General features: G+C 32.4%; 49 protein-coding genes and 2 tRNA genes. 8 read left to right on the top strand and 43 right to left on the bottom strand.

The features are described 5' to 3' along the window. Positions 1-124: 124 nt before the first annotated feature. Positions 125-199: transfer RNA gene (locus tag B8T70_RS13400), tRNA-Pro, on the bottom strand. Positions 200-349: 150 nt separating this feature from the next. Here B8T70_RS13400 and trxB point away from each other — a divergent pair. Next, positions 350-1,297 (top strand): thioredoxin-disulfide reductase, encoded by a 948-nt coding sequence (gene trxB / locus B8T70_RS13395; protein ID WP_086895166.1) that lies wholly within the window; start codon positions 350-352, stop codon positions 1,295-1,297. 150 nt (positions 1,298-1,447) lie between these two features. Here trxB and B8T70_RS13390 read toward each other — a convergent pair whose 3' ends face one another. From B8T70_RS13390 to B8T70_RS13370, 5 genes are all read right to left on the bottom strand, one after another. Then, positions 1,448-2,281, bottom strand: coding sequence for a GIN domain-containing protein (locus B8T70_RS13390; protein WP_086895165.1), 834 nt, complete (start codon positions 2,279-2,281; stop codon positions 1,448-1,450). A gap of 80 nt (positions 2,282-2,361) precedes the next feature. Next, positions 2,362-3,102, bottom strand: coding sequence for a head GIN domain-containing protein (locus tag B8T70_RS13385; protein WP_039118081.1), 741 nt, complete (start codon positions 3,100-3,102; stop codon positions 2,362-2,364). A 2-nt stretch (positions 3,103-3,104) separates the two neighbouring features. Then, complete coding sequence (locus tag B8T70_RS13380) at positions 3,105-4,835, bottom strand: PspC domain-containing protein (protein ID WP_086895164.1); 1,731 nt, start codon at positions 4,833-4,835, stop codon at positions 3,105-3,107. 2 nt (positions 4,836-4,837) lie between these two features. Further along, a complete protein-coding gene (locus tag B8T70_RS13375) occupies positions 4,838-5,170 on the bottom strand; it encodes a PadR family transcriptional regulator (RefSeq protein ID WP_039112343.1) in 333 nt (110 codons plus the stop codon). Between the two features lie 187 nt (positions 5,171-5,357). Continuing rightward, a complete protein-coding gene (locus tag B8T70_RS13370) occupies positions 5,358-5,837 on the bottom strand; it encodes a DUF4870 domain-containing protein (RefSeq protein ID WP_240474690.1) in 480 nt (159 codons plus the stop codon). Between the two features lie 231 nt (positions 5,838-6,068). Here B8T70_RS13370 and B8T70_RS13365 point away from each other — a divergent pair, with 231 nt between their 5' ends. Further along, positions 6,069-6,521: a DUF4442 domain-containing protein gene (locus B8T70_RS13365; RefSeq protein ID WP_039112342.1), complete on the top strand. Its 453-nt coding sequence runs from the start codon at positions 6,069-6,071 to the stop codon at positions 6,519-6,521. Positions 6,522-6,748: 227 nt separating this feature from the next. On the opposite strand, the gene B8T70_RS13360 is transcribed toward B8T70_RS13365, so the two are convergent. The 28 genes from B8T70_RS13360 to B8T70_RS13225 all read right to left on the bottom strand — a co-directional run bounded on the left by B8T70_RS13360 (position 6,749) and on the right by B8T70_RS13225 (position 30,670). Then, a complete protein-coding gene (locus B8T70_RS13360) occupies positions 6,749-6,961 on the bottom strand; it encodes a hypothetical protein (protein ID WP_039112341.1) in 213 nt (70 codons plus the stop codon). A 421-nt stretch (positions 6,962-7,382) separates the two neighbouring features. Then, positions 7,383-8,024, bottom strand: coding sequence for a hypothetical protein (locus B8T70_RS13355; RefSeq protein WP_086895163.1), 642 nt, complete (start codon positions 8,022-8,024; stop codon positions 7,383-7,385). Positions 8,025-8,071: 47 nt separating this feature from the next. Further along, positions 8,072-9,028 (bottom strand): hypothetical protein, encoded by a 957-nt coding sequence (locus tag B8T70_RS13350; protein ID WP_086895162.1) that lies wholly within the window; start codon positions 9,026-9,028, stop codon positions 8,072-8,074. A gap of 80 nt (positions 9,029-9,108) precedes the next feature. Beyond that, the gene (locus tag B8T70_RS13345) at positions 9,109-9,471 is read right to left on the bottom strand and encodes a hypothetical protein (protein WP_086895161.1); all 363 of its coding nucleotides are present in this window, start codon (positions 9,469-9,471) and stop codon (positions 9,109-9,111) included. A gap of 43 nt (positions 9,472-9,514) precedes the next feature. Then, positions 9,515-10,396, bottom strand: a complete 882-nt coding sequence (locus tag B8T70_RS13340; RefSeq protein ID WP_086895160.1) for an alpha/beta hydrolase — start codon at positions 10,394-10,396, stop codon at positions 9,515-9,517. A 10-nt stretch (positions 10,397-10,406) separates the two neighbouring features. Then, positions 10,407-10,892: a damage-inducible protein DinB gene (locus B8T70_RS13335; RefSeq protein ID WP_086895159.1), complete on the bottom strand. Its 486-nt coding sequence runs from the start codon at positions 10,890-10,892 to the stop codon at positions 10,407-10,409. A 12-nt stretch (positions 10,893-10,904) separates the two neighbouring features. Next, positions 10,905-11,585 (bottom strand): GNAT family N-acetyltransferase, encoded by a 681-nt coding sequence (locus B8T70_RS13330; RefSeq protein WP_086895158.1) that lies wholly within the window; start codon positions 11,583-11,585, stop codon positions 10,905-10,907. An 81-nt stretch (positions 11,586-11,666) separates the two neighbouring features. Further along, entirely contained in the window at positions 11,667-11,855 is a 189-nt protein-coding gene (locus tag B8T70_RS13325) for a hypothetical protein (protein WP_086895157.1), read from the bottom strand. Positions 11,856-11,915: 60 nt separating this feature from the next. Then, the gene (locus tag B8T70_RS13320; protein ID WP_039118074.1) at positions 11,916-12,548 is read right to left on the bottom strand and encodes a LysE family translocator; all 633 of its coding nucleotides are present in this window, start codon (positions 12,546-12,548) and stop codon (positions 11,916-11,918) included. Positions 12,549-12,627: 79 nt separating this feature from the next. Then, positions 12,628-13,155: a MepB family protein gene (locus B8T70_RS13315; RefSeq protein ID WP_086895156.1), complete on the bottom strand. Its 528-nt coding sequence runs from the start codon at positions 13,153-13,155 to the stop codon at positions 12,628-12,630. An 87-nt stretch (positions 13,156-13,242) separates the two neighbouring features. Further along, entirely contained in the window at positions 13,243-14,169 is a 927-nt protein-coding gene (locus B8T70_RS13310; RefSeq protein WP_086895155.1) for an alpha/beta hydrolase, read from the bottom strand. A gap of 51 nt (positions 14,170-14,220) precedes the next feature. After that, positions 14,221-14,751 (bottom strand): hypothetical protein, encoded by a 531-nt coding sequence (locus B8T70_RS13305; RefSeq protein WP_086895154.1) that lies wholly within the window; start codon positions 14,749-14,751, stop codon positions 14,221-14,223. A gap of 20 nt (positions 14,752-14,771) precedes the next feature. Then, positions 14,772-15,608 (bottom strand): hypothetical protein, encoded by an 837-nt coding sequence (locus B8T70_RS13300; protein WP_086895153.1) that lies wholly within the window; start codon positions 15,606-15,608, stop codon positions 14,772-14,774. 40 nt (positions 15,609-15,648) lie between these two features. Further along, entirely contained in the window at positions 15,649-16,197 is a 549-nt protein-coding gene (locus B8T70_RS13295; protein WP_039118069.1) for a hypothetical protein, read from the bottom strand. 96 nt (positions 16,198-16,293) lie between these two features. After that, the gene (locus tag B8T70_RS13290; protein ID WP_086895152.1) at positions 16,294-17,121 is read right to left on the bottom strand and encodes an aspartyl protease family protein; all 828 of its coding nucleotides are present in this window, start codon (positions 17,119-17,121) and stop codon (positions 16,294-16,296) included. A 194-nt stretch (positions 17,122-17,315) separates the two neighbouring features. Further along, positions 17,316-18,455, bottom strand: a complete 1,140-nt coding sequence (locus B8T70_RS13285; protein ID WP_086895151.1) for an AraC family transcriptional regulator — start codon at positions 18,453-18,455, stop codon at positions 17,316-17,318. A 104-nt stretch (positions 18,456-18,559) separates the two neighbouring features. After that, positions 18,560-19,132 carry a pentapeptide repeat-containing protein gene (locus B8T70_RS13280; RefSeq protein ID WP_086895150.1) on the bottom strand — a complete coding sequence of 191 codons (573 nt, stop codon included), beginning with the start codon at positions 19,130-19,132 and terminating at the stop codon, positions 18,560-18,562. 41 nt (positions 19,133-19,173) lie between these two features. After that, on the bottom strand, positions 19,174-19,374 hold the full coding sequence (locus B8T70_RS13275) for a hypothetical protein (RefSeq protein ID WP_039118067.1): 201 nt from the start codon (positions 19,372-19,374) through the stop codon (positions 19,174-19,176). Between the two features lie 70 nt (positions 19,375-19,444). Continuing rightward, on the bottom strand, positions 19,445-20,365 hold the full coding sequence (locus B8T70_RS13270; protein ID WP_086895149.1) for an AraC family transcriptional regulator: 921 nt from the start codon (positions 20,363-20,365) through the stop codon (positions 19,445-19,447). A 70-nt stretch (positions 20,366-20,435) separates the two neighbouring features. Further along, positions 20,436-20,996: a hypothetical protein gene (locus B8T70_RS13265; RefSeq protein WP_086895148.1), complete on the bottom strand. Its 561-nt coding sequence runs from the start codon at positions 20,994-20,996 to the stop codon at positions 20,436-20,438. A 35-nt stretch (positions 20,997-21,031) separates the two neighbouring features. Further along, complete coding sequence (locus tag B8T70_RS13260; protein ID WP_086895147.1) at positions 21,032-21,568, bottom strand: GNAT family N-acetyltransferase; 537 nt, start codon at positions 21,566-21,568, stop codon at positions 21,032-21,034. Between the two features lie 23 nt (positions 21,569-21,591). Next, positions 21,592-21,786 (bottom strand): hypothetical protein, encoded by a 195-nt coding sequence (locus tag B8T70_RS13255; protein ID WP_086895146.1) that lies wholly within the window; start codon positions 21,784-21,786, stop codon positions 21,592-21,594. A gap of 32 nt (positions 21,787-21,818) precedes the next feature. Continuing rightward, positions 21,819-22,196: a hypothetical protein gene (locus tag B8T70_RS13250; RefSeq protein ID WP_039112321.1), complete on the bottom strand. Its 378-nt coding sequence runs from the start codon at positions 22,194-22,196 to the stop codon at positions 21,819-21,821. A 354-nt stretch (positions 22,197-22,550) separates the two neighbouring features. Beyond that, the gene (locus B8T70_RS13245) at positions 22,551-24,710 is read right to left on the bottom strand and encodes a DPP IV N-terminal domain-containing protein (protein WP_039112320.1); all 2,160 of its coding nucleotides are present in this window, start codon (positions 24,708-24,710) and stop codon (positions 22,551-22,553) included. 172 nt (positions 24,711-24,882) lie between these two features. Beyond that, a complete protein-coding gene (locus tag B8T70_RS24115) occupies positions 24,883-28,551 on the bottom strand; it encodes a PKD domain-containing protein (protein ID WP_086895145.1) in 3,669 nt (1,222 codons plus the stop codon). A gap of 361 nt (positions 28,552-28,912) precedes the next feature. Next, positions 28,913-29,827 carry a bestrophin family protein gene (locus B8T70_RS13235; protein WP_086895144.1) on the bottom strand — a complete coding sequence of 305 codons (915 nt, stop codon included), beginning with the start codon at positions 29,825-29,827 and terminating at the stop codon, positions 28,913-28,915. Between the two features lie 208 nt (positions 29,828-30,035). Further along, a complete protein-coding gene (locus tag B8T70_RS13230) occupies positions 30,036-30,293 on the bottom strand; it encodes a hypothetical protein (RefSeq protein WP_039118059.1) in 258 nt (85 codons plus the stop codon). A 300-nt stretch (positions 30,294-30,593) separates the two neighbouring features. After that, positions 30,594-30,670 (bottom strand) — tRNA-Met (locus tag B8T70_RS13225). Between the two features lie 153 nt (positions 30,671-30,823). Here B8T70_RS13225 and B8T70_RS13220 point away from each other — a divergent pair. Next, positions 30,824-31,216: an START-like domain-containing protein gene (locus B8T70_RS13220; RefSeq protein WP_035620801.1), complete on the top strand. Its 393-nt coding sequence runs from the start codon at positions 30,824-30,826 to the stop codon at positions 31,214-31,216. A gap of 55 nt (positions 31,217-31,271) precedes the next feature. After that, a complete protein-coding gene (locus B8T70_RS13215; RefSeq protein ID WP_086895143.1) occupies positions 31,272-32,105 on the top strand; it encodes an aminotransferase class IV in 834 nt (277 codons plus the stop codon). Here B8T70_RS13215 and B8T70_RS13210 read toward each other — a convergent pair whose 3' ends face one another. From B8T70_RS13210 to B8T70_RS13185, 6 genes are all read right to left on the bottom strand, one after another. Beyond that, positions 32,106-32,666 carry a YqgE/AlgH family protein gene (locus B8T70_RS13210; RefSeq protein WP_039112398.1) on the bottom strand — a complete coding sequence of 187 codons (561 nt, stop codon included), beginning with the start codon at positions 32,664-32,666 and terminating at the stop codon, positions 32,106-32,108. A 126-nt stretch (positions 32,667-32,792) separates the two neighbouring features. Further along, entirely contained in the window at positions 32,793-33,065 is a 273-nt protein-coding gene (locus B8T70_RS13205; protein ID WP_017498096.1) for an HU family DNA-binding protein, read from the bottom strand. Between the two features lie 180 nt (positions 33,066-33,245). Beyond that, positions 33,246-34,193, bottom strand: coding sequence for a methionyl-tRNA formyltransferase (gene fmt / locus B8T70_RS13200; RefSeq protein ID WP_086895142.1), 948 nt, complete (start codon positions 34,191-34,193; stop codon positions 33,246-33,248). Next, positions 34,193-36,085 carry an ATP-dependent DNA helicase RecQ gene (locus B8T70_RS13195; RefSeq protein ID WP_086895141.1) on the bottom strand — a complete coding sequence of 631 codons (1,893 nt, stop codon included), beginning with the start codon at positions 36,083-36,085 and terminating at the stop codon, positions 34,193-34,195. The genes fmt and B8T70_RS13195 overlap by 1 nt, the downstream gene beginning before the upstream one ends. A gap of 65 nt (positions 36,086-36,150) precedes the next feature. Continuing rightward, on the bottom strand, positions 36,151-36,684 hold the full coding sequence (locus B8T70_RS13190) for an AAA family ATPase (RefSeq protein WP_039112277.1): 534 nt from the start codon (positions 36,682-36,684) through the stop codon (positions 36,151-36,153). A gap of 246 nt (positions 36,685-36,930) precedes the next feature. After that, positions 36,931-37,854, bottom strand: a complete 924-nt coding sequence (locus B8T70_RS13185; RefSeq protein ID WP_242667474.1) for an alpha/beta hydrolase — start codon at positions 37,852-37,854, stop codon at positions 36,931-36,933. Positions 37,855-38,083: 229 nt separating this feature from the next. Here B8T70_RS13185 and B8T70_RS13180 point away from each other — a divergent pair, with 229 nt between their 5' ends. From B8T70_RS13180 to B8T70_RS13165, 4 genes are all read left to right on the top strand, one after another. Further along, complete coding sequence (locus B8T70_RS13180) at positions 38,084-38,380, top strand: DUF493 family protein (RefSeq protein ID WP_039112275.1); 297 nt, start codon at positions 38,084-38,086, stop codon at positions 38,378-38,380. 2 nt (positions 38,381-38,382) lie between these two features. Continuing rightward, a complete protein-coding gene (locus B8T70_RS13175) occupies positions 38,383-39,105 on the top strand; it encodes a DUF4290 domain-containing protein (protein ID WP_039112274.1) in 723 nt (240 codons plus the stop codon). Positions 39,106-39,321: 216 nt separating this feature from the next. Further along, positions 39,322-40,632, top strand: coding sequence for a UDP-N-acetylglucosamine 1-carboxyvinyltransferase (gene murA / locus B8T70_RS13170; RefSeq protein WP_086895140.1), 1,311 nt, complete (start codon positions 39,322-39,324; stop codon positions 40,630-40,632). A gap of 13 nt (positions 40,633-40,645) precedes the next feature. Then, a complete protein-coding gene (locus B8T70_RS13165) occupies positions 40,646-41,521 on the top strand; it encodes a cation diffusion facilitator family transporter (RefSeq protein WP_039118052.1) in 876 nt (291 codons plus the stop codon). A gap of 399 nt (positions 41,522-41,920) precedes the next feature. Here the strand turns inward: B8T70_RS13165 and B8T70_RS13160 are convergent, their stop codons facing one another. The 3 genes from B8T70_RS13160 to B8T70_RS13150 form a co-directional block, all read right to left on the bottom strand. Then, positions 41,921-44,410: a DUF5686 and carboxypeptidase regulatory-like domain-containing protein gene (locus B8T70_RS13160; protein ID WP_086895139.1), complete on the bottom strand. Its 2,490-nt coding sequence runs from the start codon at positions 44,408-44,410 to the stop codon at positions 41,921-41,923. Between the two features lie 83 nt (positions 44,411-44,493). Next, positions 44,494-44,907 carry a type II 3-dehydroquinate dehydratase gene (aroQ, locus tag B8T70_RS13155; RefSeq protein ID WP_039112270.1) on the bottom strand — a complete coding sequence of 138 codons (414 nt, stop codon included), beginning with the start codon at positions 44,905-44,907 and terminating at the stop codon, positions 44,494-44,496. A 142-nt stretch (positions 44,908-45,049) separates the two neighbouring features. After that, the gene (locus B8T70_RS13150) at positions 45,050-45,610 is read right to left on the bottom strand and encodes a porin family protein (RefSeq protein WP_086895167.1); all 561 of its coding nucleotides are present in this window, start codon (positions 45,608-45,610) and stop codon (positions 45,050-45,052) included. Positions 45,611-45,853 lie beyond the last annotated feature (243 nt).

Below are 45,853 nucleotides of genomic sequence, written 5' to 3'. Positions count from 1 at the left end.
TTGTTTCATTTGAGCTAATATGACCTGCCAAGTTTCTGCTTTTCCTTCGGGACGTTATAGTGGATTTAATATTGGATTTGTTGTAAAACAAAAAAGTCTTTTCAAATAAATGAAAAGACTTTTGTCGGGGTGGCAGGATTCGAACCTGCGGCCTCCTGCTCCCAAAGCAGGCGCGATAACCGAGCTACGCTACACCCCGAAAGCGGCTGCAAAGATAGACATTTATTTCAGTTGTCAAAACATTTTTTGAAAATAAATTTTATTTATTTCTATATAGTTATTTAGGATTTATTTAAGGCTCTAATTTTTATAATATAGATTACATTTGCATCTCAGTAAAATTAAAATTATGTCAGATACAATCGAAAAAATTAAATGCCTAATTATAGGTTCTGGACCAGCAGGTTATACTGCGGCTATTTATGCTGCCAGAGCTAATATGAATCCAGTTTTATATCAAGGAATGCAACCTGGAGGACAATTAACAACTACAAACGAAGTTGAAAATTTCCCTGGTTATGTTGATGGAGTTACTGGACCAGAAATGATGATACAATTACAAAGCCAAGCACAACGTTTTGGTGCTGATATAAGAGATGGTTGGGCTACCAAAGTTGACTTTTCTGGAGATATCCATAAAGTTTGGATCAACGATACTATCGAATTACATTGCGAAACGGTAATTATTTCTACCGGAGCATCTGCTAAATACCTTGGATTGCCATCTGAGCAACATTATTTAAAAATGGGTGGAGGAGTTTCTGCTTGTGCTGTTTGCGACGGATTCTTTTACAGAAACCAAGAAGTTGTAATCGTAGGAGCAGGAGATTCAGCTTGCGAAGAAGCACATTACTTATCTAAACTTTGTAAAAAAGTAACGATGTTGGTAAGAAGCGAAAAATTCAGAGCTTCAAAAATTATGGAAGATCGTGTTCGTAAAACCGAAAATATCGAGATATTAATGAACCACGATACTGTAGAGGTAGTTGGAGACGAACAAGTAGTTACTGCTGTAAAAGCAAAAAATAAAACTACTGGTGAAATTTTTGATATTCCAGCAACAGGATTCTTCGTTGCAATTGGTCATAAACCAAACACAGATATATTTAAAGATTTCTTGACTCTAGACGAGACAGGATATATCATTAATACTCCAGGAACATCATTAACAAATGTAGCAGGTGTTTTTGTAGCTGGAGATGCTGCTGATCATGTATACCGTCAGGCAATTACTGCTGCAGGTACAGGATGTATGGCCGCATTAGATGCTGAAAGATATTTGGCTTCAAAAGACTAATTAGTTCTTTACAATCTATAAAAAAAGTCCCATTCGCCGCGGCGAATGGGACTTTTTTGTTTTTATACTTATAGATAAGGTTTCGACTCCGCTCAACCTGACAATGCTATGTTATCATATATTGTCAAATTAACTTAAGACGAGATTTATTTATTTCAATCTTTTAATCAGTTTTGCTTCCTCAGAAAAACGGGTAAGTTCAATTTTAGGTGTTCCCAAAAGCTGAACTTCGGCTTTATCTCCAGCTGCAATAGTAATGGTAGTTTCTGCAAGTAAGCTACAAGTAGAATAACTCTCGGCAGTAAGATTAGCATTTTTAACAGTAAATTTATTTCCTGTTAGTACAGAGTTGTTATCCAGTCTAAAAGTTCCATTAGTAGCAGAACCTTCAATAGCTGCATTGGCTTTTTGATATAAATCACATTTAAAATCTGTTGCAACAACCAATGCTTTTAAACCAGCATTTTTACTTAATTGCACACTTCCATTTTCTGATTTTAAATTTAGTTCTGTTTTCGATTTATCATCAGCTATCAAAGCAAATTTCTTAGAATTTACATTCAAAAATAACTTCGAGTAATCTACAGAGTTAAAAGTGATATCATCAAGCTGAACTTCCTGAATAGCATTTACTACAGTCGCATTTTTTGCAATAACTTTAATTAAATCTTTAGTATAAGTTACTCTTACAATTAGCTTTTTAAAGATACTAGCATCTTTAGATGTGTAAAGACGAAGTAATTGTCCGTTTAAATCCATACCAATAATTTCATGAAGATTATCGTCGGCTTCGATCTTTATTTCGTTTTTTTCTCCACGTTCTAAGTAAATTTCAAGATTGTCATTAACTTCAAGACTATTAAATTCACCTACTTCTTTGGTTGCTATAGTTACTGTTTTTGAACCTTTTATCTTTTCTCTTTTTTGTGCAAAAGTTGCTGTAGTAACAACTAAAAGCAGGAGCGCTAGTGTGTAATTTTTCATTAAATTTTGTTTTTTACAAATATAAAAAAATCATCCACTTGCGGTGGATGATTAATATAATTTTAAGTACTATTTAAGTATTAGTCCTGATCGATGCTTCCGCCAGAACTAGATTTTTTCTCGATAGATTTTGGGACAGAGTTGTAATTAATATTTCCTCCGCTGCTAGCATCAGCTTTTAAACTTACTATTGGGTGTACATATACAGTAGCTCCACTAGAAGCTTGTGCTTCAATTTCGTTTGCTAGCAATCTTTTTGCGCTAATATCACTTCCGCTAGATGCAGACACATTTAGTTTTAATGCTTTTCCCTCAATAACTATTGAGCTACCGCTACTTGTCTCGCAAGTAATAGCATCCGATTCTATGTTTAGACTCATGTTTCCAGAGCTTGAGGCATCCAGACTAATATCTTCGCCTCTTAAAACATTCTGACTTTTTACAGATGATCCACTCGAAGCTTTAATCTTATCAATGAAAGGCATTTTTACGATAACCCTTTTAGATTTTATATTTTTAAAAGAGTTGTAGTCAGATTTAATAACCAAAGTATTTCCTTCCACTCTTGTGGTAATTCCGTTTATTAAATTATCATCAGCTTCTACAGTAATTTCAGTTTTGTCTGATTGTTCAATTACAAGATCTATAGCATTGCTAACAGATACATTTCTAAAATCTCCCTGAACCGTTCTTTTTTCAGTAATAACTTTTCCGCTTCCTACTATCGATTTAAAATTATTCGAGTAGTTACAAGAAGCAAATAACAAAGCTGTTAAGGCAACAACTATAAACTTGGTAATCCACATAATTATCTTGATCATGACTAATTAATTTTAATTATAACTCCGTTTTTGTCTGTTGTTAAGTGTCCTGAAGTTTTCTTTCCGTTCAAGACTTCTTTTCCGTTTATTTTAACCGATACTTCATTTATAGTATCATTTGAATCGATATCTTCAATATCTTCAACATCATCAAATTCATTTTCAGAGATAGGGCAGTTCAAACATTTAACTTTAGAACTTTCTACTTTATAAATGTAATTATCAGAACTGAAATGCAAATTAAAGAAATTGTCATCAGACTCATCATAATCTTCTACCGAAGCATCTGGTTTTAGTAATTGACCTTCTGGTAAGTATAAATATATTTTTACTTCTTGGTCTCTAAATTTATTTTTAATATCAGTAAGAAGGTAATTGTCTAGTATAAGCTGGTTTCCTTTTATTTCAAATTTATAGTTTATTTTTTCAGCTCTTTCCTTAGCATCAATGTATGATTTTCCTCTTGCTGTCTTTTCTATCTGTATGTAAGCTGTTTTTTCATCAGTGTGCAATACTCGCAGGTTAACATTAGTTGAATAGATTAATTGATGGTTTGCCGAATCCTGTACAAATTCAAAATCTCTGTGATGATCAAGATCTTTAGAGAAATAATCATTGTATTTAAACTTTACAAAAAGAGTATCAGTAGTTTTAATGTTTATAGGTTGCTTTTGTACCGTTTTATTGTCATATGAAATTTCTGTAGCTTGTTTTATTCCAATACTTATTGCCAATGCCATTGCGATAATCCATACAGCAAGAAGCGTATATTTTGCTATGTTTCCTATAGATTTCATGTTTGGCGCTAATAATTTAAATCCTAAAAGCGTCAAGAAAAAGAACGGAATTCCAACAGCAAAGAACATTAATAAACCAAACATCCAGATAGGATAATCAGTAAAGTTTCCAGCATCTACAAAGTTTTGCCAAGGGAACTCAACAAAAAGATTAGTTCCTAGAGTAAAAACCCCAATAAGTAATAAGATTAAGGTAGAGATACCCGACATGATTAAAATAATCCCTAAAAACTTAGCAAAGATTTTAAAAACAGTCATGATAAAATCACTAAAACCACTTCCTAGTCTTTCAGCACCCGATTTTACCTGGTTTCCCATTTTATCATAATCGGCATTTTTAAATTTATCCGAAAAAGACTCAATTTCCTCACGTACCTTTTTTTCGATATTCGAAATCGTAACCGGTTCACCAGTCATTTCTAGTTTTTCCGAAGTTGTTACAGCTTCGGGAGTTACAATCCATAATACGATATAAGCAAGTATTCCAGTTCCAAATCCAGCAAAAACAAATATCAAGAACATGATTTTTAACCAAACAGAATCTATTCCAAAATAGTGACCCAAACCAGTTGCTACACCACCAATCATACCTTTTTCTTTATCACGGTATAATTTTTTAGATTTACGAGTTCCAGAATTGCTAAATGATTGATGAGATGCATTAGATTCTTCCTCGATAATGTAGTCCTCAGGTTGTCCCATTACTGCAATAACCTCATCCACATCTTTTAATCCCACAACATGTTTTTCACTTTTTTGTTTCTCGGTTAATAATTCCGATACACGCATTTCAATGTCTTTAATGATTTCATCCTTACCAGAAGAGTTACCTAAAGAACGTTTTATAGCGTCAAAATAGCGCGTCAGTTTCAAGTATGCATCTTCATCTATATGAAAGAACATGCCTCCTAAGTTAATATTTACAGTTTTGTTCATGACTATTGTTTTTGATTGGTGATTAGTGTTACAGCATCCGAAAGTTCATTCCAGGTGCCATTTAGTTCGTTTAAAAATGTCTGACCTATTTCAGTTAATCCATAATATTTTCGTGGTGGTCCAGAAGTCGATTCTTCCCAGCGATAATTAAGTAAACCGTCGTTTTTTAATCTGGTTAATAATGGATAAATAGTTCCCTCTACAACCAGTAATTTTGCATTTTTCAAAGTGTCTAATATTTCCGATGTATAAGCATCTTTTTCTTTCAGTACAGATAAGATACAAAACTCAAGAACACCTTTGCGCATCTGTGCTTTTGTGTTTTCAATGTTCATAATTTCATTTTGTTTTGTTTAGATTGACGTTTCGTTTTTTGATCGATGATTGGTGATTGATTGATGATTTTTTTGAAGCTTTTTCCTGCTCTCCGCTATATCTTTTTCTGGCAAAAGAGCCAGAAAAAGGATGCCGCTTCTATCAGGGCTAGGCTCATATATTGTATATAACTTTTAATTTTTACAATTACTTAATAAAAGGAATCGTAAGCGGGTATTTGTATAATTCTCCGTTCGAAGCTTTTATCGAAGCATAAATAACCAAGAAGAACTCAACTACTTTAAGCATTCCAAAAATTAAGATTGCTAAAACTCCAATACTTAAGATTCCGATATTGTCCCCAAGATTAAAATTATTCATTGTAAAATCGTTGTCATTAATAATTACATCCATCGGAATGTTCTTGAAGATTACAAAAACAAAAATTGGAATAGCAATTAATGCAAGAATCAAAGTGTATAATAGTAAGCTTAACTGAAAATTTAAAGCTTGTTTACCATGATGATTCACAAATTCTGACTTGTCTTTTTTACTCGACCATAATAATATCGGGAAGATGTAATTCCCAAAAGGGATAAAATATTGAGTTAATGTACTCAAATGAGTAAACGTTGCCATGTTTCTTTCTGATGATGTTTCCATGATTAGTGGTGTTGATGTTTCCATGATTAAAAGTATATAGTAATTTCTTATACAAATATATAGCTAAAAGACAGTATCTTGTTTTGCATAGTACTAATTATTAACAAAATTTTAACAAAGTTGAAATTTGTTTTCTATAAAAAAGATACTGAAAACCAGTGCTAAGTATTGTGTTTATTGAGGTTTTAGGAAAAAAATGGCAATTTATTGTGCGTGCATAGTTTTTTTGTATTTTTACATAAAAATCAAAACGGTATGGCAGTTTCAGTTTCTAAACTCAATAAATTTGTATTATTCAAATTACCATCGGCCTTCATTTGTGGAGTACGAGTAAAAGAAATCAACGATAATAAATGTGTTGTAACGGTAAAACACCGTTGGATAAACCAGAATCCTTTCAATTCTATGTACTTTGCAGTACAAGCCATGGCAGCCGAACTTACAACAGGAGCATTGGTAATATCCGAAATCCAAAAAAGCGGACGCAAGATTTCAATGCTAGTGGCAAATAACAAAGGAAACTTTACCAAGAAAGCAACTGGGCGTATTACATTCGTATGTAACGACGGTCATTTAATAGCCGAAGCCATCCAAAGAACAATCGAAACAGGAGAGGGGCAAACCTTCTGGATGAAATCTATAGGAACCGATGAAAAAGGAATTCAAGTATCCGAAATGGATTTTGAGTGGAGCGTACGTGTAAAATAACTATTTGCCATAGATAAAGAGTTACAATTGTCTATATAAGGAAAGGAAGGCAGATGAAACGGATCTTTTAAAAGAATCAACAAACAGATTTAAAGTTTGTGAAAGAAAATCTGTTTTCATCTGCGTTTTCGCGATAGCGAATCCGTTTCATCCGCGTACTAAGCACATAAACTTAAAAAAAAATGCCTCAATTACTTGAGGCATTTTTTATGGAATACAAAGAAGTATTATTTCTTAGCGCAACATTTTTTGGCATCTTTACCAGCCATATCTTTATCACATTTTTTTCCTTCAGCTTTGCATTTAGCTTTACATTTTTCGATATCAGCTTTGCTCATTGTTTTCGAACAAGTTTCTTTTTTAGCAGTTGGTTTAGCTTCTTGAGCGCTAACACCCATAGAGAATAAGGCAATAGTTAGAATAGTGATTACTTTTGTCATTTTGTTAGGTTTTTTTGAATGTTGATGATTTCATTTTTAGATAGTTCTAAAAATATGAATCAAATATAATATGATTTACTCTTTGTAAGAATAAGAGTAACGTTAATGTTTTTATAAAATCTTTTTAAGGTTCTTAGTAAAGGTTTAAAAGGTTCAGAGGAACAAAGGTTCAAAGGTTTTCTGTAGAGACGCACAGCAGTGCGTCTACATAATATAGGTTTAGACATAAACTAACCACAAACTTGTCTTTCTGAGGAACGAAGATATGAGCGATAGCGAACTGGTGAAGCAATCTCCGCAAGAGACTCCATAATCTTTGTCTAGCTACTAGTAAAGATTCTTTATTTTTCGGAATAGCAATACCCGCATATCTTTGTCAAAGTTCAAAACTTTGACAAAGATTGTGGAGTCTCTCATAGAATTATTTTACCATAAACTGCAATACCCTATTATGATTCAACAAATCCTCTTCAGAGTCATTATAAACTTTTTGCCAATCAAAATTTGGAATCTCTATTTTGGTTAGAGCAGTTCCGTCCCAAATTATTTCGAAGCCATTATCTTTTAGTTTTTCGGCTACTTTTTTACCCACTTCTATTGTAACCGTATCATCCGAATTATCTATTTTTTGAAAAGCAATCATCAAGTTTCTACTATCAGGGTCAATAGCTCTTTCTAGATCCTGCCCGTGATAAAAACAATACCCATCCGATTGTACTTGTTGTTTTCTTAATTCTATTTCTACCTCAACAACTTCATATTCGCCTTCGCTGGTTGTGTAACCAGCATTATGTAGTGCAATGACATTTGCTTTGCTCAGTTCATTAAAAGCTTTGACAAGTCTTTCGGTATCCGTTGGTGATTTCCACGTTTTACTCGCTTCTTGATGTTTTTTAAATTCGGCGTCAATAGTTGTATTAACCCATTTTTCTGAGACGTCATCTTCCATCTCTTCATCTTCTACTTGTTCCCAAGTCATTTCTTTAATCTCATCAACAGGAAAAAATCCCATTTTTATTTGGTTTACTAATGAATCGTATATGTATTCTTGATCTTCGGTCATGATTTTTAATTTATTGGTTGGGATAATTTATTTTATGATGGAGCAAATTATAATTTTACTTTAAATTCTTTAGAGGCATTATATTCAGGCTCGTAAATAACAAATTCATTATCTAAGTTTGAAACTGCTGTAATTATAATGTATTCTGGATTTTTGGACATCATATTTTCAAGTTTGATATGTTTCTTAAATTCATCAAAAGTAGCATTTGGGTTTTTTGATATAAAATTATAATAAGTACTATCTATCTTTCCTGTCCAAAGAAGTGAATTTTGAGCTCTGTTTTCATCATCAGATACTATTAGGTTTTTATTTTTGTCAAATAATAGTATTTTAATATTTCCATCATATTTAAAATCATAAAGTTTTTTTAGAATAACCTTGTTGCCAATTATTTCTACGACTTCATATTTTAGATGGTTTAAAACGATAGTTTTTCCAGTATCTTGTTTCGTTAATTTCTGAGTAGAATAATCAGTAAGAATTGATAACTCATAAGTAATAGTACCTTTTAGATTTACATTATTAGTAAAAGCAACAGTTTGGTTTTCCATACTTCTATATTCAAATTCAGAATTAGAATTTTCTTTTATTTTTCCTCCCATGCTATTAGCATTGGAATTTCCCATTTTAATTTCTTTGTTTTTGGAGTCTTTTAGTTCACTATTCGTGCTCTTTAAGCTAACGATGCCAAACAATTCTTCCTGATAATAGGTTGGGAAATCAGAATTTAATAAAACATTGAGATGGTTTTTATCTTTTTGTTCTAATGCGATTTTTGCGTTTGTAATAAAAAAATCGATATAACTAATCAAGTTATCTTTACTATATTTTGATTTAATGAAAGTTATGTCAGGATTATAGGTAACTGATTTTACTTTTTCGAGACTAGGTTTTTTATAGTCTTTGTACATTTCATAGCTAAATTTTAATAAGTCTTCGTTTGATTGTGAAAATACATTTGAGCTTAGAAATAATAAAAAGAAAAGAGTAATATGTTTCATTTAGGTCTTTAGGATTAATTGTAGGATTGGATTAACTAGTTTTATTTCTTGTAAATAGTCTATGTGTTATAGAGCTAATATTAAAGCTCAGTCTTTGGCACTTTCAATCCACACCAAGTAGTTACATCTTCAGGATTAAATCCCGAGCAGTTACTGATATTGGTTTTTGGGAAAACAAGCACATTATTATTAGTATCACTTAAGTTAAAGTAATAATTATTAGAATCTTCTCCATACCTCCACACGTCACTAGAACCATCATTACGCACAGTTTCATTAAAAGTAAAAATAGAAGATTGCTTCGGGATAAAGTATTCTTTCTCGATAACTAAAGAAAATATATTTCCTAAAAGAGGCGTGAAGAATAAAACAGTAAGGAACGCAAACAGAATAATAAGAAAGATATTCTTCTTATTTAGAGTCCTTTTTTTATTAATATTCATATAAGGTTGTTAGTGTATTCTGTGTAATTAATATTCTTTGATTTTATTTCTCGTAAATAGTTTTAGGATAAAAAGCTTTAAAAGCATTGTAAACACCTTGATGTATTACTGTCGAGTGAATTTCGTTTTGGATATAGTCATAATACACTTTAGTATTCTTTTCGCCATTTTGCTTTAGCATTTCGCTTAATGAAACGGCATCATCATACATTGTTTTATCTTCTTCTTTATTGCAAGCAGCAATATATACTAGTACAGGTTTGTTATCTTTTGCTTTAAGCAATTTAGGAGCTTCTGCTAATAATGATTGATCTCCCCACCATAAACTTGGAGCGATGATTATATAGTTGTCAAATAAATTTCGGTGTTTTAATAAAATTTCGGTTGCCAGAAGTCCTGCCAATGATTCTCCGATAATAGTTTTGTGATTACTTGTATTGAACTTTTTATCGATATAAGGTTGGAGTTCTTTTTCTAGAAAAGCAATGTATTTATCAGAACCACCATATTGAGGGAAGCTTTTTTTCTTGAATCCCATTTTTTCAACAAAGTCCAAATTGGGAACGGCAAATGTAAAATCGCGTCTTCGGTTTGTATTCTCTATCCCTACAACAATAGATTTAGGGAATCTGGCAATCCATGATTGGGTATTAAATCGTACGATTCCTGTAATATGAATAAAGTCTTCTTTGACACCACCATCCAGAATGTATATAACTGGATATTTTGTGTTGTCTTTTTTATCGTATCCTTCGGGTAAGTATATGTTTATTGTTCTTGTCTCGCCAAGCTCTGCCGATTTTAATTTATCTGTAATTCCAAGAACTATCGGCTGACTTTCGTCTGTATCTTGTTTGTTTTTAGTTTGAGCAAAATTCTGACTTGATACTATAAGAAAGGTAAAGAGGTAGAATATTTTTTTCATGAAAGGTGGATTATTGGCGTACGATTATTTTATATTTTTCGATTTGGCGGCGGTGTCTCAAGACATGCACAATGGCATGTTCCATGATTTGTTCGATATCGTAAATTTGCCCCCAAGAAGTTTTTAGTTTTTTAGCGTTATCTGATTCCTCAAGTTGATTGTCGTTTATGTCTTTAAAGGAATTCACCATAAAAACAAAGGAATCATTTAAAGGATTGGTATAATCATGTATAGAAGTATGAAATATTTCATCTCGAAAATCTATCGATTCCCCTTTAAATCTTCGAATATAAATAGCATAAGCATAACCTGAACAAACAACGTGAGATAAAATGGTCTGGATTGATTTACAGCTATCGTCTGTTGTTTGGTTGTCTACAATAGTTATAAGTTCAGCATCTGAAATGTCCAAAATTGTATTTTGTAAATCTATGATTGTCCGTTCATATTCATCAAGTAATGCGCCACTAGCTCCTTGTCTATAAGTTTTTGTCATATTATAAATTATTTATTTTGAAATATGCCAAAGGCTCATTTTACGTCTGGTTGAGAATCCTAGCTTTTCATATAGTTTTATAGCCCCAATATTACTTTCGACTACGTGTAAATATGGTGCTTTATTTTGGTTGAAAATATTGTTTACGGCGTGAGCAATTAATTGTTTGGCATAACCTTGTCCTGTATATTCGGGATGTGTAACGATAGCACTTACCTCAGTGAAATCATCCATTTTCATACGTTCGCCTGTAACTGCAATAAGTTTATCGTCTTTAAATATTCCGAAATAATTGCCTAGTAAAGCAGTTTTTCTTTTAAAATAACCAGGTTGAACCAAACTAACCAGTTCAAATAAAGCGTCAATGTGTTCGCTAGTTGTAAGAGCAACGATGTTTTCTTTTATTTCAACATCTATTCGGTCATGGATAATCATTTGCAAACATACCAATTCGTTTTTCAATTCAAGTTGATCTGAAAGTTGAGGTTTCTCACCAACTATAAAAAAGCCATTTGTTAATTTCGAATATTCATCAATAGATTCTGAAATATTTTCAAGGATTATAAATCCTCCAAAAGGGCAATAATCAGGATTATAAAATTTGATATTATTGTAATTTATTGAAAATTCCTGGTGCGTTTCAGATAAAGAATACCAAGCGGGATTGTCTAATTTTGTGTAATCGGTATTCATATGTTTGGTAGTGCCAGAATTACTTCGAGCGTTTATTATTGTATGCTTTTGTCTAAAGATTGAATAGATGTTTCTGAATATTTAGTTTGTCTTTAGTTTACCTTTCTTTGCTCTTTCATAAATAAAAGAACCAATAATGTAGAACCAAATGAGAGTTGATACACCAAGAAATGCATCTCCAATGTTTTTAAAACCTTGAAGCTTAATCACTGCTCCGGTAACTAAACCTACAGCTGCTAAAAACAAGAGTAATCTGGAAATCTTTTTCATATCGTGTTCTTTAAATTGATTTTAAATGAATTTACTTAGAAAGGTAACAATTCGTTAAAATCATCTTTTTGTAAGTGCGACTTTTAAGCCAAGCAAGATGAAAACAATTCCAGTCATTTTATTTAATCGACTTTCGGCATTTTTGTTTTTATTAAAAAGTGTTGCAACGTTACTTCCCATTAATGCCAAAAATGAACACCATATTAAGGTTATGATAAAGATGATGAACCCTAGTAATAAGTATGGAACAGGATTGTTTATCTCTGAACTTTTTACAAATTGTGGTAAAAATGCTAAGAAGAAAATTGCAATTTTAGGATTTAGAACATCGCTTAAAAGTGCTGTGAAAAATAACTTTCTGTTAGCGGTATTTTTAACTTCAATAGATTTTATTTCCGTTTGATCTGCTTTTGCGGTAAGCGATTTATAGCCCAGATAAAATAAATAGGCAGCACCTAAATATTTAACTATGCTAAATGCCAGTGCCGATTGTGCCAGAATGAGCGAAAGCCCAAATGTAGCTGCAAGTGTATGAACGATTAGTCCTAAACTAACACCTAATGCCGAATATAATCCTGCTTTTTTGCCTAGAGAAATACTTCTTGTTAATACCATGATAGTGTCGATTCCAGGAGTAATAACTACAATTGTTGCTGCTATTATAAATGTTCCTAAGCTTTCTATTCCTGTCATGGCTATCGTTTTTAGTATTAATAATTGATTTTGTTTCTAGCTTAAGTTTTAAGCATTAGCTAAAATATGAATTTATTTATCACGAAATTAATTTTTTTATTAAATCCAAATCTACAGGTTTATCGCTCGGTAGGGCAACAAAATAATCTAATTGCCATTGTTGTGTTTTCTGTGCTTGTTTACTTGTTGTGCTATCCCAAGGCGGATATACACGAATGGCACGTTTGCCTTCTTTCTTATCATCAGATAAAATTCCTTTTTGGTGTAGTATCGATTTCGGGAAAATAAATTGTCCAAAGTGAGAACCATTTCTAGTGCTTACAATAAATAAATCGATATCATCTGTAATCTCAAAAGAAGCAATAGGACCTTTTAGGCTTCTTTTCCACAACGTAACAAATTGTCCCACTTTTGTTGGGGTAATTTTTGCCACACGGTATATAACAGCCTGATTGTTTATTTTAAAAGTGTAAGCGCCATAATCGGCACTTTCTGCTTCGGCTATAGGTTGCGAACATTCTAAGTTGCAAGTATCGTATAGTAGTTCTTTTGCTTCAAGCAAATCTTTATGAATCGTATTTGTAGACCAAATGGTTGAGGTTGTCATGCTTTCTTATTAGATTTCGGAGGATTATATAAAATTTAAACTACCTAAGTCGTTTAGTTTTTATTTCCGTTTAAATTATTGGAGGGGTTATTTTTTATTGGTTTTCAAAATCCAATCAATACAGTTATCAATCCATTGTACATCGCTGGTAGGATTATCCATCCCAAAACCATGACCACCTTTGGCATAAAAGAAAGATTCTACTGGGACTTTGTTTTTTTGCAAAGCAGCAATAAATACAAGCGAGTTTTGTACTATAACATCAGGATCATCTATGGCATGAGTAATAAATGAAGGAGGAGTATTTGGTGTTACATGCAATTCATTCGAGTATTCTTTAATTTCCTCGGGAGATGCGTCTTTGCCAAGCAAATTATTTCTGGATCCCATATGTGTTAAACTATCTGTCATACTAATAACAGGATAAGTAAGAATTATAAAGTCGGGACGCAAATTGGTTTTTAACGGATTGTCGATATATGATTTGGTATAATGTGTTCCCACAGTTGCAGCCAAATGTCCTCCGGCAGAACTACCCTGAATTCCAATTTTGTTTGGATTTATTCCCCATTTTTTGGCATTTTCTCTTACCAACTCAATGGCACGTTGTGCATCTTGCAAAGGAACGATTTCTTTGTTTTCGACGTATTTTGCAATCGGTAAGCGGTATTTTAATACAAATCCTGCTATTCCGCTTTCGTTTAGTTTTTTTGCAATAGCATAACCTTCATGATCAATTGCCACGCCCGAATAGCCACCACCAGGACAAATAATTACAGCAATTCCTGTAGCTTTATTTTTTTCGGGAAGAAAAACAGTGAGGTCTGGAGTAGCGACTCTTGTAATTACTGTGATTTTTTTTGCACCAGTGTCATAAACCATAACGGAATCTGTTAAGTCTGCAATTTCTTTAGCGTTTGGGATTTTACCGTTATATAAAGGGATAACATTTTGGGCATATTGAGAGTTAGACATTCCGACAAGTAAATAAAGAGTTAAAAGTAATTGTTTCATGAAGTTGTAAAATAGAACTTGAAATATAAGGAAAATATCAGAAAGAACGATTTACATTATCTTTCTATTCTCGGTTATTGCAAGTTCATATTCTTCGGAGTTGTGTAGCTTTCTTAGATTGTCTATTAAATAATCTATTTGTGCAAGACCTTTTTCTTTATACTTTTTGATGTGTTCTTCACTCAGTTTTATCTCTCGTTGTGCATCGGCAAATCCTCCTAGAAAACACCAAAGAAAGTAATCGTTATCTCGTTTCTCAAAAATATAATCCCAATCTTTCCAATAAATTAGTTTTCCTTTTACCTTTTTTATCTCCAAATAAACTGGCTCAATTTTAAAATGCTCGTATTTGGTACATGAATAACGATGAGATTTTATCTTTTCGTTTTCAAGACATTTTTTAATTTCTTCAATCTGGCTGCGATTAAGATTGTACTCATAAGTAAGCTGTTTTATGAGTTCGTTGTCATCTATAAAAGCTGTATATCTAACAAATTTATCCAATTTTTCAGCCCATTCGGTAACAGAAAGTTCCTCAAGTGTTATGAGATTTGTATTTTTAGAATTAATTATAAATATCATTTTTGGGAGTTTACTGTTGGTTAAATCGAATTATTTATTTGTTTTGATCGACCTCTGTATAATATCAATAACTTATTTAGAGATTTCATATTTGTAGTATAACTATCTATTTGCAAATATTCTCTCCCACCAGGATAATCGTAGACTAAATAATAATGTCTGTTTTTTCCAAAGCCCTCACAGATTGCTTCTTCGTTCTTTATAGATTCCCAATTGTGAAACTTTGTTTTTATGGTTTCTATACCTTTTTCATTTAAAATTATCTGAGGTGTAGTATTTATAACTTCTCTGAATTCTTTGTAAGTTAAATAAAGACCTGCAAATGTTAATAGTATTCCTAAAGGCAGGCTTCTTGAATTAAATAGTAAGTAGCCACCAAGGATAATACTCGAAATACCTAAAAGCATTTGGATTGAATTTTTGCTTTTGGAATAAAAAATTATAGTTTGTTTTGGGATAAATATGTTGTCTTGAAATACATCTTCCTTTTCAAATTTTAATAGTAACGAATCCCATTTCTTTTTATCTCCGGGACTTTTTATTTCTGCTTTTTGATAAATACTGTTATCAGTGCCAATTAGTCTTTCCTGAATAGCTCTTTTTTTTAATTCATGAACATTTCTAACGTTTGTAAACGCCCAAATCCTCCACTTGGTAATTGTAAGGCACCAATATAAGCAAGCTAAGAAAAAAGGAAGGATATATACAATTGGTATAATTAACCAACCTGTTACGATGTTTTGAGTTTGAAGAAAAATAGCAATAAAAATTGATGTAAATAATATTGTTCGTGCGGGGTAATTAATTAACCATTTACCTTTTTTAATGGCGTTGTCTACAGTTGTTTTTTCGTTCATCTGGCTTTATGATTCTCCGTTAACTATTTTTTATTTACTTCTAATTTCGAATGATTTTCTCGAGTTTATCTAATTCAGTATTTAATCCGAATCCTTCGGTATCTACTTTAGTTCCTATGAATTGAGAAATACCACATCCAAAACAAACTTTTGCTATTCCGATTATAGAATCTTTTCTTTTGAAAATAAAGATATCGCGATATTCAGGAATACAGGAAGAATATACATTCTGTAATGAATCTTTTTGACTAAAAATATTTTCCACTTCTTTTCTCTTTTCTCCATTTAGTTCTTGCTTTACAAAATGGAATTTTTTTAAATCGGATTCAAAGTTAGGTTCTGAGATAGAATCAGGATAATGACCAGCTAATAGTTGGCCTAGATTTTTTTCGTCTTTAGTCCCGTTTTTAATACATAGAATATCAATGATTTTATCTTCTGAAATGTCCAAATAGTAATGGTCAATTTTATCAGATTCGTAGAATTTTTTCAATTCTTTTTTTGAAGCAATATCTTCTTTTGGAATAACTTTCGTTGAATTGTTGCAGCTTATAATTGTTAAGATTAGTAATAAGTAGTATTTCTTCATATTTGCGTTTTATTATTTACCACTAAACAAAAATAGAAATTAAAACGAGATTCTATTAGAATTACTATCTATTGAAAACGATTTTGTAAATACCTTTTAATTAATCCAGACTTCCTTCTTCTTAAAGTCTATTGTGAAAATATATTTACTGATGGATTCAAAATTTAGCACACCATCATAGATTATATTTCTTGTAAATGGTTTTGCTTTAAGTATATTTTTACCAATTATGAATTCAGATTTAGGATCAGTTAATTCGATAGCATTGTTTTCGGGTTTTAGCTCCCAAATTAGAGCACTTTCATTAGAGAGTAGTAATGGGCCGCTGTTGCCAGAGTCAAACAGGAACCAATAAAAATGATTGTTTTTTGGAACTCGAATAAAAATATTTAATTCAGAACCTTCTAAGCCATTAGCAAATCGGGTTGGCAAAAGATGTTTTCCTTTGATACTCTTTTTAGCGGAAGTACTATTTTCGATAATTAAAATATTTTTAGAAAGATCAATGGTTAAAATATCATTGCTAAAAGATTTAAGAGAGATAATACCATCAATTTTAGGGAATTCTTTTGGTAAGATGCTCATAATGTCCCAAACGCCAACTGTAGGGTGAAATAAAGTTGTATTGCCAATTGTAAGTGATATGTTATCACTTTTCTGTGCTTTTATAATTTCACCATTCATCCTAAATCCTGTTGAACTTCCGTAGATGCTTTTGTTTAATAGATTTGCAATCTCAGGAGAAATAAGAGTTTCTGCTCCGCCAGTATCAAAAAGGAAATTGTATTTTTTTTCTTTTATGATAACATCTACTGTTTTCATGTTTTCGATGTAAGTTTTAAGTGGTATTGTATCTTGTGCAAAACTCACCATAATGCTGCCTAGAAAGAACAGCATGCAAAATACTTTTTTGTTTGTTTTCATAATCTAATATTTTGCTTACTCTAAACTTGGTTTTCAGCATATCCCATTTCTGACAATATTGTCTGTTTTTTATTTGAGACAAATTTGGTTTGGATATTTTAGAAAAACGACCGACAAAAAAAAGTCGAACCAAATAGTATGAAAATATTTTGTCCGACTTTCTTTTTAATAATGTCCGATTATTTATAAGCTATTTATGATGAGCTGTTTCTGTATTCTGAAGGAGTTATTGAAGTATGCTTTTTAAATGCAGTGTTAAAAGAAGATTTAGAATTGAAACCTACTTTGTATAAGATTTCCAAAACGGTTAATTCACTTTTGGAATGATTTCTTAAAATTTCCATTGCATTCTCGATGCGATATTGGTTTACAAAATCAAAAAAATGTTGTTGCATATGCAAATTAATCAGGATTGATAATTCACGTACAGGAATATTAGTCTGATTTGCGAGATCTTGTATTGTAAGCGATTGGTCCAGATATGGTTTTTTATCCATCATGTATTTTTTTAAGGCTGTTATTTGTGAAGCAATAAGAGCAGTTTCATGATTTTTTGAAATAATTGTTTTAGGAATAAAATCTTTTGCTAATTGCAATTTTGAATCGATACCTCTAAATAGTTCTGGATAGTTCAATGCTTTCAAGACAAACCAACATGTTAGTAATAAAGCTATAATGCCCATACATTCATTAGCGAAGATTAAAAGTTTATGGTAATCGGTATATCTTAAAAGATTTTTGAAAGTAGCAAAGTAATGGGCAAGTGCAAAAATAACTGTCATTTGGAATAGCCATTTGTATGCTGCTGTGTTTGAGTTTGTGTAATTTTCAAAATAAATTTTACGGTACTTTCTTAAAAGTATGAAAATGGCAATGATGTAAAGTAAATATTGGATCTCGATAAGAGACTGAAAAAACACCATTTCGCTTGTCTCGTAATGGTGTTTGAAAAAATATTTTTTTTCGAAATTACTTGTTAGATATATCCTTGGAATTAAAACTAGATTTAGGATTGCAAAGGGAATAGCATGTAATAAATGTGTAAGCTTTAATCGGAAATCGGTATAACAAATCGATTGTACATACAAATAGAATAATGGGATGCATAATAGGTAAAGTGTCCACCTGAAAATTTCTAAATTTGGATGATTATTTGTAATGTTATCTGCAATAAAGAACCCGCTAGTATCGATAACAGTAAGGATTAAATAACTTGCAAAAATTCGATTTGATAGCTTGTTTTTTGTTTTTACTGTTAGTAAAAAAAAGATAAGAAGTAGTAAAACAAAAACAGCAATTAAAGCGATGATTTTTAAATAATCAGGATTATCCATTTGGTGTTCTTCTGAATTGTTATTTTATATGTTTCAATGAAACGAAAATACAAATAAAAATGAGACTCTACTACAATACCAATATTCCTAATTCAATCTTAGATTTACTCAATATCTAGATTGAATTTCTCTAATAATCCTGCAAGTTCCAGACGGGAGAATTTTGCATTTTTGACTCTGTTTTCTTCTGGGTCGAAAGAATAGTTTTTTGCAGTGCGAAAATCGGCTTTCTCAAGAATACTTCGTGCAAATGTTGCGTTCGAAAGGTCGCAGTTTTTAAATACAGCTTGAGTCAAATCGGCTTCGGAGAAATCTACATCTTTTAGAGAACAATCGAAGAAGTTTGTTTTCTTTAATTTTCTTTGTAAAAAAGTAGAGTAGTCCAGGATACAACCCTGAAAGTTCATGGAGAATAAAAAGGCATTACTGTCACTAAAGTCTAATCCCATTAATTTGCAATCAGTAAATTTAATGTTTTTCAATCCTGTGTTTCGTAATGTTGCCAATGAGAAATTACAGTTTTTAAAGTTACAATCTATAAAATCATTATTGCCTAAATCGCTTTTTGAAAAGTTGCAGTTTATAAAATCGCAATTGAAAAATTCGAAATCAACTAATTTCTTTTCTGAGTAATCGATGTTTTCAAATGTCTTGCCTTGTTGAAGTAATGTGTCCATAATAAATTGATGATGAAAGTTAATTGTTGCAAATGCGATATTTATTCTAATTCGATACAATCAAAAACATGGTTGTTTAGTATCATTTCGACTATATCGGCTTCACTATCAATTCTTAAAATATTGTCCCAATCTTCAAGGTCAAAATTCCACTTTGCGTCTGGTAATAATTCGTTAAGGATTGTTGTAGCCGATTCTAATTTCGATTCTGTGTTTACCGAAGTTTTGAAAACGTAAATCATTATTTGCTTTTTTTAGTTTGCAAATGTCAATAATAAAGAGACAATTCTATTAGGATTCAATAAGCAGGAGTTAGGATTTATCAATCATTTTTCGATACTCAATAGGAGTGACGCCTTCGTGTTTTTTGAAGATACGACTAAAGTACGATTGATCATAATGCCCTACCTGTATTGCAATTTCGTTAATGGTAAGATTGGTTTGGTATAATAAGTATTTGGCTTCTAGTAGGATTGTTTCGTCTATCCATTTTGTAGGCGATTTTCCTGTGACTGATTTAACCGATTTGTTTAAATGATTTGGAGTGATATTCAGAATCGAGGCATAATAACTTACCTGATGTTGGGTTTTTATATGTAAATAAATAAGTTCTTTAAACTTAGTTGTAAGTGTAGTTGCTGCCGTAAGGGTTTTATTGGTTTTTACGGCGTTCTTGTTTATTTCGAAAAGTAAAGCAATAAGGTATGGTTGTATAATATCCAGATTAGTACCTCCAGTTTCGGTATATTCAATAAGTAAACGATTTAATAAGTTCGAAATAAATCCAGCTTCTTGTTTTTGGAAATTTATAGTAGGATTTCCCCAAACCTTTAGAAAATCAAAATCATTTAGCATTTCCCGATTACCATATTTCCCAATTAGGATATCCTGATGAAACTGACATATAATACCAGTTATCTTTTTACTCATAAAATCTATCGAGTAAATCTGTCCGGCAGGAACGAGTATCATTTCATTTTCCTTGGTAGTATATTCTTCAAATCCAACTTTTAATTTGTGAACTCCAGAAGTGATAAAAAGTAACGTATGGCAAATGTGTTTGGATGGAGGTACAGGATATTTTAGTTGATTTACATCTTCAAGCCTCAAGCAAAAAAAATGTTCTGAATTTGATTTAAAGAGATGTTCTACAGTATTTTCAGATTCAAGGAACTTATCCCGAAAATCTTTTGCACCATAGGTTTTTATATCTTCCTCTTTTTTCGCTTTCATTTTCCTGTTTAGTATTCGTAGTAAATTTTACTCAGCGAAAATAGGAATTAAAAATAGGTTTCTTGTTTACTTATTTCTCAATTTCAATCCCAAAACCATTCGTAGGGAAGATTACCCAACGATCATTTACTTTCATTGCTTTGTTTACTTTTAAATGATATACTTTATTATCATTTAATTCGATTATGATTTTTAAGTCATAAGTAGCAGCCTCAATAGTTACTTTATTTCTTATGGTATTAACTTTTTTAGTTTCTACTAAAGTAGATTCTGTTTTAACCAATTTGATGTTTTCCCAATTAAATAAAGCGTGCGCCTCCGAAATAAACTGATTTATACGTTTGATATCTTCCGGTTTTCTTTGTTTTCCTTTTCTAACAATTAACTTTATTAAATCCTCATTAGATTTTAATCTCGAAGATTCCTCAGGAGTTATTGTACCATTTACAAAACCATAAGCAGCATTTTCTTTGGGAGATATAAACAAAGAATACAAATCTTCTGCATCTTTATCTTTAATGCTATTTGTAATTTCGATGGCAAATTCATCAATAGTTACTGGTTCACTACATGAAACTAATGTGATGAGGCTAAAAAGAAGAATGAGTTTTGTAAATTTTATATTTTTCATTTTATGAATTTTGTTTTTGGATGGACTAAGATGTTTTACTCGACATCAGATTTAAGAAGTGAATATAAATTCAAGTCGATAAATTTATCGTAAAGTAATTCTCCTTGGCGAATAATGCCTTCCTTGGTAAAGTTAAGTTTTTCTGGGATTGTTTTGCTTTTAAAGTTCTCGGTTCCGCATTTTATTTCGATTCGGTTTAATTGCAAACCCGAAAAACCAAAGTTAATAATTGCTTTACAAGATTTAGTTATAATCCCTTTTCCTTGTAGGTTTTCGGCAAGCCAATATCCGATTTCTCCAATTTTATTCTGACCATCAATTTTATAAACGCCAATTCTTCCTATAACTTTTTCATTATCAACAATAACAAAAGCATACTCATTTCCGTCTTTGTTTCGTTGCATTGTCCCTTTTACAAAATTCTCTGCAAATTCAACTGTTTGCATTCTGTCTACAAATGGTAACCATTCTCTTAAATGAGTTCTGTTAGCATCAACAAGATCAAAGATTGGTTGCGCATGATTCTCGTAAATTAACTCGAGTTTTAGGTTTTGGTCTATGTTTATGGTCATGATTGATGGGGTGAAGTATTATTTTATTTATTTCTTTTTATTACTATCATAGATATTCCTAAAATTATTGAAGGAACCCAACATATAAAAGATATTTCGGCAATAAGTTTTATTAATGGAGTTATTGTTCCCATATAGCTAAACAATGCTCCAGTTATAAGAAACATTATTATACCATTTATAATAAAACCAATTCCTATTTTTTTGTAAATACTCATAAGTTGGTTGTTTTTTTGTTGTTCATGGAATGTTAGCTTATATCTGTTAATTTAGAAATTTTGTCACCAGAAAATTCAAAGATTGATTTCCCTTTTAAATTCAATTCTTGTCCTTTTTTGAGTCCATTAGGAAAGTCCATTCCTAAAATAGCAAAGTAGTTAATCTCTATTTCGGTTTCGTTTTCTAAATGTTTAAAAGATGTTATGGTTTGTGTTCGGCTCGAGAAATAAGCTTTTGCCTGTTCCGCTTGCTGTTTAAAAGAGGTTAAGCCAGTTAAAGACATATTTGTTTCGCTACCTTGAATATTCTCAAAGATTATAGCTTCATCAAAGTCTGAAATCATTTTATCGATATCAAATTGGTTATAACCCTCAATGTAATTCTGAATTGCTTTTTCTCTTTTGATCATGATAATAGTCTTATATTCGAGGAATCTATTTCTTCAGCTAATATATAAATATTTATCAAGAATTTCTTCAAATGTGCCTATCTGACACAGGAATACACGAGCGATAGCGAACTGGCGAATATAAACATTGCCAACGGTTTCAACCGTTGGAGCGCAATGCATTATCACAATCCGTATCCCACGGTTGAAACCGTGGGCTATGCAAAATACGATAGAATCGTAGCACCTCTGTGGCTTAAAACCTTTGTACCTTTGCTTCTCTGAACCTTTGAGCCTTTCTAAAAAAAAAACTCAGCCTCACCATTCCTAAGAATGACAAGACTGAGAAAGATGACAAGTTAAAATGTCTTTGAATTATTTTGCTCCTGGAGGAGAGTTCTCTCTTATGTATTTCATAAAGGTATCTAAAAGATGTTTTCTTGTTCCTTCACCTTCGGATATACTGTGCGAACGATTAGGATAAATCATCAAGTCGAACATTTTATCGTATTTAACTAATTCGTTAATTAAAACTTCGGCGTTTTTATAATGTACGTTATCATCGCCTGTTCCATGAACGTATAATAAGTTTCCTTTTAGGTTTTTGGCGTGAGTTACTGGTGATGCTTTAACATAAGTTGCTTCGTTTTCGCTAGGCAATCCCATATATCTTTCTGTATAAATGTTGTCATAAAAATGCTGATCGGTTACAGCAGCAACTGCAATTCCTGTTTTGTAAATTTCAGGATATTGAAACATTAAATTTAATGTTACTGCTCCACCGCCGCTCCATCCGTGAATGGCAACTCTATCAGTATCGATAAATTTCCATTTTAAAACCTCTTTGGCAGCCATGGCTTGATCACGAGTATTTACGATTCCGATGTTTTTATAAATCGATTTTCTCCATTTTGTACCTTTCATTACAGGAGTTCCTCGGTTATCCATAGCAATTCCTATATATCCTTCTGGAATTAAATAGGCGATGTACGGATAAAAATATGGTTCGTCATTTGCTACAGAAGCCATTGGCTCACCATAAACATAAAAAAACACAGGATATTTTTTATTAGGATCAAAGTTTAATGGTTTAGCCATTATTCCGTCCATTTCGATACCATCTACAGTAGTAACTTTAAATTTTTCTAAAGAATAATTACGATCCGGAGCTACAAAAGAATCAGCTGTTTGTGGTAATATTTTTTTATGACTAGGTAAAGCAACTAAGCGTATGTTGTAATCACGATTAATGTTAGAGTTTGTATGTTTGGCATATTTACCATCAGTAGAAAAACGATATTCATTTGTTCCTTCAAATTCTTTAGGAGTAATGCGTTTTGTTTTCTTGGTATTCAAATTGGTTTCATACAAATAGCGTTGTGTTGCATCTGTAGGACTGGCAATATAATAGATAGATTTTGTTTCCTGATTATATGCTTTATAATAAGCGTCGAAATTTTCGGTGGTAATTAATTCTTTCTTTTTACCATCGGCACTAATTTTATAAATATGCATCCAACCATCAGCATCTGAGCTCCATAAAAAAGCTTTTCCGTTATCTACAAACTGACAAGGAAAAACATCGTATTCTCCCGAAGAGATGTCAAAAACATCAATCCATGATTCTGATTTTTCTTGATAGATTAAATTAGCTGTTCCAGACTTTGCATCACAAGTATAAATAGAAGCTTGGTTTTGAAGTCTGTTTAACTGAACAACCATTACATTTTGATTGTTGATCCATTCCATTCTAACCAAATAGTTGTTGTCTGGTTCGCCAGGAATATTTAACCAATTTGTTTTTAATGAAGTAATATCGATTACCCCAATTTTTACAGATGATGGTTTTTCACCAGCTTTAGGATATTCTACCGGAACTGTAAAAGGGTATAGTGCATCGGTATTGTTTATCATTAAATGAAATTTTGTTTGGGATGCATCTACACGCCAAAACGAAATGCTTTTTCCATCTGGACTCCATCTAAAACCATCTCGAGCTGCAAGTTCTTCTTCATAAACCCAATCAAAAGTTCCGTTGATGATTTTATCAGTTCCATCGGTTGTTAGCGGAGTTATTTTTCCAGTAACTAGATTTTCCAGATAAATGTTATGTTGCGAAACATAGGCTACGTTCTCATTATCATTAGAAAACTTAGCAAACATTAAGGATGACTTTTCTAAGCTAGTACCAAGTTGCTTTCCTTTACCAGTTGCAAGATCAAAAAACCAATAATCTCCTTTGGTATTAGCTCTCCAAACTTTCTTAGAATTAGTATAGACCAATACTTTTGTTTTGTTTTGGTTCCAAACCAATTGTTCTATTTCACCCGTAAAGCCAGATTTTTGTAACTGCTCCTGAGTTAAAATAGTAGTGTTTTGGTTTAGTTTATCAACATCATAAACAACTACGTTTCCTTGTGAGTTTACCCAAAATGAGTGTGAGTTAGGCAACCAATTTAACTGATTAATATCAATACTTTCCTGAGCAAAAACACTCGAGCAGATTAATAATAATAGTAGAAAATGCTTTTTCATTATACTTATGTAATTTTAGATTAATAATAGCGCTATGGTTATAGCGCTATAAAATTAATGATTAATGCGAATCAAGAGTTGAATTTTTATATAAACCTAACGGGTTTTTAAATCTGTTAGGTTTAATCTTAATTAGTAGTTGTGTTGTTTGACCCCTTGATTCACATTTTTGCTATTCCTTTATTAATTTACTTATTATTGTTTTTCCGCTTGACGATTTAATTTTTAAAATGTAAACACCATTTACTTTTCCAGATAAATCAATTGTTATATCATTTGATTTAATTTTTGATGATGTTGTACTTAATATTAATTGTCCCGTAACGCTATAAACAGAAGCTTCGTATTCTTCTTGATCTAATGAAGGAATATATACAGTAAATAAATCTTTCGATGGATTAGGATATACCACAACTCCCTCGATTTTATTTTCTTTTACATTTAATGTTGGACTGTTGTTGATTTTGAAATTGTCAAACCAAACTCTGGTACCATAACCCGATGTGTTTCTTATCTTAACTAGAACACTCGATTGGTTTTTTACAACACTTAAATCTACAGTTTCGCTTCTCCAATCAGAATCTTGTGTTGGCTTCCAGTCATTAGTTTCATTTGCTTGCGTAGTAGCAGGGTCATCCTGAATAGGAGGCAATACAGTTTGCAATTGCAATTGATTCTTAGAATATACATTTGTCCAATTAACACCGCAATCTGATGAAACCAAAATATCGATCTGATCTGGGGCAGGAGCAGGGTCAAAAACACTTAAATACTGTGTGTATCCAAGATCAAAATGCAAATGAGGTTTGTCAGCTGTTGTAAAATCCATTGATTTTAAAATTAACTCATCGACCATTCCTGTTGGAGCATCAGCATTATTGATAACTAAACAAGTCAAATCTCCTTTACCTACATCGGTGCGTTGTTCCCAAGTAATAGGATCTGCATTTAAATTTAGAACTTGCCAGTCTTGCTGAGGGAAAGCATCATTAAAATTCTCAGTAACAGGTAAAGTATTTTTACCTTTTATTGTTACTGCGCTTGTTTTTAGCATGGTTGTACCTTGTCCGTAAGTATTAGTAGTAACTAAAGTAACATTATAATCACCTGGAGTATTATATACTACAGCTGGATTCTTGCTTGTAGAAGTTGCTGGTGTTCCTCCTGGAAAAGACCATAACCATGAAGTTGGCTCACCAAAAGAAGTATCTGAAAATTGAACTGGTAAATCACTACAAATCATTGAACTTGTAATTTTAAAATCAGTATATGGTTTTTCTTTACTATCAAAAGTAAATTTCAAATTATCAATCCAAATTCTCGCACCATAACCAGATGTATTCACAAATTTAATCAGAACGTTAGGGTTTCCTTTAAAAGCTGTTAATGAAATTCTTTCAGTTCTCCAATCAGAATCTGATGTTGGAACCCAATTATTAGGATTTGTACTTGTGGCAGTTTCTAGTACCGTATGAGTTTTAGAGTATAAAGGTGTCCAAGTGGTTCCACAATCTTTGGAAATCAAAATATTTAGAAGATCAGGACTATCTGTATCAAATTTCGCATAAGCAACATCAAAAGAGAAATCAGTTGCACCAACAGCTAAGTTTAATGGTTTCAATGTAATTTCATCTACATCTCCTGCAGCATTATCGGCATTGTTTATAATCATACAAGAGGAAGAATTTCTGCCAGCAGCAGTACTTTTTTCCCATGTTAGATTGTTATTTAGGTTAGTGACTTCCCATCCAGCTGGAGGAAAAGTTCCTTCGAAGGTTTCTGTAAACGAAGCGCTTACAGGAGTAGTTACTGTAATAAAGTTTAATTTGGTAACTGAAGTTCCTGTACCAGATGGATTTGTAGTTGTTAAAGTAACATTATAAGAACCATTTGTAGTATATGTTACTATTGGATTTTGTGCTGTTGAGGTTGCAGGAATCCCACCTGGGAAAGACCATGACCAACTTGTAGGGTTTCCTGTTGAGGTATCTTTAAGTGGAACAACTAAACTTGCGCAATTTGTTTTGGTTACAGCAGCAGAAAAATCAGATATAGGAGTAAGACTTTGAGTAATAGCTACATTTACATTGTCTATCCAAATGCGGGTTCCATAACCTGATTTGTTTTTAAAACGAATTGTAACATTTGGATTTCCTATATAAGCACTAAGATTAACGATTTCTTTTCTCCAATTTTCAGGTGTACTCGGAATCCAGTTATTCGGAAGCGTTATAGGTGTAGTTGTAGTTTGAAGATCGGTATGTGTTTTAGAATATACAGATGTCCAACTTGCCCCACAATCGGTAGAAACTTCTACCTCAAGAACGTCTGGACTTATATCATCAAATTTTGTGTAAGCAACATCAAAATAGAGTTGACTATTTACTCCATTTGTAAAATTATAATAAGGAAGTTGTATGTAATCCAGTTCGCCAACGACAGCATTATCAGCATTATTCATAATCATACATGCTGAATCTCCATTGCCAACATCTTTACGTTTTTCCCACGCTAAACCTGCATCAGGATTTGTAATAGCCCATCCGTCTGGAGGAAAAGCTCCCGAAAAATTCTCCGTTAAGTTTACTGTAGATCTTTGGTCAACTTTTATATAGCTGGTAACCGTTTTGGTATCGCTTCCTAATGCGTTAGTAGCAGTAAGTGAAACAGGATAAATTCCTGGTGTTGTATAGGTAACTGTTGGGTTAACTGCTGTAGATGTAGCTGGTGACCCTCCGATAAAAGTCCAGGATCTGGAAGTAGGTAATCCAAGAGAAACATCTTTAAAAGTTATGCTTTTATTAGCACAAATAGCAGTTGTACTTGCTGTAAGTTGAGCTATTGGTGCAGTACTAATAACTCCCACAGAAGCTAAATTACTGTTTTGCCATAAAAAGCCTCTGGGATATTTGGCTACAGTCATATCGTCTAGCCAATAAGTCATCGCATTAGTTTGGTCTTTGGTAAACATAGATTGACAATCTACATTATAATCCATTAAATTTTGATAGTTTGCAATAACTCCGCAGCTATTTACAGCCGACAAATTACAACCAAATCCCTGTGTTGTTGGTGGAGTATCTGCCATACCATCGTTAATTGGGTCGCAACCATTCTGAAAAGTATGTTGCAAACCAAAATAATGTCCAAACTCATGAGACATTTCTTTAGCAAATTGGAAATTAGCATCAGATCCACCCGTAGTACCAATATATCTATGATTATAAGTTACGTGAGGAATAACATCTTGTACAGGCAAAAAAGCATGTCCAGAACCATAAACACCATCAGCTGGGTTAGGTTCGTCAACAACAACTATGTCTAAGTAATACTTTCCGTTTTTACCGTAGTACATATAATTATAAATCTTCGAATCGTATCCATCGACAATATGTGCTTCTGGATGCCAGTTCATTCCGGGAGTTTCTAATAAATTACCATCTGGGTCAACTGTAGCTAGAACAAATTGAATGTTCATTTTGCTTTTTATAGCTTCAAAACGTGGGTCTACAGTATTGTAAGCAGGGTATAAACCATTAAAATCTTTGTTGCAAACATCGATTGCATCATTAATTCGGCTTTGCATTTGGGCTTTGGTAAATGTTTTCCCAATATTAGATCCGTCATTTAGGATATGAAATACTACTGGTATAATATAAGGAGCAGCGTCCTTTTTCTTGGTTAATCCAGCTTTTTTTGCAGTTTCAATTTTTGGCAAAGATTGTCTAAATAGATCTTGCTCTTTTTGAGATAAATTGGTTCCGCATCCCATAATTGTTTGTGCAGAAGTGTTTAATGCGAAGAGCAGTAAAAACACAAATACTAAGTAATTTTTTTTCATAAAAATTTAGGTTAATTTGTAATTAGCTTAGATCCTGTAGTGTCAATTTCTATTTTTTAAATTAAAAATTGATCTAATGTCGTGGTCTTAATCTTGAGCTAAATATTTTTTTTGATAAAAGTACAGTAGTGAGTTGTGGCACATTTATATTATATTAACATTAAATAATGGTATATTATCTGGTTTAATGTTAAAAAATATGTTTAGGTGTTAATATATTGGTTATTTTTTAAAGTGATTCGTATTTTTTGTGGTAAAAATATACAGGAAACGCAAGGTAGTATGATGCCTGATAGGATTTTGCTACATTCTAGATTACTAATCGGAATATTTTTTTTAATTGAGGGATAGATACCAGTTTTTAGGTAATGTAATAATCGTTGGAATTATTTTGTGGAGTTATCTTTTTGTTATTTAATTCCAAAAGCGTGTTTTCTATCATTTGCGACATGGTATCCAGAGCCAAATCGTTAGGTTGTAGACCAAAAGGATCTTCTAGTTCATCTGCGATTGCTTCTAAGGCTACAAATGTATAGGCAATAAACACGATTGCAAATGGAGTAATCCAGCCTAATGTTTCTACAAAACCAAAAGGCAATATAAAGCAGTATATATAAACTGTTCGATGTAGTAATACACTATAAGTATAAGGAATAGGAGTACTGGCAATTCTTTCGCAACCACCTACGATATCCGAAAGTTTGTTCAGGTTTTCTTCAAATGCCAATTGGGTTATACTATCTAGTTTGCCTTCTTTTTTTGCATCCTTAACCCAGTTCCCTAATTCCCTTAAAATAATGATGGGTTTAAAATGAACTTCTTTTAAGGTATTTGCAAATTCTTTAGAAAGAAGACGACTCATGTCGTCGCTAGAATCAGTATGTCTGAGTTGGTGTTTTAATGCGTAAACGAAAGCAATAAGTAAATTGATAAATTGGTCACGTTTCTCATTATAGTCATTGTCTATTAATGAATGACTTTGTCGAGCCAATGATCTGGTGTCGTTAAGTAATGCTCCCCAAAGTTTTCTGCCTTCCCAGAATCTGTCGTAGCTAACGTTATTACGAAAACCTAAAAAGATAGCCAGCGCAATTCCAAATAAAGTAAATATAGCAGGATTAATATGTAGATTATGTTCTAATAAAAAAGGTTTGAAATACACCACCAATATCGAAAACAATAACAATAGTATTAATCTCGGCATAAGTTGAGGTAAAACGGAACCATTCCATTCGAACAACATTTTAAACCAATTGCCTTTTTTCTTTATAATCATTGGGTGAAATCAATTTTGTTACTACAAAAGTAATAATTATATCCCTGATTGTATCTCTCAAATTTTTGGTAAGTAGCTATGTAGTATTTAAGGTATGTAGGTGTGATTGTAGCTTTTGAAGTATTATCAAAAGAAAAAGAACCTTAAACAATAATTGTTTAAGGAGTATTTTGATAATTCTTTCTGCTAAGCTTTATTCGATACTATTTTATTTCTCCTGTTCTAAATTATCAGCAGCAGAAATCTGATCAAGTATATTAGTTTGATTGGGTGCAATGTAATTTTTTGTCTCGGTAGCGATTTCTTTCTTAAAAAGAAGATCTAATGCATTGTAAAGTCTTAATAAAACTTCTTTGTCTTCTTTTTCAATCTCTAAAGCAGTATTGAAATTAAAAATATAATTATTAGAGTTGCGTACTTCTACTTTTATCGTCTTAGACGTGATTTTAAATTTAACTATATCCATGTTGTTTGTAAATTACTTAGTTTGCAAAATGCTGTTTTTTTTGGTTTTTTTTGCAGTCATGCAAAAGATGAGGAGCTTTAATTTACCTTCTGAACATGAAGTTTAAGAGAGGCTTCATATAGATTCAGCGATATTAGGCGAGATTGAAGTAGCATCTTTGCGGCTAAAATATTTAGTTAAGGTTAATTTTATCACTTCAAATTTATGATTTTATCGTCAGTCCTAAAGGATTAGGGCAGTATTTTCTAAGCATAATTTCAATAAAAAACCCTTAAACAATTGTTGTTTAAGGGTTTGTTTTGGTAGCGAGACCGAGATTTGAACTCGGGACCTCAGGGTTATGAATCCTGCGCTCTAACCAACTGAGCTATCTCGCCATATTTGCAGTAAGAGTATGTCCCTCATTGCGGGTGCAAATATAGAAATAAATTTAGAGTTAGCAAGCAGAAATGAAAGAAAAAAAAATATTTTTAAAAAACTCTTTTTTTCAGAGATATATTCTTATATTTCCAAAAAATTAAATCTGGCACATGGATCTAAAAGTACGTTACGAAATCGAGTTTCCTATAAATTCATCTCCGCAGTTGTTGTATCAGTATATATCTACACCATCAGGATTGTCTGAATGGTTTGCTGATAATGTAAATTCACGTGGAGAGTTTTTTACATTCATCTGGAATGATTCTCAGGAAAAAGCACGTTTAGCATCCAAAAAAACGGGCGAAAAAGTTAAGTTTAAATGGGTTGACGAAAGCAGCAAAGACACAGAGTATTTCTTTGAACTGCATATTCTCGTAGACGAAATAACGAAAGATGTTTCGCTTATGGTAGTCGATTTTGCCGAAAAAGATGAGCTTGGAGAAGCGAAACAATTATGGGAAAATCAAATATCAGATCTAAAACATCTTATCGGATCAGTTTAGTAAAAGTCTATTTTATAACTTATATTTGCCCTGAACAAAAATTCAGGGTTTTTTTATGATTAATTTTAACGGGAACATAGTAGCGCAGGACGATAATTTATTGATTCAAAATCGCGCTTTTTTGTATGGAGATGGTGTTTTTGAAACACTTAAAATAGTAAATAATAAAATCCTCTTTCTTGAGGATCACTATTTTAGGTTAATGGCTTCAATGCGTGTAGTTCGAATGGAGATTCCTATGAACTTTACAATGGAATATCTAGAGGAGCAAATCCTTTCATTGCTTAATCATAATTCTATTGCCGATTCGGCAAGAGCAAGAATTACAGTATATCGTAATGACGGCGGATATTATTTACCTCAAAACAACACAGTATCTTTTTTAATCCATGCGACAGCTTTGGATAATAAAGCATACGAAGTAAATGAGAATCCATACGAAGTCGATTTGTACAAGGATTTTTATGTTACCAAGCAATTATTGTCATCAATAAAAACGACAAATAAAATAATAAATATCACAGGAAGTATTTTTGCAAATGAAAACGGACTGGATAATTGTATTTTGTTAAATGATAGTAAGAATGCAATCGAAGCATTACAAGGAAATTTGTTTATGTTGTTGGGTAATAAATTAATGACACCACCAGTTTCTGAAGGATGTTTGAATGGCGTGATGCGTAAACAAATTTTAGCCCTTGCCAAAAAACTAACAGACATAGAAGTTGTAGAAGAACCAATATCGCCGTTTGATCTTCAAAAAGCCGACGAATTGTTTCTTACTAATGTTATAAAAGGGATTCAACCAATAACCAAATACAGAAAGAAAGATTTTACGACTAAGATATCAGTTATCTTAACGCAAAAACTTAATGAAAGTATTGCTTAATTAATTGAGATACGGATTCTCTGGTGCATTAGACCAAATAAGATAATCGCCTCCCAGTTCGATAATTTGTTCTTTCCAGAAATGGGTTGGTGATTTTCCGATAATTTTATTTTTATAATTATTATCGGCTATAATCCAGGAGTTACCCTGCATTTCTGTTTCGAGTTGGTTTTCATCCCAACCAGTGTAGCCCAAAAAGAAACGTATATTGTTCTTATTGATTGCTCCACTATTAATTAAGTCTTTTGTAGACTCAAAATCTCCTCCCCAATATATACCATTTGAAATTTCGACACTATTCGGAATTAAATCGGGTATATTATGGATAAAGTAGAGATTATCCTGCTCAACTGGACCTCCATTATAAATCTTGAACGTGGCTTGGATTTCGGGAATTAAGTCATTAATAGTATATTTAAGTGGCTTATTTATGATGAAACCTATTGAACCTTGTTCATTGTGATCTGCTAATAGAATCACTGACCTGTTAAATGATAAGTCTCCAATTATAGAAGGCTCGGCAATAAGCAGGTGTCCTTTTTTTAATTTTTCTGAAATCATATCGTTACAATTTTTATTAAATTTAAGAATAAATTTTTTAAAATCGTAAATAAAATCGTTAAACGGCAAAAAAAAACCTTCCATATGGAAGGTTTTAATTATATTAAAAGCGTATGTAACTTGTTCTTAGTTAACTGCACCTTCTAATTCAGCACCTGCTTTGAATTTTACAACATTTTTAGCAGCGATTTGAATAGTTTTTCCAGTTTGAGGGTTTCTACCGTCTCTCGCAGCTCTTGCTGATACTGACCAAGATCCAAAACCTACCAATGATACTCTCCCACCTTTTTTCAAAGTAGCACCTACGTTTCCTAAAAATGATTCTAAAGCTAATTTTGCCGCAGCTTTTGTAATTCCTGCATCAGCAGCAATAGCATCGATTAATTCTGATTTGTTCATAATAATTAGTTATTAATTGTTGGTTAAAAAAAATTGTCAATACACAAATTTAGTAGGAAATACGTTCCTTGCAAGTGTTTTGTTTAATTTTAGTTTGAATTGTTAATAACTTGCTTTTTTTGTTCATAAAGCAACCCAAAAGCATCACTAAATTTAGTGAGTAGCCTTATTTTGTTGATGTTAGTAGACCTTTGTGTTGTCAGAAAAAGTAATCCCATTTAGTAATTCTGCAACCGCCATTCGTTTTTTTCCGGGCAATTGTAGACTTAATAATTGAATATAGCCATCAGTAACTGCAATTTTAATCTCTTTTTTGGTGCTAATTAAAGTGCCTATTTCTAGATTATGAGCTTCCAAAATAGGTTTGGCTTCATAGATTTTTACACTTAATTCTTCCTCTTTATCTTTAAGAAAAGTCCAGGCTGCAGGATAAGGGCTTAAGCCTCTTATTAAATCATTAATTACAGATGCTGGTTTTGTCCAGTCTATTTTGCAGTTTTCTTTATTTAGTTTGTATGCCGTTTTAATTTCGGCATTGTCTTCCTGAATTATAGTGGTTACGTTACCTGATTCAATAGCTTGCAAAGTCTCTATAACAGTTTCACTTCCTAACTGCATTAAGCGGTCATGAAGTTGACCTGCATTTTCTGTTGGTTCTATTTCTGTTTCAGAACTAAGAATCATTGCTCCGGTATCAATTTTATCATCTATAAAAAAGGTAGTAACACCAGTTTTGGTTTCACCATTTATTATAGCCCAGTTTATAGGAGCAGCACCGCGGTAATTAGGAAGGAGAGAAGCATGAAGATTAAATGTTCCTAACGAAGGCATCTCCCAAACAACTTTAGGTAACATTCTAAAAGCAACAACAATTTGCAAATTAGCATTTAAAGATTTTAACTCCGATAAAAAATCTTCGTCTTTTAAATTGGTAGGTTGTAATAAAGGAAGGTTATTTGCTAACGCATATTCTTTTACAGCCGAATATTTTATTTTCTGGCCACGTCCTGCTGGTTTGTCTGCTGCGGTAATAACACCTACAACATTATAATTGTTCTTTATTATGGTATCCAGAATTCCTACTGCAAATTCAGGAGTTCCCATAAATATGATTCTTAATTTTTCCATTATGATTTTAATGTATATTTATTATTCGGTTTTATTATGATACGATTGTCCTCTAGTAATTCTTGTAAAGTATGAACAACATCATCGGCACTATTGTTAGTGCGTGTTTGGATGTCTCTAGAGCTCAAATCTTCAGTTTTTAATAAATCAAGAATAGTTTGTGCGACAGAGTTGTTTGTCTTTTTGACTTTTTTGGTAATACAATAAGAACAAATGCCACAATCGGTAGTTGTTTTTTCTCCAAAATAATCCAGGATCAATTTGCTTTTGCAAGTTTTTTTCTCGTTTACATAGTCCAGAACCGATTGTAATTGGTCTTTCTTTAGGTTGTTCTGTTTTTCAAGATATTTCGAGACCCTATTAATAGTAAGGTCATCTTCTCGTACTTCATTAAATAATATAGAGGCATCATTGTTTTTGCTATTATACTCAATGATTTCTTTTTCTTTTAATTTTTCTAAAACGGTATGAACTTCAGCTTCAGAGCTATTCGATTTTTTAGCAATCAATTGCAGGTTAAACGGAGTTTTCATTTCGTAAATACCAGGGTAAGTACGCAAAATTGCCAGAATAATTTCCTCGTCATTAGAGTTTAGGCTTGTATAACGTATTACCTCTCTCGATTCGATAAGAAATTGCATTGTGATTTTTTCCGAAAAACTTTGAGATAAAGTAATAATTCCTTGACGGTCTAAAAACTGTAAAGCGTTGTATGTTTTTAAAGTAGGGAAGTCGTATTTATGGCAAAACCGATTCAGATTAAAAGCAAACTCTTCATTAATTCCTTCGCCGTAGGCAATCTGAAAATAATTACAAAGCTTAACGTACATCTTTTTAAGGAAGCTTTTATCGGCTAAATTTTGAATAAACTGATTTTCGGCATTAGCAGTGTCTGATGCGCTAGTGAGTAAAACCGAAAAAGATTTTTCGCCATTACGTCCCGCACGTCCAGATTCCTGATAATAGTTTTCGATGTTTTCGGGTAATTGGGTGTGAATTACAGTTTTTACATTGGGTTTATCAATCCCCATCCCAAAAGCATTTGTGGCAACAATAACCTGAGCTTCTTCGCTCATCCATAATTGCATATTCTTGTCTTTTTCTTTAGTAGTAAGGCCACCATGATAATAGGTAGCTTTAAAACCCAAAGATTGTAATTGAGCCGAAATACTCAAACAAGATTTTCTATTGCGTACATATATAATAGATGGTTGCGGATTTTTTTTAAGAATCTGCTCCGTTCTGTATAATTTATCTTCGACCTCAAAAACCATGTAGGCGATATTTTCTCTGGCAAAAGATTGCTGGAAAAGTTTTGGGTCTTTTAAGCCTAATTCAGTTTTGATGTCTTCAATAACCCTTGGAGTCGCCGTTGCAGTTAGAGCAAGAAACGGAATCTTAGGGAAATGTTTCTTTAATTCCGAAATCTTTAAATATGCAGGACGAAAATCATGTCCCCATTGCGAGACACAATGTGCCTCATCTATGGCAATAAAATTTATAGGTAAGTTTTTTATGCGGTCAAGAATCCAGTCCGATTGCAATCGTTCTGGTGACAGGTATAAAAATTTATAATTCCCAAATTGGCAATTGTCAAGAAGATTAATAATTTCTTCAGTAGCGATTCCGCCAGTAAGAGCAATTGCCTTTATGTTTCTTTTTTGCAAATTAGCAACCTGATCCTTCATTAACGCTACCAAAGGCGAAACTACCAGACAGATTCCTTCTCTCATCATCGACGGAACCTGAAAACAAATAGATTTTCCACCACCAGTTGGCAATAAGGCAAAAGTATCCTGACCATTTAAAACCGAATCAATGATTTCGTTTTGCAAAGGTCGGAAACTATCATGTTTCCAGTATTTTTGAAGAATCGATAATGCTTCTTGCATTTGTCAGGATTAAAGTTAACAATTTAGAAAACAGTTTCTAGTTTTACCAACCTTAAAAACTCCGACTAAATTTTATCTAAGATATAAAGAATTCGGTTAGATACAGTATCTTTAGGAACCTCAATAAGTTCGTAACCGTATTTTTTATACGTTTCTACCAGATGGCTGTAAATAGTTTTGGCTTGTTCAAAATTTTCGTAACGTTCACCGTCACTCATGTAAATTTCTTCCCAGGGTGGAAGCAGAAAAATTTTAGAATATTTGCAGTCTTCGCACGCAGCTTTAAAATGTTCCGGATAATCATCACCTATATAATCCATATAGGCTACAACATCAGGAATTCCGCGGTCAATAAACACAACTTCCGAAGGTTCTTGTTGTGCGTTCTCGAATTGTTTAATCCGTCCTTCGAGTAACTTTTCGCTAAACAACAAGGGCTTTTCAAGAAACAATTGTTCGATTCCTTCTTTTTGGGCCTCCAGTGTTACTTGTCTCGAAATTTCGGGATAACAGCAATATCCATCGGCTACCAAACCATCAATAATAGTAGACTTTCCCGTACCCGGGCCACCAATAATAACAATAATTTCTTTCTGCACTTTCTAAAAATAAAGTGCAAATTTACCTAAACTTATTGGTATTATACAAGATTATTTTCTTGAAGCGAATGATTTAGGATTTTTTTGTAGGTAAAGTTCCTGCTGTTCGCTTCAATCTTTTCCTTTTTAAAGAAAAAAGAAAAAGGATTTGCACTTCCATCAGGGCTATTGAGGTTATAATTTTTTGTACTAGGATTAATTTGGTAAAAAGTGTAAGGCGTAAAGCTTTAAGCGTAAAGCTTTTTTTTAATTGCAAAAAGAATATTCAGATAAACTTTCCGATTTCTTCGTATTCGGAATAATAATATGCGATTCAAATTTCCTTTTTGCGATTACATTGTTTATAAATCCAAGAACATAATCAGGCCCTTTGCCAAATAGATAACCGCAAAATTCATGTCCGCCACCGCAAGAGGTAATAAGTACGATATTTTTTTTAAGAGAAGTCATTTTATTGTAAACCGAATAAGAACCCGAAAGAGTCATAAAGCCCATAGAATCATTTGGGCAGGAACGATGCGAGCCAGTTGCGTAAGGAACGGTGGAATCTTCACTTCCGTGAGAAAGCAACATCGGAATCGCATTTTTAGCATTAATAAAATCTACATTCATAATCGCGCCAGATCCGCCGATAAGTCCTGCATATTTAAAATCACTAGGTAAGTTATCCGAATATAAATTCATTATAGAGTAATCCCAAAAAGTAGCATGAAATGCAATTTCGGCACCAGCGCTAATTCCGGCGATAAAAATCTTCGAAGCATCGATATTATAGGAGCCTTTATTTTTAATCATAAAAGAAGTTGCTTGCCACATATCGCTAACACCAATTTGAATGGTTTTAATTTTTTCAGGTAAAGTTGAGTTGCATCCAAAATCTTTGTTCTTCATATATAAAGTGTACGAAATACTAGCAACTGCGATTCCGTTTTGAGCAAGACTCATGGCGAAATTTTTTTCACCAAAACGATCACCACCCGAAAAGCCGCCACCGTGAGCAAAAATTACAAGCGGTATTTTCTTGTCTGATTTTTTTAGGGGCAAGTATAAATCAAGATCTAGTTTAATGGAATCATTCTCGAAATAAGTTAACGTTTTGATTTCTTGTGCAGTAATAGAAAATGAAGTAAAAGAGATAAAAAGTAATAAATGTAAAAAAGGCATTCTCATTGTGGTGGTATTTTTATTATAATGCGTGTTCAATTACCCAAAGATAAAATAATAAAACAGGATAGGCTAAAATCCCGAGTTTTAACAAATTTAAAGAAGCGTGTTTGGTCTTGTAAAAGAGTAAAATAAGGTTAATTAGGGTTAATGTTTCGCATTATAAAAAAATCATAAATGCTAAATATAAAATCTCAAATCAAAACCGTATATTTGCGTCTATTTTAATGAAAGAATGGACGAAGATAAAGAAAAAACCACCGCCGAATTTTACGAAAGATTAAAGGTTGAGTTAGACAACAGTAACACTTGGCCAGCAGAATATTTGTATAAATTTATTGTGCCTTCAGTAGCAGATAATGTTGAGCGCGTAGAGAAAGCTTTTGATAGTATGGGAGCAGTAATTAAAACTACAAAATCCAAAACGGGTAAGTTTACCAGTGTTTCGGTAGATGTTACTATGAAAAGCTCAGATGAAGTAATCAGTAAATACCAAGAAGTTTCTACAATTGAAGGTATAGTTTCACTATAAATATGATCGAAAAATATAAAAAAGAAAATGCGAATGATGTTGTTTTTAATTTAGAATACAATTCTGAAAGACAACATTTAATCATTCCAGAGTATGGTCGTCATTTGCAAAAATTGATAGATCAGGCTACTGCTATTGAAGACGTTGAACAACGTAACAAAGCAGCCAAATATATTATTCAGGTAATGGGAAGCTTGAATCCGCATTTGCGCGATGTACCCGATTTTCAACACAAACTTTGGGATCAGCTTTTTATCATGTCTGATTTTAAATTAGATGTTGAATCTCCTTACCCAATCCCTTCTCGCGAAGTATTACAGCTAAAACCAGATGTGTTAAAATACCCTCAAAATTACCCAAAATACAGGTATTATGGTAACAATATCAAATACATGATAGATGTTGCTAACAAATGGGAAGATGGAGAGATGAAAAATGCATTAGTATTGGTAATTGCCAATCACATGAAAAAATCTTACCTGAGCTGGAACAAGGATACCGTAAAAGATGATGTTATTTTTGAACATTTGTACGAACTGTCAGATGGTAAAATAAATCTTCTACAAAGCACAGAAGAACTCCTAAACACAACAGATTTATTACGTACTAATAAGCGTATATCTAATAAAATCACACCAGCTGGACAGCCTAAAATTCAGAACAATAAGAATATAAAAGGACCAGGGAAATCAAAGCCGTTTCAAAAGAATAACAATCAGAAGTAAAAAAAAGTTGCTAAGACACTAAGTGACTAAGTAGCTAAGGTTTTTTAGCTCAGAACCTTAGAATCTCAGAGCCTTAGAAACTATAAAAGAATAATCAGAAGTAAAAAAAAGTTGCTAAGCATCTAAGTAACTAAGTTGCTAAGATTTTTTGAAAAGAGAAAACTTAGAATCTTAGAACCTTAGAAACTTAAAAAAGAAGAATCTTAAAAGAAGAATATGGGAATTTTTAAAATCGAAGGTGGAATTCCTTTAAAAGGAGAAATCACTCCACAAGGAGCAAAAAATGAAGCGTTACAAATTTTATGCGCGGTACTTTTAACCTCAGAAAAAGTAAAGATTAATAACATTCCTGATATTATTGATATCAATAAATTAATTACGCTTTTAGGAAATTTAGGCGTAAAAATTCAAAAAAACGAACCAGGTTCAATTATATTTCAAGCCGATGAGGTAAATGTAAACTACCTGGAAACTGAAGCTTTCAAGAAAGAAGGTGGAGCACTTCGTGGTTCAATCATGATTGTTGGGCCGCTTTTGGCACGTTTCGGAAAAGGATATATTCCTAAACCAGGAGGAGATAAAATAGGTCGTCGTAGATTAGATACTCACTTTGAGGGATTCATTAATCTAGGAGCAAAATTTAGATACAACAGAGAAGATCACTTTTATGGTGTTGAAGCTCCAGAAGGATTAATAGGAACTGATATGTTGCTTGATGAAGCATCTGTAACAGGAACTGCAAATATTGTAATGGCAGCAGTTTTAGCCAAAGGACAAACAACAGTTTACAACGCAGCTTGCGAGCCTTACTTGCAACAATTGTGTAAGATGTTGAACTCTATGGGAGCAAAAATCTCAGGAGTAGGTTCAAACTTACTAACAATCGAGGGAGTAGAAAAATTAGGAGGTTGCGAGCACAGAATTCTTCCAGATATGATCGAAATCGGATCTTGGATAGGATTGGCAGCAATGACAAAAAGCGAAATCACAATCAAGAATGTAAGTTGGGAAAACTTAGGGCTTATCCCTAATACATTCAGAAAATTAGGAATCACAATAGAAAAACGTGGTGATGATATTTATATCCCTGCTCACGTAAATGGATATGAAGTTAAAACTGATATCGATGGATCAATCTTAACCATTGCCGATGCGCCATGGCCAGGATTTACACCAGATTTATTAAGTATTGTTTTGGTTGTGGCAACACAAGCAAAAGGAGATGTTTTAATTCACCAAAAAATGTTCGAAAGCCGTTTGTTTTTCGTAGACAAACTAATTGACATGGGGGCAAAAATTATGTTATGTGATCCGCATAGAGCCGTTGTTATGGGACATAACTTCGAGTCACAATTAAAAGCAACAACAATGTCATCTCCAGATATTCGTGCTGGAATCTCATTATTAATTGCAGCTCTATCAGCAAAAGGAACAAGTACAATACAAAATATAGAACAAATCGACCGTGGATACGAACGTATCGACGAGCGTTTAAGAGCAATTGGAGCAAAAATCGTGAGAGCGTAGATAAAATCCTCAAATGACGAATGAACAAAAAGCTATAAAAGCTACATACTTTAGTATAGTTGGAAACACCTGCTTAGCCGTTATAAAAGGCTTGGCAGGTTTTTTTGGCAATTCTTATGCCTTAATTGCAGACGCGATTGAATCGACTACCGATATATTTTCGTCCTGTTTGGTACTATTCGGAATTAAATATTCTAACAAACCAGCAGATGAAAATCATCCTTACGGACATGGTCGTGCAGAACCTTTAATCACATTTTTGGTTGTTGGATTTTTAATTACTTCAGCAACAATTATTGGTTACGAAAGTATTGCAAATATTCAGAATCCACATGATTTACCAAAATCCTGGACCTTGTATGTATTAGGAGCAATTATTGTTTGGAAAGAATATTCTTTTCGACTGGTAATGAAACGTAGCAAACAAACCAATAGTTCATCATTAGCAGCAGATGCCTGGCACCATCGTAGTGATGCAATTACATCTGTAGCCGCTTTTATCGGAATTTCGATTGCGCTAATCATGGGGAAAGGTTACGAATCTGCCGACGATTGGGCAGCACTTTTTGCAGCTTTCTTTATTTTATACAACAGCTATAAAATTTTCAGACCTGCGCTTGGCGAAATAATGGACGAAAATTTGAATGATGATTTAGTCGAAGAAATCAGAATAAAATCTTTAACCGTAGTAGGTATTCTGGGAACAGAGAAATGTTTTATTCGTAAAGCAGGAATGAAGTACCATGTAGATCTTCACGCCATCGTATCGGCTAAAATTTCGGTAAAAGAAGGACATGAACTTTCACATAAATTACAAGATACACTAAAAGAAAAAATCCCCCAATTAGGGAATGTTTTAATTCATATTGAACCAGATGATTATCATTGAGGAAGGTTCAAAGAGACAGAGGTTCTGAGGTACTAAGGTTTCTTTTAGCAAGACAAAAAACGAAATCCGTTTATTCTTTTATATAGAGTAAACGGTTTTTTTTTTAAGGTTCAAAGGTTTTTTAAAGGTTCAAAGGAACAAAGGTTCTGAGGAGCTAAGGTTTCTTTTAGCAAGACAAAAAACGAAATCCGTTTATTCTTTTATATAGAGTAAACGGATTTTTTTTTAAGGTTCAAAGGTTCAAGAACAAAGGTTCAAAGGTTCTGAGGGACTAAGGTAACTTTGTCAAAGTTTTTTTACTTTGTCAAAGATTCATCCTCAAATTTCTACTTACTAATGTGATTTCTCCTTTGTCGAAGTGACAAGTTTGGAAGGGATCTGCTTGAAATCATCACTAAACTACTCTAGGATATTAAGAAACTTCAATCCAAAAACGACTCCGTTTTGTTGTATTCCGTTTTGATAAGAGTGAACATAATCTATACGAAACATTCTGAATTTTCCGAAACCAAGATTGTCTAATCCAACTGTAAATTCAGAATAGGGCTTAGTATTTGGAATTTCAAGAGAATGGAATCCTATATTTAAAGTTGATTTTAATTTATTCAATAAAGGAATCTTGTTCATAATATATCCATTGTCATTATGCTCCATATGAACTTCAAAATAGCTATCGTTTGTGCTATTTGTGTAATATGGTAACAGATTAAATACATTCAGATATCTATCGGCTTGACCAATATGAGTTTGGTTTCCGTTAAAATGTTTGTAATCCATAAAAGCGATGTTCTCGGCATTAAAAAATTTACCAGCTTTTATGTTTATTCCCAAAAGCCCTTTATTTCCTAAAGTTAAATCATATCGTACTGCTGCACTTATAAGATCAAATTCATACTTTTTCTCGCTGGCTGCTAAAGCTTTTTCATAACCTAAAGATAAGGTTGGGTATTTCTCATTCTTAATATTATATTTTCCGTCTGGTCTGGAAATATATTTGTTACCAAAACTAATTCTAGTGTTCAAATTAGCTTTTACCAAATGATGTTTCTCAAAAGGTGAATTCACAAAGTCATTTGGCGCAAGCGGATTGTTAGAAGAGTAAAAATCATCCTTATTAAAGAAAGAGTAATCGGTAGTATTAAAAAGAGGTTTACGTAGCTCGTACGCAACTTTTGCACCTATAGTAATGCCGTTGGCTACATTTTGAGTATAGGCTAGTTGAGCAAATTCCAGATTGTAAACCTTCATATAGTTATCCTTAAAGAATAAAGAACTTACCGAGTTAATAAAATTACTTATAGGTTCAGTATTATTAAACTGGTTTACTTTTGTACCTCCAGAAGCAAAGATTGTAGCATAATTTTGATGATTAAAGGTATGCTTAAACTCCCCAGTAACACGTAAACGCTCATCTGAGAAACCATAATTTATTGCGGTACTTATAGAGGTTTCTTTGCCTTTTTCCTCATTCCAATTTTTATAAGAAAAACCAGTTCCAATATTAAAACCCTGAACAGTATTAAAACTGAGAGCGCTTAAATCGAATAGTCCGTTATACTTAAACGAATATTTCTCGAAAGTATTTTTGTGTTCATGACCAAGTAAAATGTCAAAGAAATTAAACTTGTTATTCTTGGCATCAATAGAATCGGTATATTTTCTCGATGTTCGAATAGTTTGTAAACTATCTTTCTTGATATAATCTGTACTTTCTTCTATGGTTAAAGGAATTGGGCGGATAGAATTCCAATAAGAATCATCTTTTTTATTAGCATTAGCTTCAAAACTTACGATTTCATTAGTGAAAGTTTTCTTTTCGAAAGAATCAGGAAATTCATAATTGGTATATACATAATTAAACTTTCCTGTAAATTGAACCCCAAATGCTCCAGCAGTAAAAGATAAACTTTGAGCATTTTTTGCCCACAATTTATTTTTAGAATTATAACTAAAGCTTTGTTTAAGATTCATTATTTGCGTTAGCTCATTCTTGATTCGATACCCTTTTATATCGAGATCAATGGCATAAATGGCAAAACTATCATCGATAATATAGATATATCCTTCAAAAACTGGTTCTTTATCACGTTTAGGGATAACCTTTATTTTGTTTATTTGCTGGTTGTTCTCGTCAAAGAAAGTTCCTTCTAGTTTGTATTTGTAGTAATTAAAGGCATTATCGGCAATAGGAGAAATCATTCTTACGCCAAACTTTAATGTGTTATTATAAAAATCATAAGTAGATAAACTTGCCGTATTATAGCTATACCCTTTATTGTTACCTGAAATTTTAGAAGCGATAATTTTCTCCTTAAGATTATCAGGTTTCTCAAATGTAATTTTAGAAATAGTTTCAGATAGATACAAAACACCCGTTCCTGTAGAGTCGAGATTAGAGGCCATTTCATCACCAATATCTACTTTAAGACCCATTATCTTTTTAGGTAAATCTTTAATTTTGAACATTCCTTTAGAATAAAAATCGGCTGTGTATCGTCCTGTTTTTTCCGAATTGTCTTTTTTATTGGCAATTGCACTTCTTATAATGTCATTGGCGGGATTATCCTTAGGATTAATTATTACTTCGTTAAGAGTGAAGTTTTCTTCCAGTAGTTTTACGTCCAGTGTGTATAGTGATGCAGAAGAGGGAACAGTTAGTTTTTGAGCTTTAAACCCTAAATATTGAAATATGATTTTGTTCTTGCCAATCTCTTTTACATTGAGCTGGTATTTTCCTTGTTCGTTAGATGTAGTACTGTTGTATGTATTCTCTTCGAAGATAGAAACAAATGGTAAAGGGTTTCCTTTTTCATCCGAAATTGTTCCTTTAATCTGTGCGTAATTTGAAAATGAAAGTAGTAAAAAGGCAAATAAAATAAAGTTTTTCATATAGGTACATTTCTTATTTCAAAAATAAAAGAAGTTAGAAATGAACCTATTAAAACTATGTTAAATGATTTATAGCGCTTTAACTATAAAAAAGAGCGTATGGCAAGCTCGTAACTTTTTAGACCAAAACCAAGAATAACGCCTTTGGCATTTCCAGAAATATACGATTGGTGGCGGAAACTTTCGCGTGCATAAGTATTAGAAATATGTACTTCGATAACAGGAGTCGTAACAGCTTTTATAGCATCGCCAATACCTATTGAGGTATGTGTATAAGCACCAGCATTTAGAATAATACCATCATAGTTAAAACCAAATTCTTGTATTTTTCCAATTAATTCGCCTTCGATATTACTTTGATAATAACTTAGTTCAATAGATGGGAAAGATGTTTGTAATGTTTCAAAGTAATCTTCAAAAGTTTGAGATCCGTAAACTTCAGGTTCTCTTTTTCCTAAAAGATTCAAATTTGGTCCGTTTATAATGATAATTTTCATGTATTATAATTTTAAGCAATTCTGATTTGTTTTTGAATCCATTTTACATTTCACCCAAAACATTTCATTAGTAGCGGTGTAAAAATAAAAAAACCGTTCCAATAAATAGAACGGTTTTTATAAAAGTATGTGATATTATTTCTTAGAACATGAATCCAGCTGAAAGTTGGAAAACAGAGTTTTTAACATCTGCATTTTTTGAAGCTTCAGTTAATCCTATTCCGTAACGACCTTGGACAAAAATGTTTTCAGTAAGTTTAAATCCTAATCCTGCATTAAGACCGAACTCGAAAGTTTTACCATTTTTCACATCAAAATCATTTTTCTCACTTAATAAGAAAGATGCTTGAGGTCCTAATTCTAAACTAAATGATTTAGTTAAATAAAACTTAGCCATTACAGGAATAGATAAATATCCTAATTCATTTTTAAATTCATCAACAGCAGTTTTATAAGTTGCTCCTTGAGTAGAGTATAAAAGCTCAGGCTGAATAGAGAATTTTTCAAGTAATTTAATTTCCGCTACTACACCCGCATGGTAACTAGTGATTCCTTCTTTATCTACTTCAATTCCGTCAAAAGCACTATCCCCAGTTTGATTTGCAAAGTTAACCCCTGCTTTTACACCAAAACGTAATAATTGTGCTTGCATTGTTGCTGATGTTGCTATGAACAGTACAGCTACTAAAATTATTCTTTTCATAAAATTCTTTTTAAAAGTTTGATTGATTTTTCTGTAAGTTAAAACTCTTATAATTTGCAAATATTGTTTAAATATTAGAAAGATTCCAATTTTATACATTAAATAATTACTAGCAAATTTGATTGTTCAAGGACAAAAATACTTGCTATTGCCTGGTACTCAATTATACTTATAAAAGATTGTTTTATAGAATTTACATCCCATTTTTTAATTAATAGTATTTTATGTTAATATTATTATATA

It is taken from the genome of Flavobacterium sp. AJR, from assembly GCF_002156885.1.
GTDB lineage: Bacteria > Bacteroidota > Bacteroidia > Flavobacteriales > Flavobacteriaceae > Flavobacterium.
This window is presented reverse-complemented; position numbering and strand designations above follow the sequence as displayed.

Coding starts and splice junctions, on each gene's coding strand:
- trxB (WP_086895166.1), top strand. CDS start 350: ATGTCAGATACAATCGAAAAAATTAAATGCCTAATTATAGGTTCTGGA.
- B8T70_RS13390 (WP_086895165.1), bottom strand. CDS start 2,281: ATGAAAAATTACACACTAGCGCTCCTGCTTTTAGTTGTTACTACAGCA.
- B8T70_RS13385 (WP_039118081.1), bottom strand. CDS start 3,102: ATGATCAAGATAATTATGTGGATTACCAAGTTTATAGTTGTTGCCTTA.
- B8T70_RS13380 (WP_086895164.1), bottom strand. CDS start 4,835: ATGAACAAAACTGTAAATATTAACTTAGGAGGCATGTTCTTTCATATA.
- B8T70_RS13375 (WP_039112343.1), bottom strand. CDS start 5,170: ATGAACATTGAAAACACAAAAGCACAGATGCGCAAAGGTGTTCTTGAG.
- B8T70_RS13370 (WP_240474690.1), bottom strand. CDS start 5,837: ATGGAAACATCAACACCACTAATCATGGAAACATCATCAGAAAGAAAC.
- B8T70_RS13365 (WP_039112342.1), top strand. CDS start 6,069: ATGGCAGTTTCAGTTTCTAAACTCAATAAATTTGTATTATTCAAATTA.
- B8T70_RS13360 (WP_039112341.1), bottom strand. CDS start 6,961: ATGACAAAAGTAATCACTATTCTAACTATTGCCTTATTCTCTATGGGT.
- B8T70_RS13355 (WP_086895163.1), bottom strand. CDS start 8,024: ATGACCGAAGATCAAGAATACATATACGATTCATTAGTAAACCAAATA.
- B8T70_RS13350 (WP_086895162.1), bottom strand. CDS start 9,028: ATGAAACATATTACTCTTTTCTTTTTATTATTTCTAAGCTCAAATGTA.
- B8T70_RS13345 (WP_086895161.1), bottom strand. CDS start 9,471: ATGAATATTAATAAAAAAAGGACTCTAAATAAGAAGAATATCTTTCTT.
- B8T70_RS13340 (WP_086895160.1), bottom strand. CDS start 10,396: ATGAAAAAAATATTCTACCTCTTTACCTTTCTTATAGTATCAAGTCAG.
- B8T70_RS13335 (WP_086895159.1), bottom strand. CDS start 10,892: ATGACAAAAACTTATAGACAAGGAGCTAGTGGCGCATTACTTGATGAA.
- B8T70_RS13330 (WP_086895158.1), bottom strand. CDS start 11,585: ATGAATACCGATTACACAAAATTAGACAATCCCGCTTGGTATTCTTTA.
- B8T70_RS13325 (WP_086895157.1), bottom strand. CDS start 11,855: ATGAAAAAGATTTCCAGATTACTCTTGTTTTTAGCAGCTGTAGGTTTA.
- B8T70_RS13320 (WP_039118074.1), bottom strand. CDS start 12,548: ATGACAGGAATAGAAAGCTTAGGAACATTTATAATAGCAGCAACAATT.
- B8T70_RS13315 (WP_086895156.1), bottom strand. CDS start 13,155: ATGACAACCTCAACCATTTGGTCTACAAATACGATTCATAAAGATTTG.
- B8T70_RS13310 (WP_086895155.1), bottom strand. CDS start 14,169: ATGAAACAATTACTTTTAACTCTTTATTTACTTGTCGGAATGTCTAAC.
- B8T70_RS13305 (WP_086895154.1), bottom strand. CDS start 14,751: ATGATATTTATAATTAATTCTAAAAATACAAATCTCATAACACTTGAG.
- B8T70_RS13300 (WP_086895153.1), bottom strand. CDS start 15,608: ATGAACGAAAAAACAACTGTAGACAACGCCATTAAAAAAGGTAAATGG.
- B8T70_RS13295 (WP_039118069.1), bottom strand. CDS start 16,197: ATGAAGAAATACTACTTATTACTAATCTTAACAATTATAAGCTGCAAC.
- B8T70_RS13290 (WP_086895152.1), bottom strand. CDS start 17,121: ATGAAAACAAACAAAAAAGTATTTTGCATGCTGTTCTTTCTAGGCAGC.
- B8T70_RS13285 (WP_086895151.1), bottom strand. CDS start 18,455: ATGGATAATCCTGATTATTTAAAAATCATCGCTTTAATTGCTGTTTTT.
- B8T70_RS13280 (WP_086895150.1), bottom strand. CDS start 19,132: ATGGACACATTACTTCAACAAGGCAAGACATTTGAAAACATCGATTAC.
- B8T70_RS13275 (WP_039118067.1), bottom strand. CDS start 19,374: ATGATTTACGTTTTCAAAACTTCGGTAAACACAGAATCGAAATTAGAA.
- B8T70_RS13270 (WP_086895149.1), bottom strand. CDS start 20,365: ATGAAAGCGAAAAAAGAGGAAGATATAAAAACCTATGGTGCAAAAGAT.
- B8T70_RS13265 (WP_086895148.1), bottom strand. CDS start 20,996: ATGAAAAATATAAAATTTACAAAACTCATTCTTCTTTTTAGCCTCATC.
- B8T70_RS13260 (WP_086895147.1), bottom strand. CDS start 21,568: ATGACCATAAACATAGACCAAAACCTAAAACTCGAGTTAATTTACGAG.
- B8T70_RS13255 (WP_086895146.1), bottom strand. CDS start 21,786: ATGAGTATTTACAAAAAAATAGGAATTGGTTTTATTATAAATGGTATA.
- B8T70_RS13250 (WP_039112321.1), bottom strand. CDS start 22,196: ATGATCAAAAGAGAAAAAGCAATTCAGAATTACATTGAGGGTTATAAC.
- B8T70_RS13245 (WP_039112320.1), bottom strand. CDS start 24,710: ATGAAAAAGCATTTTCTACTATTATTATTAATCTGCTCGAGTGTTTTT.
- B8T70_RS24115 (WP_086895145.1), bottom strand. CDS start 28,551: ATGAAAAAAAATTACTTAGTATTTGTGTTTTTACTGCTCTTCGCATTA.
- B8T70_RS13235 (WP_086895144.1), bottom strand. CDS start 29,827: ATGATTATAAAGAAAAAAGGCAATTGGTTTAAAATGTTGTTCGAATGG.
- B8T70_RS13230 (WP_039118059.1), bottom strand. CDS start 30,293: ATGGATATAGTTAAATTTAAAATCACGTCTAAGACGATAAAAGTAGAA.
- B8T70_RS13220 (WP_035620801.1), top strand. CDS start 30,824: ATGGATCTAAAAGTACGTTACGAAATCGAGTTTCCTATAAATTCATCT.
- B8T70_RS13215 (WP_086895143.1), top strand. CDS start 31,272: ATGATTAATTTTAACGGGAACATAGTAGCGCAGGACGATAATTTATTG.
- B8T70_RS13210 (WP_039112398.1), bottom strand. CDS start 32,666: ATGATTTCAGAAAAATTAAAAAAAGGACACCTGCTTATTGCCGAGCCT.
- B8T70_RS13205 (WP_017498096.1), bottom strand. CDS start 33,065: ATGAACAAATCAGAATTAATCGATGCTATTGCTGCTGATGCAGGAATT.
- fmt (WP_086895142.1), bottom strand. CDS start 34,193: ATGGAAAAATTAAGAATCATATTTATGGGAACTCCTGAATTTGCAGTA.
- B8T70_RS13195 (WP_086895141.1), bottom strand. CDS start 36,085: ATGCAAGAAGCATTATCGATTCTTCAAAAATACTGGAAACATGATAGT.
- B8T70_RS13185 (WP_242667474.1), bottom strand. CDS start 37,854: ATGAGAATGCCTTTTTTACATTTATTACTTTTTATCTCTTTTACTTCA.
- B8T70_RS13180 (WP_039112275.1), top strand. CDS start 38,084: ATGGACGAAGATAAAGAAAAAACCACCGCCGAATTTTACGAAAGATTA.
- B8T70_RS13175 (WP_039112274.1), top strand. CDS start 38,383: ATGATCGAAAAATATAAAAAAGAAAATGCGAATGATGTTGTTTTTAAT.
- murA (WP_086895140.1), top strand. CDS start 39,322: ATGGGAATTTTTAAAATCGAAGGTGGAATTCCTTTAAAAGGAGAAATC.
- B8T70_RS13165 (WP_039118052.1), top strand. CDS start 40,646: ATGACGAATGAACAAAAAGCTATAAAAGCTACATACTTTAGTATAGTT.
- B8T70_RS13160 (WP_086895139.1), bottom strand. CDS start 44,410: ATGAAAAACTTTATTTTATTTGCCTTTTTACTACTTTCATTTTCAAAT.
- aroQ (WP_039112270.1), bottom strand. CDS start 44,907: ATGAAAATTATCATTATAAACGGACCAAATTTGAATCTTTTAGGAAAA.
- B8T70_RS13150 (WP_086895167.1), bottom strand. CDS start 45,610: ATGAAAAGAATAATTTTAGTAGCTGTACTGTTCATAGCAACATCAGCA.